The organism is Rothia sp. HMSC071B01, assembly GCF_001808945.1.
Classification (GTDB): Bacteria; Actinomycetota; Actinomycetes; order Actinomycetales; family Micrococcaceae; genus Rothia.
The window spans coordinates 37,246-87,224 of record NZ_KV795044.1; the positions used below are offsets into that span (position 1 = coordinate 37,246).

The window sequence follows — 49,979 nt, forward strand, 5'->3', positions numbered from 1 at the left end:
GCATCCTCGACCGCGCCGCGGCAGAGTCCAAATAATTGAAAGGGAAATAGCATGAACGCTATCTCTGAAACCTTCAGAATCCTATGGCTAATCTTCCTGTGGTTCTGCTTTAGCTTCATAGCTCTTGCATCTCTAGTGATGGCCGTTATTGGGGTATGGCCTTGGGGTGCGCTGTTCTTCGTTTTAAGCCCTCTGAATCTTGCTTACATAGATATGATTAACGCTGAAAATATTGGCTATAAAGCGACCGGAGGCCTCTTCCACCGCTTCTTTATTTTCGTTTACTCCATCAACGCGGTGGGCTTGATTGTACTGACGGTTCTGACGGCTTTCGGTGTACTCCAGGGGGACCCGGCTCCGTGGACCCCTGAGACGAACTTTGCCTCCTGGTACATGGTTGGCGGGCTAATCATCGTCGCCTTCCTCATCTACCGCATCGAGCCTAATGATGAGATTCCTGACCTGCTGCGCATGGAGCAGATGAATAGGCGCTCAACCCGTGTGGGCGTTGTGTCGGCGGCTATTTTCACGGTTCTGTGCCTCGTGGTTCCTCTGACTAGTTTCATGACTGCAGGCTATGATCCGGTGGCTCTGGCGGTTGCGCTTTTCCTGGCCCCTGGGTTCCTGCGTGTTGTGCGTGAGGGCCTCTTCTACCTGCAGGGCACCCGCTTTGAGGAGGGATCTGAGGGGTACCGTACCCTGCGTGCCGTGTGTATTGGCGTGGCTGGTTTGGCTGGGTGTATTGCGCTCGGGTATGTGGGCTATTCGCTGGTTCGTCTGGAGTTGCTGCCTGCGCTGTTCTTTGCTGCCTCGGTAGCGATGAATGGGTGGTCGGTGAAGAAGTACATCACCGTGGGTATCACCATTCCCGAGGAGGAAGACGAGGATTCCTCTTCCAATGCCGCTGTTCAGGAGGCGGAGTAAAACATGCTAGATACCATCTTTAGTATCTTCTGGGGAATTATTTTGGTGCTGTCCTTTGCTTCTATCCCCTACATTATTATTAGGTACGAGATTAATCGACGCCAAGATAAGAAAAAGGAAGCACAGGGAATTTTTAATAAGATTGATTTAAAGAAGTGGGACATTTAATGAGATTACCTTTTTCCACTAAGTTATAAATAGGGGAGCCGATGGAAATTAATTATGCTCGCCGCCAAATAATAGGGTTGACCCTTTTGATAATGCTTGCTGTATACATGTTTTTGTTGTTCCTCAACATTTACGTGATGACAGTGATGGCATTACCGCAACCTGTACCGTGACTAAGGCATATTCGGTACCGCGCGGAGGAACAGTAAGCGGCATGAATGATATTAGACCCAAAGGTCTTTTTGAGACGGAAGAGTGCGGCACGCTCACAATGATTACTCCTCCGGAAGGTCGCAAGATTCCCGAGTATGTTGAGAGCGTCAAGCCTGGCAAAAAATACCTATTCCATGTGTCGAATCGTTCAACTAATAAAGAGCGGGATTTTACTACGACCCGCTTTGAAGAAATCAAAGAATAACAACCTCATAAATTAAAAACAAAGCCCCCGCAGCCGAGAGTCATCCTCTCAGCCGCGGGGGCTTCACCGTATCAGCGTGTCCTCACGCGGCGAGCGCTAGGAGGCGCGGCGGCGGGAACGCAGCACCATCACGGTGCCGGCACCGAGCACCAGTGCGCCGCCCACAGCCACAGACACCGCACCGAAACCAGTACGCGCCAGGCCGCCCTGCTGGGAGCTCACGCCACCCGACGCAGCAGACACACCGGACTGACCCAGGGAGCCGCCGCCGGTACCACCGCCGGAAATACCACCCGGGTACACGCCGCCAGCAGAACCATCAGCCGAACCCTCAGAGGAACCCTGCGCGTTCACATCACCGGCGGCACCGGAAGCACCAGCCTGACCGGACTGACCACCCTGCGCGGCACCAGACTGTGCGGAGCCGGGCTGGTTAGCACCAGCGGTACCGCCCGGGGTTGCCGAATCCACACGGCGCACACCGCTAAAGTCGTCCTTAGCCGCATTCGGGTCCTTCGGCACGGCAGTCTCAAAGGAGCACGCATCCGACGCCTTCTTACCCACAGCAACCGCAAGCTGCTGCACCGGGCTGTTCACCTCAGTACCATCAGCCAGAGTCGCAGAATAGTGCACGTCAAACATGTACTGGCCGGGCTCAGAGAACACCCAGTTCGCGTGTGCGTGCGTCGCGTAATCAATGTCGATCGTAGTCTTGCCGGTCGTCGAGTCCAGCAGCACATCCGCACCGTTCAGCGACTCAGTGAACATGCCGAAGCGCGCACCCTCAGGCATGACCTTCGGCACCACGTGCAGGCGCACGGGGCCGCGCAGCTGCGAGTAGTCAATGTCCTGCGTGTTGTAGCCGGGCCAGGGCAGGCCGCTCTGCTGGGTCTGCGGCAGGCCGTAGAAGGCGGTGCCGACCGGGCCCATGAAGTTCAGCTTCTCATCAGCCATACGTTCGGTGCGCACACGGCGGGCGTTCTCGCTGACCGTCCACACGACCGAATCGAGCGGGCGCACGGTCGAATCAGCATCAATGATGCCGCTGTCATCGCGCAGACCCACGGACAGCTGGCGATCCTTCAGGGTCGCCTGAATGTCCAGGTGGCCGTGCGAAATCTTGGTGCGGCCGTCAATCTGACCGGGCACGCACTGGTTACCCGGGGTTCCGGGGGTGGACGGCTGCGCAGACGGTGCCGGGCTAGTCGGAGCAGGGGCGCTCGGGGTCGGGTTCGCAGGCGCGGGGCTAGAGGGTGCCGGAGTGGAGGGCGCCGGAGCAGGTACGCTCGGTTCTGCGGAGGCGGTCGGCACCGCAGGCACGGTCGGAACCTCGCTGGGGGACACCGACGGAACGGTGCTGGGCTCAACAGTCGGAGCCTCGGAAGGAGCCTCGCTCGGTTCAGCAGAAGGCTCGGCAGAGGGCGCGACGGTAGGCTCAGCGCTCGGCGACGGATCCACCGGAGCAGGCTTCGGCGCATCGCTAATGGGTGCGCTATCGGGAGCCAAAGCACCGTGCGCAGTGTACTTGGTGCCCGGCTCGTAGTTCGCCGCAACCTCAGTGGTGGAGGCGGAAGCGTTCATATCCGGGTGGGTCAGCATCTTCACGCGCAGAGCCGTGCCCTTGTAGAACGACTCATCACGGAAGGTAAAGCGCGCCACACCATCCTCGACGGAGCCTTCCAGGTCGAGGTACGGGTAGACCGGGTCATCCTGGGCGTAGAAGCCGCCGCGCATGAAGCCGCGCACCTTCGGGTCCTTGAAGCGGACCTCAACGGTGCTGAAGCCGTTGCCGTTCGGGGTGACGGTTACGTCGTAGTCCATGCTGGTCGGCGTGTACTGCTGGGTGCTGAGTACGGTGTTCGCCTGATCCGGGATCTCCTCGGGCCAGGAACCGTTACCGTCGTCGCTGTACACGCTCTCAGCCTTACCGGGCTCGTAGGTGAGCTTGTGCGAGATCCAGCGGGACGCCTCCGCGCTATTCTCGTCGGAGGTGTCGGGGGTGAAGACCGCCTGCAGCTGGGAACCCTCGCTACCGAGCATTTCAGACCAGGTGGCGGTACCGTTCACGACCGGCAGGTCGGTCAGGAAGTAGCCGTTGTTGTACAGGGTCAGGGTGCCCTTGAGGTTCTTGTTCGCGGCGGTGAAGGTGATGTCGCTGAGCTTGTCGTCGGCATCCTTGTTCTTAGCCGGGTCGGCATCCAGGCGGTGCGGTGCCACGGACAGCATGTACTTTGCGGCGTCCAGGTCACCGACGGGTGCCGCGTTGTAGCGGTCAACGGTGGGTACGGCGGTGGGGGTGCCGTCACCGAGCACGGGCTGCATGCCGCCAACCTGCCAGACCAGCTTCGACGGCTTGGAGCTAATGATGCGGCCGTCGGTGGAGCGCGCCACGGTGCGGTAGGTGACCACGTAGCGGCCCGGGCGGGTGAAGGTCGTGGTGTTGTGGGTGTGGCTACCCTTGTCAAGCAGCCAGGAGTGCCAGCCGGTCGAGCTGCTGGAAAGCATGCGGTACACGTCGGCGGGGGCGTCGTCCGGGTTGTAGCGGAAGAGCTCCATACGGCCGGGGCCCTCAACGGAGAGAATGTCGGTAGCGAACACGCCGTCACGGAAACGCTCAGTGGGCACCTTCGTGGATGCGCCCAGGCCAGCCCAGATGGGGTCCTGGTTGCCGTAGGTCAGGTGCGGTGCCATGTAGAGGGTCTGGCCGGGTTCGCCGAGGAACGCCAGGGAGGGCGAGTCGCCCAGGGTCATGGTGTACTGCGACTTGCCGTCCCTGGTGCTGTAGCCCTTGCCGACCCAGTTAACGGTCTTGTCCAGTTCGTAGGTGTCTGCGCCGGTCTTGTAGGGGTTCGCCTCGTTCATGAGGACGAAGGTGCCGTTCTGCTCGTCCCAGTATGCCTTGGGGGCGTCAACGTGACCCTTGGTGGTGACGATTTTGCCGTCGTCGGGGCCTGCTGCGGCGGGCAGGGAGGGGGCAGCGCCGGCGAGCGCGAGCAGCGCTGCGGCGGAAAGGAATGCGGCTGCGCGGCGGAGGGCGGGCTTGCCGCCGGGGATGAAGAGTGCGGGGGTGTGTGTGGTGACCCGTCGTTGGGTCTGCTTCTGAGAGCTCATGACAACCTTTCTCATTTTTCTATTTCCTAGGGTAGCTCTTTTGCAAATAATTGTCATTTAGAACCTAAGTGAGTATAGTGATTCTCAGAAACACGTGTGCGCCGAGGCGCGCCCAAAAACGCACACCACGTACATCCACAAAGAGAAAAACACGGCAGAGCGCACCCCGGACGCAGGGGAGAAACCGGCAACAGGCCGCCGGACCCAGCATCGGGCAAGCCCCGAAAGCAACGGGCCCCGAACACACCGGGCAACGCGCCAGCCAACGAGCAGTCATCCAAGGAGCCACCATGCAAGGACGCACCAAACCCCTGAGCCTACTCAGCGCAACCACCCTCGGATGCACCCTCGCACTCGGGGCGCCCCTCGCCCTGCCCCAGGTCGGCACCTTCACCGCCGCACAGGCGCAGGAAAACCAGGCGCAGGAAAACCAGACCGGCACCCAGGCAGGCACCGAGTCGCGCGCCTACGTCAACTACGAAGGCGACTACGTCATCGCGGGCGTACACACCGAAATGCTCAACGCCTTCCTCGACGGCAACCAGTTCACCCTCGCCACCCTCGCAGACACCGGCCCCGGCCAGCAGGGACGATTCAACCCCGCCCGCACCGTCTTCCACCTGCCCGACGTCGAGGATGCACACACCAAGGTCGTAGCAGGCTACGACTACATTGCCCCCGAAGGCACCGACATCTTCTACATTCCCTCCACCCGCACCCGCGGCCTGCTCTACCCCGGCCTCGGTGCGGAAGGAATCCGCCCCGGCGCGCTCAAGGACAACACCATCAACCTTGAACTCGTGCGCAGCAGCGTACCCGAAGGCGGCCGCGCCGAAGTCTTCACCGAATCCGGTCGCGACAACCCGCGCGTCTTCAGCACCAACGACCAGCTCGCACCGCACACCATCACCGCGGGCGGCCACGAGCACCTCAGCTGGGCGTTCACCCGCAAGGGCATCTACCAGCTGACCTTCCGCGCCACCGCAACCCTTGCGGATGGCACCCCGGTCAGCTCCGAGGCGACCTACACCATCGCCGTGGGCACTAACGCTGAGGACGGCTTCAAGCTCCTGAACGCGCAGAACGCCGCAAAGGAAGCAACCAAGGACGCCACGAGCGAGGCAACCACTACCCCCGAGGCGAGCGCCACCGCTACCGAGAGCGCCACCAGCAGCCCCAGCGCATCTACCTCCGCAAGTGCTGAGGCGAGTGCTTCTGCTGAGGCGAGCGCATCCACCGGTATTCGCCGCGTGGATGGATCCGTGAACGGCCAGAACGCCGCGCAGGTGACCGACCCGAACGGCGCAAAGGCGGCGGCGAATGGTGAGCAGGCATCCCAGAGTGGATCCGGTGTAACCGCCATCAGCGGCACCGACAACACCAATAACGGCTCTGACAAGGGTAAAAACAAGGACGGCGGCAATAACGGCAGCTCCCGTAGCGTGAAGGGCTCCAACGCCCAGAACGTCACCGCACCCGGCAACGGCGGCGGCATTACCGGCAACGGTGTGCTGTCCTCCGGTCTGCCCGGTAGCCTGAACCAGCAGTGCATCGCCACCGAGGTTCCCGCGGAAGATGCCAAGGACTCTAAGGACGCTCAGAAGGACAACAAGCAGAGCAATCAGGCAGCCCAGGCACCGACCAGCATCCCCACCCTCGCCGTGGTCAATACCGCTGAGCACAGCGGCCGTGAAGAAGTCACCCACGGCCACTTCGACGTGGGCCCGATCCTCAACGGCGGCAACCTCACCAGCAGCGTGAAGGACGACCGTACCAGCCCCGCCCGCCACGTCTCCCCCGGCGCCCTCGAGTTCGTACTCAATGACGCCGCGAAGATTAACCTGCCCGCAGGCATGGAGAACATCGCCCCGGCGGGTACCCCCGTGCACATGATCGGTGCAACCCAGCAGCAGGGCGTGCCCTGGCTCGGCTGGAGCACTCAGGACCCCGAACTGCTCAAGCAGCTCGACGGCCCCGTCACCATGAGCCTCAACGGTTTTGAGGGCCCCGGCACCATGTCCACCTTCCTCTCCGGCAACTTCGGTTCCGCCGGTCAGAAGGTCTTCGATTCGCGGAGCGGCGGCTCCTTCCAGGTGCCTGCAAACACCCACCAGCACAGCAACTGGGTGTTCACCGCCGAGGGTCGCTACACCGTGACCATCGGCTGGACTGCACGCCTGAAGAACGGTCAGCAGGTCAGCAGCGAATCGGTTCTGCACTTCACCGTCGGCAACCCCGATAACGCCCCGGCAAGCAACAACGCGCAGGGTGCGGCGGGTGCCAAGCAGGACGGCGGCAACGCTAACAGCGCTAACGGCGCCAACAACGGCGGCGAGAAGAGCACCGCAAAGAACCCCGTCAACGGCACCGTAGACGAAGCCACCGGCATCGTCACCAAGCCCGACGGATCGAAGGTGCGCATCGTCGGTAAGACCGCCTCCGGTGAGGATTGCGCCCTGACCAGCCAGGAACTCGCCAACGCCCAGAAGGCAGCCGCGGCAGGCAAGCTGCCGAACACCGGTGTGGTCATCGACCCGTTCATGGTCAGCACCTCCATTCTGGCGCTGGCACTCGGTGCCATGATTCTGCGTTCGGCACGCCGAAAGGGCCGCAGCGGTGACACCGCATAGCGGGCATACCGGCGCGCACACCTATAGTCGGCGTACCGCCCTCACCCTCGCCTCCCGCATTGCGGTGGGTGCGGGGGTGGGGGCTGGTGCCTTCGCGCTGAGCGGATGCGCCAGCACCGTGAACGCCTCCTCCGACCGGATGCGCGTGGTCGCCACGACCCCGATCCTGGCGGACTTGGCTCAGCAGATTGCCGGGGAGCGCGCCAGCGTGCACTCTCTGGTGCCTGCCGGTGCTGACCCGCACTCATATGAGCCGAGCCTGCGCGATATCCGCGATGTCGCCTACGCCCGCTGTGCCCTGACGAACGGTCTGCTACTGGAGCAGCGTAAGCTCAGCAAAATGGTTGAGGCGAACCTGCCCGCCGGCGTTGTGTCCGTGGCGGTTGCGGAGAAGATTGAACAGTACGGCGGCAAGCTGGAAGCCATTGTTGAGGATGCTTCCCTGGACTCCATCTGGCTGGGTTTGCGTGTTGAAGAGGGCGGGCAGAACGAATCTGCCCCCGCCGACTCTTCGGATGCAGGCATGCGCTTTGAGGTGCAGAGCGTGCGGGCGCGCACCTCTACCGATTCGTCGAATGCGCAGTTGGCGGCGTTCATTACGCAGACCTTCGGCGCGGTGGAGATGCTGTGCGATTCGCATGCGCGCGGCGTGAACCTCACCCGTGAGGGGGACACCGCGGTCCGCACCGGCGATATGGGTTCGCTGGAGCTTCCGTTGCAGGCGCATACGCACCTGTCGTGGGCGTTTAGTGATGCCGGCGAGTACGCCATTGAGCTGAGCGCCACCGCGGTCAATGCGCCGGAGTCGGTGCGTTCTTCGCGCGGCACCCTGTACTGCGCGGTCGGTCGTGACCCGCAGGAGCTGGTGGACCGTCTGGCGAAGGAACAGAACATTTCTGCCGCCGAGATCAAGGTTCTTTCTGCAGGTCACGCCGATATTACGGCACGTACCGGCGACGGCAGGCTCGTGCTTCGCGCGGATTCCTCCCAGGGCGCCGTAGAGTACGAACTGAACCGCACCGTGGTGGCGGTCCCCTCCCGCACCCTGCAGGAGGTGCCCGCCGGCGGCAGCTACCGTTTCCTGCGTTCGGGTGCTTCGGAGCATCGCGGTCAGGTGTACCTGCTGGCGCAGGCCGTTCTGGGCAAGCACGTGCACGGCGAGATTGACCCGCACATTTGGCATTCGGTGCCGAACGCGAAGGCGAGCGTGCAGGTCATCCGTGACGCACTCACCTCCGCCGACCCGGAGGGTGCGAGCGAGTACGCGACCCGCACCGAGCAGGTCATGAAGGAGCTTGATGCCCTGGACGCTCAGCTGCGTCAGGTGTACGGAGGCCTGCCGGAGTCGGCACGCAACCTGGTCACCACGCACGACGGCTACCGCTACCTGGCGAGCACCTACGGGTTGCACATTGCCGGTTTTGTGAGCGCCAGTGCCAGCGGCGAACCGAGTATTCAGCAGCGTCAGCGCCTGCGTCGCACGGTCGAGGATTTGAAGGTTCCAGCGATTTATCTGGACAAGTCCACGGCGATGCGTTCACCGGTTCTCACGGAGCTTGCTCGGGAGGCTCAGGTGCGTACTGGGGTGCTCTATTCGGACACCCTGGATGCGCAGGCTCCTCACTACGCGCAGATGATGTTGGCGAATGCTCACACGATTGCACTGTGCTCTGGCAATGGCTCTGGCGGCGATTCTTCGGGTGCTAGTTGCTCGGAGGCAAGCACCTCATAACCCGGTTCTAAGCTACCCACAAGCTCATATAGCCGTATCAGCATATAGATAATCTTTCACACACCGTTTCGGTCATGATCCAAGGAAGTCCTCATGATGAACTCAACCACCCCCTCCCGCCCCTCGCGTAGCCGCGCCCTGCCCGCCCTGGCTCTGGGCGCCAGCCTCATGCTCGCACCCCTGGGTGTGGCACACGCGGAGACCACCCCGGCAACCGCTGAGAGCGCCTCGGCTCAGCCGAGCGACAGCAACCTCAGCCGCGGCGAGCGTGCCCTCACCCAGACCCTGTCGGCGGAGCAGCCGGTCGCATCCGGCCGCACCGAAATTTCTGCCGGTCACGTGGATATGGGTCCTCGTTTCAACAACGGCAAGTTTGAGCTCATGCTCCACGACGACCACGGCGAAACCCCCGTCTGGCGCAGCCTGGACGAGGTCATCTACCGCGGTAGCGACCAGGCGATCCTTGAGGTACCGAACGACCCGCGCTACTCCTTCGTGGGTGCGCCCGCCGGCTCTAAGGTGTACGTGATTCCGCAGACCGAAACTAAGGGCGTGATTTGGCCGGGTTGGAACACTCAGGATCCGCAGCTGGTGTCCAAGCTGAACCGCGGCGTGAACCTGACCCTGGAGCAGGTGAGCGGCCCCGGCACGTTCAGCCTGTACCTGGAGAACGGCAACTTCTCGGCACCGCAGGTGCTGTGGTCCTCGACCAAGAGCGAGCCGCAGAAGCTGTGGGTTGAGAAGAACACTCACACCCACGCGAACTGGGTGTTCACCGCTCCGGGCGAGTACCTGTTGAAGGTCACCGCGAGCGCTGAGCTCTCTGACGGTTCGACCGTGTCTGATACCCGCTACCTGAAGTTTGCGGTGGGTGACTCCGCGAGCGCTGATGCCCTGTACGCGATGGAGGCGCAGGCGCGCGGTTCGGGCTCGGCTTCTTCTGCATCCTCCGGCACTTCGTCTAACTCTGCTTCCCAGTCTGCCGGTACTCAGGCGTCCGGTTCTTCGTCTGCCGCCGCGGCGAGCGACCAGAGCAGTTACAAGGCAGAGTTCACTATCCCCTGGGGTGCTATTGCCGCAGGCGTGGCAGCTGTGATCGCCGTAGGCGCGTTCCTTTCGTTCCGTCGCCGCTCCTCCGCGCAGCGTGAGGCTCTGGATGAAATGCGCGGTGACCGTTCGTGAGCGCATCGGTAACAGCGGGTACTGAACCCGTTCTTGAGATTTCAAACCTGTACGCCGGCTACGCGCGCCGTTCCATCCTCAAGGATCTGTCCCTGACCCTGGAGCGTGGCGAGTTTGCGGGTCTGATTGGTGCTAATGGTGCCGGTAAGACCACGCTACTGCGCACCATTTTGGGTCTGATTCGCCCGGCGTCCGGTCAGGTTCGGGTGCTGGGTGAGTCGCCGCGTGTGGCGCGTGCGCATATTGGTTATGTGCCGCAGAAGCACCAGTTCCAGTGGGATTTTCCGCTGACCGTTAAGGACACGGTGATGACCGGTCGCGTGCGTGAGATTGGGTTCTTCCGCCGCCCGGCGAAGAAGGATTGGGTTCAGGTTTTTTCGGCGATGGAACGCACCGATGTTCTGCACCTGCAGGATGCTTCCATTGCGGAGCTTTCCGGTGGTCAGCGTCAGAGGGTTCTTTTGGCACGCGCTTTGGCGGCGAACCCCTCCCTGCTGCTGCTGGATGAGCCGTTTACGGGCGTGGACGCGCCGACTCAGACCACTCTGACCCGCCTGTACCGTGAGTTGGCGGGCGAGGGCATCACGATTCTGATGTCTACGCATGACATGCTGGCGGCGCGTGAGTCCTGCTCGCGTCTGTGCGGTGTGCGCGGCAATATTCACCTGGATGGTCCGGCGGACTCCTTTAGCTTGGAGCAGCTGCATACGTGGTTGCACGGTCACGATATTGAGGAGGCGCAGGGCCACGCCCGCACGGGCTTCACCTGTGCCGGTGGTGCATTGGATGAGTACGGCCACGAGCTGCCTGATTCCTGCGCTTCTGATCATTCTCTCTCCCCCGCCCATACTGCTTCTACCGGGGGTGCCCGTTGATTACTCCTATCGATTTTCTTGCCGACCTGTTCAACCCGTCTCTGGCGTTTCTTCCGCGTGCCCTGGCGGCGGTGCTGCTCGCGTCGGTGGTTACCGGTGTGGTGGGCTGCCACGTGCTGATGCGCGGCATGGTCTTCATTGGCGATGCGGTGGCGCACTCGGTGTTCCCGGGTCTTGCGGTGGCGTTCGTGTTGGGCGGCAACCTGATGGTGGGTGGCCTGACGGCGGGCGTGGTGACGGCTATTCTGGTCGCTATTTTTAGCCAGAATCAGCGGCTACGCGAGGATTCCGTGATCGGTATTTTCTTCGCGGCGTCTTTTGCGTTGGGTATTGTGATTATTTCATTGGCACCGGGCTATTCGGGGTCGGTGCAGGATTTCTTGTTCGGCTCGATTGTGGGTGTTTCGAATGAGGACATTACCCAGGCGGCGATTATGGGTGCCGTTATTCTGCTGGTGTTGTGGCTGTTCCACCGCCAGATTGTGACGGTCAGCCTGGACCGTGAGAGTGCCCGCGCGATGGGCCTGCCGGTGCTTGCCTTGGATATTGTGCTGTACGTTCTGGTGACCATTTCTGTGGTGCTGGGTCTGCAGACGCTCGGTAATGTGCTGGTGCTGGCGCTTCTGGTGATTCCGGCGTCGGCAGCCCGCCTGGCGTGCCGCCGACTGGGGTCGATGATGGTGTTCTCGCCGGTGTTTGGCGGTATCTGTTCGATTGTTGGCCTGTACCTGTCGTGGGCGTTTAACCTGCCGACCGGTGGCACGATTGTGCTGTCGATGGTGGCGGCTTTTGTGCTGGTGTGGGCCGTGACGGCGGTTCGTTCGCGAGCACGTGCGCAGCTGAAGAGCTAAGCCCAGCTCAACCCGGGCTCAACCCAACTTTTCTCGATTAAACGCACGAGGCGCATCCCTGTTTGGGGGGGTGCGCCTCGTGCGTTTTTTACAGGTCTTAAATACCCAAAGTGAATCATGTTCATGTTTAAAGAACCAAAAGATACACTCCGCGTAATAAAAGCGCATAATTCAACACGTCGGGTTTAATGAAAATACAACCTATCAAATATTTCTTATGGGTTGATACATGTAGTGATAAAGCAGTCACTGCACCCTCATTAGAGCTTCAAAGAAGGAGTCATCATGAAGGCATATGTATACCACGGCCCCGACCAGAAGGGCGCCTGGGAGGAAGTCCCGAACCCCACCATTCTTGAGCCCACGGACGTTATCGCCCGTGTCGACACCACCACCATTTGCGGTACTGACCTGCACATCCTGAAGGGCGACTGCCCCGAGGTGGACCACGGACGCATCCTGGGCCACGAGGCTGTCGGTACCATTACCGAGGTTGGCTCCGCGGTGACTGACCTGAAGGTCGGCGACCGCATCATCATCCCCGCCGTGACCAGCTGCGGTAAGTGCTCCTACTGTAAGGCGAACCAGCCTTCGCACTGCCAGACCGTTGGTGGTGTCGGCTGGATTTTCGGTTACATGATTGACGGCACCCAGGCAGACTACGTGCGTGTTCCCTACGCAGAGACCTCGGTCCACCTGGTTCCGGAGGGTCTGACCGATGAGGACGTCCTCTTCCTCACCGACGCACTGCCCACCGGCTTCGAGATCGGTATTCTGAACGGCAACACCAAGCCCGGCGACACCGTCGCTGTCGTGGGTGCAGGCCCCGTGGGTCTGGGTGCAATCATGACCGCTAACCTCTGCGGTGCCGGCCGCGTCATCACCGTCGACTTCGACGAGAACCGCATGAACAAGGCACTGGAGCTGGGTGCAACCGATAAGGTCAACGCGGGAGACCCGAACTTCATCGAGAAGATTAAGGCTCTCTCCCCCGACGGCCTGGGCGTGGACGTGGCAATTGAGGCTGTGGGCGTTCCGCAGACCTTCGAGACCTGCACCAAGATTGTTCGCCCCTACGGCAACATCGCTAACGCTGGCGTGCACGGCAAGCCCGTTGAGCTGCCCCTGAACACCATGTGGATTTCTAACGTTCGCATCAACATGGGCCTGGTCAACTGCAATACCGTCGGCAACCTGCTGAACATGGTCCGCTCCGGTCGCCTGAACGCTAAGGCAATGGCAACCCACCGCTTCACTTTCGACCAGTTCGAGGAGGCATACGACCTGTTCAGCCACGCTGCCGAGCACAACGTGGTGAAGGTTGTTATCTCCCGTAACCCCGAGGTTGCGGCATAGACAGCGGTAAGCTCATATACCGCTCATACTGAAACCCCAAACTTTCGTTAGGGATTTCAGTGGGATGTATTCATGACACTGCGAACATCCCCACGATTCGCCTCCGGGTGGGAGAGGGTAGGTCCCACCCGGAGCGCGAATCGCCCTCCCCTACCCCGAGATGTAGTTATTTTCTGAAGAGACAAGATTGTCTGAAGATACAGGATTTTCTGAAGATTCAAGAGATACGCCAGCTCGGGGTTTTCTGTTCCCTCAACCCATTCTTTGGGCAACCCGTTCTTTGGCGGGCTCAACCTGTTCTTTTGTGGGTTGAGGGGCGGTTCCTCACGCGTGATGCCTCCTCTGCCGGGCGCTCTGCCGACCCGCTCTTGCGGGTTCTTCTGCCAGGCAACCTCTACTGGTGGAGGGGCGCATCATTTGGCTCTTCTTGGTCGGGCGGTACCTCCGATTCTGCTCCTCCTTGAAGGGAAAGGAAAAGGGTCGCACGCTTACGATTCAATGGCGATTCGTAGGCTGCGACCCTTTTCTCATGCCCGGATTCCGGCACTGCGGGGATTTTCTGTGCTCCGGGGTTTTTCTGTGTTCCGGGCGGCTATTTAGTTTTTAGGCTTCTCACCGTCAGCCTTCTCGCCGATAGCGGCGTTCTGTGTGATGGGGTTGAACACCTCCGTGGGATCATCCTCTCCGAATGCGGCAGATACCCCAGATACGGCAGAGGATTCGGTGGCGTCTCCGGTGACGGGCTCGGTGGGTGCATCAGCCGGATCCTCGGCAGGCGCGCCAACGGGCACCTCCGCAACGATGGGATCCTCCGAGGCGGGTGCCTCCGGAGCCTTCTGCGCATCCTCCTGCTGATCCTGAGCCGGAGTCTCTACGGGCTGCCCAGAAACACCCTGCTCGGTAGCTACCGGCTCACCGTGCGCGGAGTCCTTCTGCGCATCCTTGTGCGCGTCCTTATGTTCGAGCGTGTAGATGATGCGCGGTTCCAGACGCTCAAAACCGATCTTGGAACGCACCCAGTTCACCGCCCGGTCAATGCGGTCCTCACCCTCGGTAGTTTCAACAACCCGGTAGTTACGCGGTAGCATCACGCTATCACTGAGCACACGCGGGTACTCGTCAATCTCCTGAATACCCGCCATGTACATATTTTCGCGGAACTGCTGGGCGAACTCCTGCTGACCCAAGAACAGCTGGTCGGCGTAGGTTTTAGCCGACAGGCGCTCGCTGTAGGCATGCTTCGAATCGCGGGTGCCCTTCTTAGAGCCGTAAATATCCCAGAAGTAGAAGTACACGTTGTTCGCGATAATCGCGTAGATAATGCGGTTCTGCAGGTACACGAGGGCACCGACGGCGACCGCACCAACAATCAGGAGCACCACGGCGAGCGGGGAGAGTGCAAAGTCAGACAGATTGCCGCGGTGGTTCGTGAACAGGCCAATCAGGTAGGCGATGGTGACCACGATGATGGGCACGCCGATGAAAATCACGGCCAGCGGAACCCAAATGTACAGCAGAGCACGTAGAATCAGGCGGTAGTAGCTAATCGAGTCGCCAATGGGGATGGGCGTGGGCTTCACGGAGGAGTGCGCACGCTTCATGAGCAGGCTGAACACGCGGTTGCTGTCGATGCCGACTTTACGCAGCTTCGATTCGAGGGAGGCACGTTTGAGGAAGACCCGGTAGTTTTCGAGGACGACGCGCTGGTCGGAGGTGAGGCTCTCCGGGTCAGGTAGCGCGCTGATATCCATGCCAGCTTCGGTCAGTAGCTTGCTCCACAGCTCTAGGCGTGCCAGTTCGGAGGGTTTTGCCGCCGCCTGCGCCTGGTAGTTCTTGTAGGAAATGAAGATGGTGCTGGCACCAATCAGCAGTGTAATGAAGGGTGCTATCCAGTCTTTGAGTCCCATGGTGGCGTTCCTCCTTGAGTTGTGTGGAGCCGCTGGTTCCTCGGTCTTGTCAGCGCGTCTTTTCAGGACGTCTTTTTGGGGCGTCCTTTGCGGGCGCGAGCCCGCTGTTTTTACCGTACCACCGGCACCTGTGCTGAACCTTTAAATGCGCAGGTGGAAGGGTTTCAAAAAAGCCCCGCCTCCCGATGTTGCGGTAGCGTCAGGAGGCGGGGCTTATGTGTTCCGAATTAGTGCGCTCGCTGGGTTAGCGCGCAGAGTTAGTGCGCGGAATTAGTGGTCAGCGGGCTTCATTTCGCGCGGTGCCTTGCGGATCATGAAGTAGCTAATGACGGCCATAACACCCATGAGCACGGCGCTGAATGCGGAGCTCAGCACCACGCCGGAGTCGAAGGCAGCGAATGCGGAGGAGAGCAGCTGGTTCGCCTGCTCGCCACCCACCTGGCTTGCGACCGTCACGGCACCGCCGAGGGTTTCGTGGGCGTGGTCGGCGAGAGTCTCATCCAGGCCGTCGGGTACAACCACATTTGCGCGGTAGACGGCGGTGAGCATGCCACCAATGATGACGGTGCCGAGCACCGTACCTGTCTCGTAGGAGGTCTCCGAGATCGCGGATGCCGCACCAGCCTTACGCGGCGGCACGCTGGAGAGCATCAGGTCGTTCGAAATGGTCTGCGCAATACCGATGCCGGTACCGAGCACAATGAAGATCAGGATAATCACCAAGTCGTTGTGCGCACCCAGGAAGGCGAGCACCGCGAACGCGGCAGCGTGGAGCGCCAGACCGAAAGACACCACCTGCGCCGGGTGGAAGTGCACCGCCACGCGCGCAATCACCAGACCGGCGATAATGATCGCCAGGGTACCGGGAATCAGCAGCATACCGGCGTACATGGGCGGCAGACCGGAGACCAACTGCAGGTGCTGGGAGGCGAAGTAGATGAAGCCAACGTCCACCATCATGGAGATGAGGTTTGCGGTAATCGCGCCGGTGAACACGGTGTTGCGGAAGAGGCGCACATCCAGCATGGGCTGAATATCGTTCTTCTCGCGGTTGAGCTGACGCAGCACGAACAGGACAATGAAGCACAGGCCGGCAAGGATGGTGCTGATAGCCACCGCATCGAACCCGGTTTCGGAGGTGTGAGTCAGACCGAAGGTAATGCCGGTCATGCCGGTCATAATCAGCAGGATGCTCAGCGGATCCACCGGGCTGGGGTTCGGGTCCTTCGACTCGGGAACCATAATCGGGGCGAGAATCAGCAGAGGAATCAGAATCGGCACAGCGAGCAGGAACACCGAACCCCAGTCGAAGTGCTCCAGCAGGAAACCACCCACAATCGGGCCCAGCGCCGCACCCGCCGAGAAGCCCGAAGCCCACACGGCAATAGCGATGCGGCGCTCGGTCGCATCCACAAAGATATTGCGAATAATCGACAGGGTTGCCGGCATGAGCATGGCGCCAAAAATGCCAAGCAGGGCGCGGGCAACCACGAGCATCAGCGCGGAGGGCGCGAATGCCGCGAGCGCAGAGATTGCCGCGAAGCCGGTCGAGCCGATGAGCAGCAGCTTGCGGCGACCGATGCGGTCACCGATAGCGCCCATGGGCACGAGCAGGGCGGAGAGCACCAGGGAGTAGGAGTCAACGATCCACAGCTGCTCCGCGGAGGAGGGGCTCAGCGCCTTAGCGATTGCGGGCACCGCGAAGGCAAGCACTGTGTTGTCGATGGAGACCAGGAGCACCGGGAGCATGAGCACACCGAGTGCCGCCCAGCGCTTGGTCTTCTGGTCGGGGGCGTGAATGGGCAGAGCCGTGGTGTGCGGATTGTGATTCGTCATGGGTTGTTTTCGTGCGTCTATAAGGTGTCGGCTGATGCGGCGGACGCGGCGGCATCAGCTCGGCCTGTCTTTTGGGCTAGGTCTTTTAGTGAGGTTTTAGGGGTCCGGACGGGGCCATAAACGAAGATTAACTATACCAACTGGACGGTATAGTTTCAAGCGGTTAGACTGGTACACATGACCACCCCCAACCACCGAAAACAACGCGCCACCAACCCCCGCGAACACATCCTCGACACCTACGTCGACCTGCTGATTCGCTCGGGAGAACGCGCCGCAACCCTCGATGCCGTCGCCACCGCCGCGAAGGTTTCCAAGGGCGGGCTACTCTACCACTTCGCCTCCAAGAAGGCGCTACTTGAGGCGCTCGCAGAACGCACCCTCACCCTGGCTAAAGAGGACTTCGCGGCAATGGAGCAGGCGCCCGAGGGCGCAAGCGCCTACTACATCAATTCCTCCACGCCGGATAACACCCCGTTCGACCGTGCCCTCATTGCCCTCAGCCGCCTGGCGCAGAACAATAATGAGCTCGCCCAGCAGACCATGAGTCGCGTACAGGATGGCTGGCATGCGCTCGTCCTCGCTGAGCTGGGTGATGAACAGATTGCCCGCACCGTGTTGCTTTTGGGCGACGGCATGTACTACAACGCGGCATTCGGAGGCGACTCCGCCAGCCCGCAGAGGGCTGCAGCCATCGCGGCAGACCGTGCGGCACTCGAACGCGCCCTGCAGGTACTCAAGGCGGCGGCTCGTTAAACCACAAAAGCCACTCGACACAGCGGTTAAAGCCACAAGCTAAAACCGCTACCTCAAACCCTATTCTTCAGCGCCGGCGAGCACCCGGGGCTTAAACTGGAAGGGTACGTATCTACTCTTCAACCAAGGAGTTCCGATGATTTTCATTGCTGTAAAGTTCCCCGTCAAGCCCGAATACGCTGACCAGTGGATTGAGAAGACCCGCGCTTTCACCGAGGCAACCCGCGCCGAGGAAGGCAACAAGTTCTTCGAGTGGTCCCGCAGTGTTGAGGACCCGAACGAGTTCGTTCTGCTCGAGGCTTTCAACGACGATGCAGCTGGCCCGCACGTGAACTCTGACCACTTCCAGCAGGCTATGAAGGACATGCGTCCGCTGCTGACTGCAACCCCGAAGATTATTTCTCGCCTGATCGACGGCGACGACTGGGAAGCAATGGGCGAGCTGCAGATCGACTAATCTGCACCCCTGATATGCACCTAAAACTGCATAGTTAGATGTTGCATAAGTAGACGCTGGAGCGCCTCTCCTGTCTGTCCTATTGGACAGACAGGAGAGGCGCTTTGGTGTGTCCGGTACCTGAACTTTTCCCCTTGACACGACGCGGATGGTACCGGTTTTCGGGTCAGCGGGTGCCTTGCGTGCATTTTTACCCTATTAACCCCTTAAAATGGGTAGAGTATGCACACCTATCGATACCCATTCGCACAGGAGGCCTGAATGAGCATCGCATCTCAGCCTCTTCCCGGCGCAGTCGCCGTCGAAGAGCACAACGACGTGGACCACACCTCTGTATCCCTCGCCGTCTCGACCGTGATTCTAGCTTTGCGTCCCAAGGAAAACGAGACCCACCCGACCCTGTGGCTGCCGCTGGTTCGCCGCCTCCGCGAGCCTTATAAGGGCCAGTGGGCGCTTCCTGGCGGTCCGCTCAACCCGAATCTTTCCCTCGAAGAGGCAGCCGCTTCGACCCTGAAGCGCGCAACCAACCTGCAGCCCGGCTACCTGGAGCAGCTCTACGCATTCGGCGACGTTCTGCGCACCCCCGAGGCGCGCGCCGCCCGCGTTGTGGGCGAGCCCGAACCGGCACCCGGTACTGATCATGAGCGCGTGGTTTCCGTGGTGTACTGGGCGTCGATTCCCGCCACCGAGGTTGCGAACACTCGCGTGCACGAGAACATCCGCTGGTTCCCGGTGGATGAACTGCCCGAGCTGGCATTCGACCACAACGAAATCATTGAGTACGCGCTCTACCGTCTGCAGAACAAGGTCGAGTACTCGCGTATTGCGCACTCTTTCTTGGGTGAGGAGTTCACCCTGGCGCAGCTGCGTGAGGTGTACGAGGCGATTCTGGGTCGCACCCTGGATCCGGCAAACTTCCGCCGCCAGATTGCGGCGTCGAAGTCGATTATTGACACCGGCCGCCGCGTGGAGGGCACCCGCCACCGCCCGCCGCGCCTGTACCGTTACAACGACGCTCAAGCGTACGCGGATGCGGGCCCGCTGGGCATGTACCGTGAGCGCCACGAGGCGTAATAGCGTTTCGCGCGTTGTACGCGCGCAGATTTAATGCCTAAAAGGAGGGGCGGCACCGAGTGGTGTCGCCCCTCCTTTTGTGTCTTCTGGGATTACATCACCGGTTGCATCGCCCCTTGTCGGCGGGTTTTGCGTGGGGGTGCTTGACTCAGCACCCGTGCGCTTCCTATGCTGGAGACCTCAGCTCTTTATCCGTGTTGCCCCACCGTGGGGCAACCTAAGAGGCTGAACGCAATGTTTGACCGAAGCCACCCAAGGCACGACCGGGGTGCCCTTCGGAATCTAGGAGGCATCAAAGAAATGACCCACCGAGCATAAGCCCGGACCTCACAGAATTTTTTTCGCGCGCTCACGCAGCAGCTTTATAGGCACAGCCGTATAGTCGCTTTATCCTGCGTATTTCTGTCAGCGCGCACGCACCCGGGCACAGGTACATCCACCGTTACGCTCGGGTTTTTTCGCGCTCTTTTTGGGGCGATCCTCTTACCGCCACGCGCTCAGCATAGGCACCCCCAAACCGCCGGCACACTACTGCAACGCACCACCGTCGGAGTTTGAGAGCACCCGAGCATCCATACCTCAAGGAGCTCGTATGACACACGCACTTCAGCCGCAGGCAATCTTTCCCCGTTCCGCTTCTTCCCGCGATGCCCGTTCACATGCCGCTTCCCATGCGGCGGCGCACGTTAGCATCGCCCACCTACACTTTGCGCACCCGAGCCAGCCTCCTCTTTTTGCGGACCTTTCGGCGGTGTTTTCGGCACCTCTGACCGGGCTCATTGGTGACAATGGTTGCGGAAAAACCACCCTGATGAGGTTGATTTTGGGTGATTTGACCCCGGATTCCGGCTCTTTGGCGGCACCGGAACACATGGCGTATCTACCTCAGGATATGGGTCTGGATCGGGAGCAGACCCTAGCCGAGCTCTGCGGAATCTCCGAGATTCTGCGGGCACTGCAAGCAGTGGAATCCGGCGAATACTCCCCCGAACTCTACGAAACCATCGGGGATAACTGGGACGTTGAGGAGCGAACCCTGGCGGCTCTTGCGACCTACGGCTTCACCCCGGCGGCGCTGATTGATCGCGACAACCCGCAGGCGGTTCGCGCACTCTTTGCTCGCAGTATGCGCAGCTTCTCCGGTGGTGAGGCGGTCATTGCCGCACTTGCCTCGCTGATGATTTCTGACCCCGAGTTCATTCTGCTCGATGAGCCGACGAACAACCTTGACTCCGCGGCGAAAGCCCAGCTCTTCACGGCACTGGAGGCGCTGCCCTGCCCGGCGCTCATTATCAGCCACGACCGCGATCTACTGGAGCGCGTAAACGTGATTGCCGAGCTTCACGCCGACCGCCAGGGGGTGGCGCATCTGCGCCTTTTCGAGGGTAACTACAGCACCTACCGGCAGGCGCTGGACACCGAGCAGCAGGCGGCTCAGCGTCGCGTCACCGAGGCGAAGAACCGGGTGCGTTCTGCGCACCGTGAGTGGGTGCATGCGCAGGAGATTATCTCGAAGAACATGGCGCAGGTGTGGAAAGATGACCAGCCGGATACGATTCTTGCCCTCGCCAAGGACGCCTCACGGCAGGCGGCGGTGAAGCTTCGCGGTCTGCGCATCGGCAAGCAGGAGCAGGCTCAGGAGGCGTATCAGAAGGCTCAGGAGCAGGTGCGGGCACAGGAGAAAATCTATGCAGAGCTGAGCCAGCAGCCCCTGCCCGCGGGACGTAAGGTGCTGGAGCTGAGCAGGGTTGATAGCCACCCAGTTTCACGTGAAACATTTGCCGTTCAGCAACCCACCAAGGTTGATTCTCTGCATTTTTCGCCCGCAGAGGCTGATAGCGAGAGCCAACAGGGAACCCCAGCAGAGCACCCCGAGCACCTGATTCTCAGCGGCCCCGAGCACCTGCGCATCACCGGTGCAAACGGTAGTGGCAAAACCACCCTCCTTGAGGCAATTGCCCACGCCGGCGAGGCGGACTACCTCTCCCCCGTACAGCCCGCCTATCGCGTCGACTATTGCATCGAGGGGGCGTATATTCCGCAGCGCATTAGCTTGGATCCACAGCTGACTCTCCTGCAGAGCGTGCAGCGGGCAAACCCCGGGGTGAGCGAACAGCACCTTCGTGATCAGCTGGCGCGGTTACTTTTCCGTCGCGAGAGCGTGCACCATAAGACCGGTGAGCTCTCCGGCGGTGAGCGTTTCCGCGCAGCGGTGGCGCAGGTGCTTCTGGCTGATCCGGTACCGCAGCTACTCATGCTGGATGAGCCGACGAACAACCTCGATATTTCTTCGGTGGATTGGTTGGTGCAGGCACTCGAAGCCTACACCGGTGCGCTCATCGTGGTGAGCCATGATGAGGATTTCTGCCGCCGCATCCGCATTGACCGCACGCTGGCACTCTAGGGTTCCCTGCTGTGCATCTAAGGCAGGGAATAAACATCCAGTACAGCTAGGACGAAGTTACATAGCAATCATGTATGTACTCCGGTGTGAACTTTACATTTTGAGTGACAAAATCTGCTGAAGAGTTACATTTTGTCACTCAAAATCTCCATATTTGTAAATTTCACATCCCAGTTGTTACATCAGCACGCTCAAACTACGGGCGCATCCCGATTAAGCCGTTAAACGAATGGGTGCCCGGCACCTCCGAATATGGAGGCGCCGGGCACCCGTTTCAGTTATCTCACCGCGGCTACTTCACCGCGCTGACGAAAACTTAGATTAGAGGACCAGGCCCTTGGTCTGGGACACTGCGCGCTCGAAGCGAGCCTGAACGTCAGCCCAGTTCACAATGTTCCAGAATGCCTTGACGTAGTCGCCCTTAACGTTCTGGTAGTCCAGGTAGAATGCGTGTTCCCACATGTCCAGCTGCAGAACGGGGATCAGTGCAACGGAGATGTTGCCCTGCTGATCGTAAAGCTGCTCGATGATGAGGCGCTTGCCAACGGTGTCCCACGCGAGGATTGCCCAGCCGGAGCCCTGAATGGTCAGTGCAACGTTGGTGAAGTGCTCGCGGAACTTGTCGAAGGAGCCGAAGAACTCGTCGATTGCTGCTGCCAGCTCGCCGGTGGGCTTGTCGCCACCCTCGGGGGACAGGTTGTTCCAGAAAATCGAGTGGTTGGTGTGGCCACCCAGGTTGAACGCCAGGTCCTTGGAGAGCTTGGAGACGTTGCCGTACGCACCGTTCTCGCGTGCCTCTTCGAGCTGCTCAAGAGCTGCGTTAGCACCTGCAACGTATGCTGCGTGGTGCTTGTCGTGGTGCAGCTCCATGATCTTTGCGGAGATGTGGGGCTCGAGCGCCGCGTAGTCGTAGGGAAGCTCGGGGAGAGTGTACTTTTCAGCCATGATGATGCCTTTCATTAGAAAACTTGGCTCGTATTAAAGATTACCAGCGTAGCGTTTACTTTACCTTTCATGAATTGGGGAGCGTCACATGTGCGCACCAACCCGTGCAGGACTGTGGATTTTAGGCGGAAACTTTTCCCCACACCTGTGGATAACCCTGTATATCAACAGGCTTTTCAGGCTCGGCACCCTATTCTGCCTTGAAATAACAGGGTATGCACTCATGTGAATAACAGTGCTGTAAGTTCTCCACACTGTGGATAACCCCTGTGGATAACACCTCTTTTTGGGGATGTGCGGGGGATAAACTACAGAATTTTCGCCCTCACTCGGGGCATTTTTCCTTCTACTAGCCAAAATATTGGGCGCCGGCAGGGACGCCGAGCCCCCTTACACGCCGCTTAGCGCCGGAGGCGGTGGATTAAGTGCACAGGGTTATCCACAGGTGTGGAAACTCTGGCGTTCCGCGGATTTAAAGGTGAAAAGGTCTTCTGTTTAAGAACTTGCCCTCGGTTTTAACGGCTGTGAAAGCCTGTAATTACAAGAATTTTTCTGCAGAGCTCTTAAATTGGGCCCGTGGCGAGCCTCGATTCCGCTCCACCAAATCACACGAGCGTAAGTTCTCCACACTGTGGATAACCCCTGTGGATAACACTCCTGGCACGATACGGCACGACAATACCGCAGGTACGCAGTGTAGCCAGGCGGCGTAGCCACACTTGTATAGCTACATAACAGCACAGGTGTTTGCGCCTCCTCGTATGCTCCTCCCCCGGCTCGTACAGCGCTCTTGCTGATGCCGATATGAGGGTAAAGAAAAAGAGCACCCGACCATTGGATGCTCTTAGAGTGAGTTGATAGAAATTTGAGTTAAAAAGATACGGTACGGAATGCAGCCCAACCACGAACTGCACCCGCACCGCACATCCGTCGGTAGAAATACGAGTTACTCGTACACCGACGACAATCACCGATAAATAGAGAGTCGAACCTATCGAAGCGAGCTTCCGGTCTCGCCTCGGAGGCTTCCTTCGACCCCGTTATGTAATTAGTGTACACGGTTTCATTACGGTTGCAAAGCCAAAACCGAGATTTTTTTAAAATTTTTGTTACCGTTTCGTTATTTTTCGACCTCGGAACACTCTTTGCCGGCCCGAGAATTTTCTTCCACCACCCAAAAAACCCTGATATTCCGCGGAAGTTGGCATTATGCACGGAGGTGCTTCTTGGTATGGTCTCGTCTATACTTGTACCAGAAATCTTTTTAAATATGTCGCATATCACTTGCTTACCCTGGGTATTTGCAGTCACCGCGTGCAAAAAGATACCCCTAGCACCCCTCAAAAAATTAGCACCAAAGTGTCAACCATTACTTGACCGTACCAATTTTGAGTCACCTAGTCAGACCTTTCGCTACAATGGGTGCCAACACGCCACTTCTCTCTTTATTTAAGAGAGCTCCATATCCGATAAAAGAGGAACCAATCTCGTGTCCATACCAACCACGTCTGCGCAGCAGCCGGAGAATGCCTCGCACAGCGAATCCACCCAGTGGCTCTCCCCGCAAGAGCGAGAAGGCTGGCTCTTTATCAGCTCCATCATCTTCAGCCTCACCCGCAAGCTAGAGAATCAGCTACAAACCGAGGCTGGCATCAGCTTCGTTGAATACATGGTGCTCGCAATGCTCTCCGAGTCCAAGGATCATTCCCTGACCATGACCGAGCTGGCAATCACTACGAACACTCTTCCCGCACGCCTCTCACGAGTCGTAGCGCGTTTGGAGAAGGATGGATACGTCCGCCGTTCCCTCAGTGCTGAAGACCGCCGTGTGAGCATCTGCCACCTGCTCCCCGCAGGCGAGCAGAAGATCCAGGAAGTCGCACCCAGCCATGTTGGCGAAGTACGCCGCCAAATTTTCGATCACCTCACCCCCGAGCAGGTTGAGCAGCTTGCCGAGATCGGTAAGGCTGTTCTGGGTGATACTCCTTCAAACGTCATCTCGATTGATGCACTGCAGCGTGGGGAATACCCCGCACACTAACCTCCTCCACCCCACAGAGGGATGAGAGTTGAGAGAACCAGAGATAAGGCACATTCCCCACCGGGAACGTGCCTTATCTCTTTAAAGGTGCGCGCAGAACAACCTTTACGGAGGCGGTTGGGGGCGCATCGGGGTTCTGGCCACACCAGTTTCGCCGCATTTTCGAGAGATTTTTAAGATTTTTTTTGCGCCCTCTAGCCCCGTGCGCGGGCACCCAACATGGTGTCTCTATGTTTACCTTGAACCGTAGGGTTTGTGGTTTTTAAACCCGCTGTCTATCCCCGTTAAACCGCGAAATCTCAAGGAAACACACCCAATACCACTCAATCCAAAGAGAGTATTCAGGGCATCCACACTAAGGGTTATGGCGACAATATGTCAGGGGTACCTCATCTACCCCACCGATTAGCCTTTTCTCTCTGTACACGCCCCAGAGCACCCCGTACGATAAATATCAACAGGTTGCACCGCGCCATCCGGCGCCCAAGAGCAATCACCATATAAGGAGAAACCATATGTCTAAGTCTTTCTACGACCTTCTGAACGAGCAGATCGGCCACGAGTTCGCTGCATCTCACCAGTACCTGTCCATGGCTATCTGGCTCGACGGTGAGGATCTGCCCCAGCTGGCTAAGTTCTTCTACCGCCAGTCCCTCGAAGAGCGCGAGCACGCACTCATGATGGTTCAGTACAAGCTGGACCGTGGCCACAAGGTTGAGATTCCCTCCGTTCCCGCTGTCAAGAACGACTTCGAGAACGTTCAGGAAATCGTCGACATGTCCCTGGCACAGGAGAAGGTCGTCACCGGTCAGATCGAGGCACTGTTCTCCGCAGCACGCGCTGAGAACTACGCACTGGGCGAGCAGTTCATCCTCTGGTTCCTGAAGGAGCAGGTCGAGGAAGTCGCCACCATGGAAACCCTCGTGACCGTCGTAAAGCGCGCCAACGGCAACCTCTTCGACCTGGAGAACTACGTTGCACGCGAGCTGGCAGACGACCACGGCCAGGAGTCCGGCGCACCCGCAATCGCTGGTTCCTAATCTCTCGTTTGACGGCTAGGCACCTAGTCGACCACGCAGAATATTAAAACGTTCCGCCCTTCCCACGCACCGTGGGGAGGGCGGAACGTTTATGCATATAAACCACGAAAAATCATTGCAGCGCACCGTCCAGGAGCTAAAAGCCGCCAGCGGGTACTCGAATACTCATACAGCGCAGAGTAAACTTAAAAGCCTTAGACGCCGCAGAATACCGCGGCAGAAAGAGGAGAGAATGACTCACACCAACCCAGATACCCTCAGCCGCGGCTCCTATAGCAACTCACGCCGCGTAGCCGATATTCTGCGTGCAGAAACCGTCGGCGGTACCGTGCTTCTGATCGCAACGGTGCTGGCAGTAGTACTCGCCAACACCCCCGCATCCACCTTCTACTTTGGTCTGCGAGACACCGTTGTTGGCCCGGTCATCCCCGGCTTCAACCACCTGCAGATGAGCATCGGCACCTGGGCAGCAGACGGTCTGCTCGTAGTCTTCTTCTTCCTCACCGGTCTGGAGCTGAAGAAAGAATTCGTGATCGGTGACCTCAAGTCGCCGTCCACCGCTATTGTGCCGATTGCGGCTGCCTTCGGTGGCGTGGCAGTGCCCGCGATTATCTACACGGCGCTGAACTTCACCAGCCCCACCGCTCTGCACGGCTGGGCGATCCCCACCGCAACCGATATCGCGTTCGCGGTGTCTGTTCTCGCCGCCGTGGGTACTTTCCTCCCCTCGGCGATGCGCGTCTTCCTGCTGACCCTGGCTGTGGTCGACGACCTGATCGCAATCTGCATTATCGCAATCTTCTACACCAATAACTTCCATGGCGAGTACCTGCTCTTCGCGCTCATTCCCCTCGCTCTTTTCGCGTTCATTGCCTACCGCGGTGAGACTATGTTGCATCTGAAGCCGCTGGCTGCCTGGCTGCTGCTTCTGCCCCTGGGTATTATCACCTGGGCGCTCTTCCTTGAGTCCGGTATTCACGCGACCATTTCCGGTGTGGTTCTGGGCTTCCTGGTGCCGGTGAAGATGTCCGCTCGCTCTGAGGCGGCGCAGGCTGAGCACGGTCTTGCGGAGGTGCTGGAGCACCGCTTCCGTCCCCTCTCTACCGGCATCTGCGTGCCCATCTTCGCGTTCTTCAGCGCGGGTGTGGCTGTGGGCGGTTTTGAAGGCCTCGGACGCGCCCTCACCGACTCCGTGGCGGTCGGCATTATGGTTGCGCTAGTTGCCGGTAAGACCATCGGTATTTTCGGCACCACCTGGCTCGTGACCCGCTTCAAGAACGCTAACCTCGACCCGGATATCGCCTGGATTGACGTGGTCGGTCTGGCTGCAACCGGTGGTATCGGTTTCACCGTGTCCCTGCTGGTGGCTGAGCTCTCCTTCCCGCACGGTTCCCCGCACACCGAAGACGCAAAGATTGCGATTCTCGTCGGCTCTGTTCTGGCTGCCATTGTGGGTGCGGCTATCCTGTCTCGCCGCAACAAGCACTACCGCGCCCTAGCCGAGAAGGAAACCGTGGATGCTGACGACAATGGCATCCCCGATGTCTTCGAGGGCACCTACCGTGACCCGAAGGCTGAAGCCTAGCCAGATTCTTTAGGTCCAATACCTTCTCTACACCCCGATTCCTCGCTGATCATGATGTCTCACCGCACTACCTCACGTCGCCGTACAGCACGAGCAGGGCAGGCGCCCGCACCTCCTTCAAGGTATGCAGAGATATCAGCACGCGTGGTCATCGGGGTGTATTCTTTTGCCGCGCTTCTGACCACATTTGCGTGGATTATCTCTCCTCTGCGGCGCGGCCGCGGCTTCACCTGGTGGGAAGTTACCGCGGACCTGCTGAATATTCCCTCCACGCATACTCTGCCCAGCGCCATTACGATGATTGTGCTGGTTTCCGGCCTGATTGTGCGCAAGCGCGCTGCCCTCATTGCAGCCATCGTTTTTCAGGTGCTGGGCGCACTGATTGCGACCCATAGCGCTTTCACGCTGGCGTTCCCCGCGGGGATTATGCCGAAGGACCGTATTTTCTCCTCGACGGTCGATACTCTCTCCATCGTGTTTGCGTGTGTGCTGGTGCCGTTCCTTTTCTCGATTCGTTCGGCGTTCCCGGCACGCATTGGTCGCCTCTCGTGGGTGGGTGCGGCATTGACGGCTGTTGGCGGTATCCTGCTGACTACCCTGGTGCTCTGGTACCTCTGCCACATTGGTGTGTGGGAGCCGTTGCGTTTCATCACCCCGTGGGAGCTACTCATGCACGGCATGGGTATTGAGCGTACGCATCCTGGTGTTTGGGCTGCCGATGTGGTGGCTTTCTTAGCGTCGTTTGGTTACGGTGCTTCGCTGGTTGCGGCGCTGTACCTGTTGGCGCGCGGCTACCGTGCCCCGGACGCCTGGACCGGTGAGAAGGAGCTGAAGATTCGCGCTCTGCTGCAGCAGTATGGCGCCAATGATTCACTCTCCTATTTTGCGACGCGCCGCGATAAGCAGGTGATTTTCTCTCCGGATCAGAGGGCGGCGATTACGTACCGTTCGGTGGGTTCGGTGTGCTTGGCGTCGAGTGACCCGGTGGGTGACCCCGATTCGTGGGATGCCGCCATTGAGCAGTGGATGCTGCAGGCGCGTAGCTATGGTTGGGTTCCTGCGGCGCTGAGCGTGAGTGAGGCGGGTGCGCGCGCCTATAACCGTGCGGGCCTGTCGATTATTCAGATGGGTGAGGAGGCGGTCCTTGAGGCGGACCGTTTCACGCTCAATGACACGTCGATGCTACCGGTGCGTCAGGCGGTTCAGCGTGTGCGTCGCGGCGGGTACACGGCGCAGATGCGTCGCTTTGCGGAGCTGGACGAGCAGCAGCGTCAGCAGGTTGCGGAGAATATTTCGGCGTGGCGTCATGGGCGTGTGGAGCGTGGCTTCTCGATGGCTCTGAATCGTGTGAATGATCCGGCGGATTCTTCGTCTGTTCTGGTGTCAGCTCATGATGAGGCTGGTCAGATGGTGGCTCTGCTGTCGTTCGTCCCGTGGGGTCCTACGGGGCTGTCTTTGGATGTTATGCGTCGCTCCCCTGAGGCACCTAATGGTGTGGTGGAGTTTATGGTGGCGTCGCTGATGGAGCAGGCGGCGTCTTTGGGTGTGCGTCGGGTGTCGCTGAATTTTGCGATGTTTGGCCATATTTTTGAGGCTGCTGATCAGGTGGGTGCGTCGGCGTGGAACCGTTTTGCTTCCCGCTCTTTGGGTGTGCTGGATCGTTTTCTGCAGTTGCGCCGCCTGTATCGTTTCAATCTAAAGTTTGCCCCGCTGTGGGTTCCTCGTTTTTTGGCGACGGAGCCGACGTTGGCGATGGCGAATGTTGTGGTTGCGTCGGGTATGGCGGAGGGCTTTTTGCCGAATCTGTCGGCGCGCCGTTTGCAGGATCAGGAGCAGGTTCTTTCTACAGATGAGCTGGAGGCTCTTCGCCAGATGCAGCTCGCTTCTGTGGAAGAGCTTCCTGAGGTGTCGCGTAGCGATCAGACTCAGCACCGTCTGCGCCATCTGGAGGCGCTGCGTGCGGCGGGCATGGATCCGTATCCGCTGGGTGGTGAGATACGCAGTAATGGTGCGCCTATTCTGGGCGTGAAGGATGCCCTGCGTATATTCTCTTCTGAAAATATTCCAAATTCAGAATTCATGGTTTCGGGGCGTATTCGCGCGCTTCGCAACCACGGTGGAGTCCTCTTTGCGACCCTGATTGAGGGTGGCGAAACTCTTCAGGTCGTCATGGAACGCAGCCTGGTGGGCGAGCGCCCGTTGAGCCTCGCCTCCCGCAACCTGGATACCGGCGACATCATCATCGTGCAGGGCACTTACGGGGTGAGCCGTAACGGCACTCCATCGCTGATTGCCGCCTCCTGGTACATGGCGTCGAAGAGCCTGCACCCCATCCCCTTCGACTCCTTTACTGACCCGGAGGCGCGCCTGCGTCGCCGTTCCACAGACCTGTTGGTGCATCCGGACCAGATGCAGAATCTGCGCCTGCGTACCGCGGTGATTAAGGCACTGCGTGCCCGCCTGGATGCGGAGGGCTTCCTTGAGGTGGAGACCCCGATTCTGCATACGGTGCACGGTGGCGCGAGCGCGCACCCGTTCCGCACGTATATCAATGCGTACGGTGAGGATCTGACGCTGCGTATTGCGCCGGAGCTGTACCTGAAGCGCCTGGTGGTGGGCGGTAGCGGTCCGGTGTATGAGCTGGGTCGTGATTTCCGCAATGAGGGTGCTGATGCGACCCATAATCCGGAGTTTACGGTGCTTGAGGCGTATCGTCCGTATGCGGATTATGTGCAGATGCGTGAGTTGACGGAGCGTCTGATTAAGGATGCCGCTCAGGCGGTGTTTGGTTCGGTGTCTTTGCCGCTGGGTCGTAAGGCTTCGAGCGAGCGCGTGGTGCGTGATGTGTCGGGTCCGTGGCGTGTGGTGTCGGTGTGTGATGCTCTGTCGGAGGCGCTGGGTCGCCGAGTGGATGTGCAGACGGATTTTGAGGAGTTGCTGGCTTTGGCGCAGCAGCACGGTGTGCGTGTTCACGAGGGTATGGGTCCGGGTGCCATCGTTGAGGAACTGTATGGTGAGCTGGTTGAGGTGCATACGGTGGAGCCGACGTTCTATACGGATTTCCCGGCGGAGACGAGTCCGCTTGCGGCGCCGCATCGTAGTGTTCCGGGTTTGGCGGAGCGTTGGGATTTGGTGATTAACGGCATGGAGATGGGCTGTGCCTACTCGGAGCTGGCGGATCCGCTGGTGCAGCGTGAGCGCCTGACGGAGCAGTCGTTGAAGGCGGCTTCGGGTGACCTGGAGGCGATGGAGGTGGATGAGGATTTCCTTTACGCCTTGGAGACGGGTATGCCGCCGACGGGTGGTTTGGGTCTGGGTGTGGACCGTTTGGTGATGCTGTTGGCTCAGACGCAGATTCGTGGGGTGTTGTCGTTCCCGTTTGTGAAGCCTGAGCGTTCGTAGCCCGACTGATACCCACGCTTCTCCGCTAAGCCCGGTGCGAGGTTTTGTACCTTGTGCCGGGCTTGTTGTGCCCGCCCTGCCGGTGCCGTCAACACCTCCACGGAGTCTATATTTACTCTGTCCATATATTAAGTATTCGTTACATTTTGCATTTGACCCCTTTTTTAAGTTGCTCCGTGAGGGTTGCGCACCCCACAATGAGGTGACTAATCATACGGAGTGTATCTGTCTCCGTTACGCGGCTTTGAGTCCGCGCCACCCAGCAATGTAGCCCACACGTTGTCCGTCTTTCGGATTTGAGCGTGCGGGCTTTTTGCTTTCAAGATTGGAGTGCCGAGTGGATTTTCTTCTGAATATCATCGGGGACATTAATACGCAGACTGCGGAACTGACTTCCTCCGTGGATGCCGTGCAGAACTGGATGTGGAGTAATTTCCTCTACTACGCTCTGATTGCGGCTGGTCTGTACATTACGATCCGCACTCGCGGTGTGCAGTGGCGTTCCATTAAGGAAATGATCCGCGTCCTGGGTGACCCGGTTGCTCGTGAGGCTGACGGTAAGAAGAGCATTTCTTCGTTCCGTGCGTTTACTGTTTCGGCGGCTTCTCGTGTGGGTACCGGTACTGTTGCGGGTGTTGCTTTGGCTATTGCTATGGGCGGCCCGGGTGCTGTGTTCTGGATGTGGGTTATTGCTGCTGTTGGTGCGGCTTCTGCTTTTGCGGAGTCCCTTCTGGGTCAGCTGTATAAGGAGCGCGGTAAGGATTCCTATATTGGTGGTCCGGCGTACTACATGAAGCGCGGTCTGAATGCTCCGTGGATGGGTTACATCTTTGTGGCGTTCATTGTGGTCACTTATGCGTTCGTGTTTGTGGCGGTTCAGACGAATGCTGTGGTGGATGCTGCGGCGAACTCGTTCAGCATTGATGTTTCGGGTACTAACTCGATGGGCTTCCGCATCACTATTGGTCTGATTATGGTGGCGCTGACTGCGGCTATTATTTTCGGTGGTATTCGCGCGATTTCTTCGGTGACTGAGTGGCTGGTGCCGATTATGGCGGTACTGTATCTGCTGCTGGGTCTGCTGGTTGTTCTGCTGAACATTGGCAAGGTTCCGGAGATGCTGCTGATGATTTTCCAGGGTGCTTTTGGCATCAAGGAGTTCGTGACCGGTGGCGCGATGGGCGCCGTGATTTGGGGTATGAAGCGTGGCCTGCTGACTAACGAGGCGGGTATGGGTACTGCTCCGAACGCTGGCGCGACCGCTACTATTTCTCACCCGGCTAAGCAGGGTTACGTGCAGACTCTGGGTGTTTACTTTGACACCATGATGGCGTGTACTGTGACTGCGTTTATTGTTCTGCTGTCGAACCCGACCTATGGTGATCGTTCTCGTGGTGCGTCGCTGACTCAGTCGGCGCTGGCTATGCAGCTGGGCGATTGGGCGGTTCACTTCTTGACCATCGCTATTTTCATGTTTGCGTTCTCGACCGTGATTGGTAACTACTACTACGGCGAGTCGAACATGCGTTTCGTGACTGAGCGTAAGCTGCCGATGACTATTTTCCGGGTGCTGGTTCTGGCGTTCGTGTTCTTCGGCGCGATTTCTTCGCTGGATCTGGTGTGGACTACCGCGGATATGCTGAATGCCGGCATGGTGATTGTGAACTTGACGGCTGTGCTGCTGCTGACCCCGAAGGTGGTTGCGGTCTTGAAGAATTACGAGGCTCAGCGTAAGGCTGGTTTGGAGCCGATTTTCAAGGCTTCGGATATGCCGGAGATTAAGAATCTGGCGGCGTGGGATGGCACCGATGCGGTGACTACCCGTGAGTTCTGGGCTGAGTATGATGCGAAGGTTGCTGAGCGTCGTGCCGCTAAGAAGGCTAAGAAGGCTAGCCGCTAGTTTGTGAGCTACACGCAGGTTTCTGCGTAAGGCTTTGCGGAGGGTCCGTCCTGCTGTGTGCGGGGCGGACCCTTTTACACGCCCGAGGGGCGTGCGGATGGCGTGCCTGCCAGCGCACGTTCTGGGTGCGTCCTAATGCATATCCCGGGGCGTGTCCGGGGTCTGTATCCTTAGGGAGGATATTAGGAGGGTTTATGGATTGGCGTGCCGTACTGGAGCTGGTGGTCACGGTTGTTTTTCTGGCGGGTATTGCGTTGGCGCTGCTGTGCCTGGTGACGATTCATCGGAACCCGCATTTTTCGGAGGTGCAGAAGTTGAAGTGGCTTCTGCTGGTGTTGTGCCTGCCGTATGTGGGTCCGGTGACGTGGCTGTTGCGTGCGCGTCTGGAACGTATTGACCGGGAGCGTACTGAGCAGGAACGCGGAGCGCAGGCTTCTGCGGCTGTTTCCGAGGTGACTGCTTCCGATACGGCGGCTTCTGAGGAGGACGGCTGGTAACGCCTCGGAGGCTCTTTCTGACACCCCCACCAATAATAAGTAACGAAGGTCACACTCTCTCAATTGGACAGCACCGCATGCGGTCCGTATAGTTTTATGTGTTGCCTGCGGTGATACACCGTAAGACACATGCGCGAGTGGCGGAATAGGCAGACGCGCACGGTTCAGGTCCGTGTGCCCGTGAGGGCGTGGGGGTTCAACTCCCCCCTCGCGCACCAACGATCCCCGGTTCGAAAGAACCGGGGATTTTTTCATATCCATAACCAATCCCCCGCTAAATGACGGGGTTCCAGAGCGATGGCGAGTGCATCACCTAAAATAGAATCGGGTGTGTTCATTCACAGGACACACAGCTAACGCACAGACACGCTCGTTAAACTGAGCCTTTCGGATAAAGACCGTTTGCGCGGTCTGTTGCTCGGAATGGTCGTTGAGAAGGAGGCGGCATGAAGTTTTTCGACAAGCTGGGCAAGCTGGAGCAAGGCATCGGTCGCACTGTCGGCCTTTCCAAGGGCTTCGGCACCTTTGCGAAGGCGGATGTCGCTAACCGCGTCCGCATCATGATGGATGACGAGTCCTATGTGGACGGCAGTGGCCGCACTATGGCTCCTAATGTCTATACTCTCCGTTTCGCACCGGTTGATTTCCCTCGCGTACGCGAGTGGGGCAACCCGTTCGCTGTTGAGCTGTGCGATTTGGCGATTTCGCACGCCCGCGCGCAGGGTTACACCCTGATTGGTGCGGTTCGCGTGACCTTCAACGTTCTTGATTCTCTCTCTGAGGGCGAGTTTGAGGTTGTTGCGACCTTCGAGCCGTTCTCTGTGCCGGAGGCTCCGGCGTCCCCGTCTTTGCGTGGTGCTACTAACTATGCGCCGGTGCGTCCGCCGCGCGAGTCTTCTTTGCCGACCCGCATTACGAAGCCGGCTGCTCAGCCGGCCCAGCCCGCACACCCTGCACAGCCCGCGCAGCCTGCACAGCCGCAGGCTCCTGTGGGTCGCCCGAGCATGCCTGTAGCACCCCCGGCAACGGCAGCTCCCCGTTTCTTCTTGGAGATTGAGGGTCGCATGCACCCGGTGAACCACCTGCCGTTTGTGCTGGGCCGCGGTTCTGATGCTGATTTTCGTCTGGACGATAAGGGTGTTTCTCGCCGTCACCTGCAGCTTTCGATGCAGGGTGGTGCGGTGGTCGCCACCGATATGGGTTCTACCAACGGCACGTTGATTAATGGTGCGCCTCTGCGTGCGCCGGTGGTGCTGGCGAACGGTTCGCTGCTTCGCATGGGTAATACCCGCATCATCTTCCATAGTTCGACCGGAGGTGTCCGTTAATGGCGTCCGAACTGACTGTTACTATCCTTCGTTACGCTTTTCTGGCGCTCATCTGGTTCTTTGTTTTCCTGGTGGTTTCGGCTGCTCGCCGTGACCTTGGTTTGGGTAAGAACTATCGTGCGGCGCCGGTTGATGCAGTTCCGGAGGCTACCCATATTGTGCCTCCGCCGACTCGCCCTTCGCAGCTTGTGATTACTGCCGGTGCGCAGGCTGGCGCCATGATGCAGCTGGGCGACCAGCCGATTACTATTGGCCGCGCTAATGACATTGAGGTGTCTCTGCAGGATGATTACGCCTCGGGTCGCCATGCGCGCCTGTTCCCTCAGGGTTCCCGTTGGTTCCTGGAGGATTTGAATTCTACTAATGGTACGTTCGTCAATGGCGAGCGTCTGACTCGTGCGACCCCGATTGAGCCCGGTGATGATTTCCGCGTTGGCGGTACCACCATGCAGTTGAGGGGCTAGTGTATGAAGATTGCTTTTCGTTTTGAGGCCCGCTCTGATACGGGTCTGAAACGCTCGAAGAATGATGACTCCGGCTACGGTGGTCGTTTCCTTGCGGTCGTTGCTGACGGCATGGGCGGCCACGTGGGCGGCGATGTCGCGTCGGCTACGACGGTTCTGAATCTGACTCCGCTTGACCATCCTGACTTTGAGGATGGTACCGGTAGCGTTTATCTGGCTGATGAGATTCAGAGCGCGAACCTGATTATTAATGAGCTGGCGGCAAATGATCCGCAGCTGGCGGGTATGGGTACGACCTGTACTGCCCTGCTGATTGACGGTGACTGCATTGAGTTCGCCCATATTGGTGACTCGCGTGCGTATCGTCTGCGTCCGGGTGCTGATGGCGAGTTTGAGCAGATTTCTACTGACCATACGTTTGTGCAGCGCCTGCTCAATGAGGGTCGTATTACCCCGCAGGAGGCGGAGAACCACCCGCATAAGAACGTGATTATGCGCGTTCTGGGTGATGTTGACGCGTCCCCTGAGCTGGAGTTGAAGACTCTGGACGCTGTTCCCGGCGAGCGCTGGGTGCTCTCTTCGGATGGTTTGGATGCTGTGGTGTCCCTGTCGGAGATTGAGCAGGTCATGCGTTCTACCGATGACCTGTCTGAGATTGCTGACACTCTGATTGCGATGACCTTGGAGCGTGGCGCTCCGGACAATGTCACGGTTGTGTCTCTGCAGGTGATTGACCGTGAGGTTCTGCCGGTGGATGAGCCGGTGGGTCCTTCGAGCCTGCCTGAGTCTGCTCTGCCTGATTCGATTGTGGCGGAGCAGGAGGTCAGCACGAACACTCAGAAGCTTCCCGAGGTTGCTGCCACGGCTGAAGCTGCTGAGGCTTTTTTGGGTGCGCACCATGATGAGGACTCTGAGGAGCATCATCGTCGGTCGTTGCGCCGTTTCCGTCGTGCTCGTGACTTCTCTGGCACCCTGTTGCACAGCGGTTCTGGGGCGGTTCGTCACCATATCGGTACGTACGATAACGCCGTGGATGCGGCTCTTACGAACGCTGCGATTTTGCGTAGCGAGTTGGGTTCCCGCCCGCATCAGCTGGTTGGTGCCGCTTCGGTGGCTACTGAGACCGGCATGATTCCGGCGGTGACTTCTCGTACCCTGGAGCATCGTGCGACGGTGGCTCAGCGTGTGCCGTTGAAGGTTGAGTCTGATGAGGCGGCCCTGCCGGCTGAGCTGGAGGAGCTGATTGCTGAGGACACTGAGGAGCGTTCGCGTCCGAGGTCGTGGCCGATTCGCCTGTTTATTACTCTGCTGGTTGCGGCTGTTTTGACGTTGGCTGCGTGGACCGGTCTGCGTTATGTAGAGCGTAGCTACTATGTGGGTGAGAGTGACGGCACGGTTGCGGTGTACAACGGTATTCCGCATGCGTTGGGCCCGATTCGCCTTTCTCACGTGGTGGAGAATACCGATATTCCTACGAGTGAGCTGAGCGATCATACGCGTTCTTTGTTGCGTAATGCGATTACGGCGAAGGACCTGGATGATGCGCACCAGATTGTGTCTCGTTTGAAGACTCAGGCGGATCAGACGCGTGAGAAGGCTGAGCAGGCTGCAGCGTCTGCCTCGGCTTCCGCTTCCGCTTCCCCGAGCTCTGCGGCACCCAGTGAGGCTCCGAGCTCTGAAGCACCGGGCTCTGATTCGGCATCCCCGGCTCCTGAGCAGGCTTCTTCGGAGGCTCCTGCTGCGGTAGGCGGTGAGAATAATGGCTAAGTTCTCGTTCCGTCGTGAGTCGGATGCGCCTCGTGCACGCCGTTTCACGGAGCTTTTCCTGCTGGTTTTGGCGGTGGGTATCAGCTCGTTCGGCATGTATCTGATTGATCCGGAGCATGCTTTTGATACGTCGAAGAGCCAGTGGTTGCCGTGCACGGTGGTGCTGGGTGCCGGTGCTCTTCTGATTCACCTAGTCATGCAGTTCCGCGCACGTTATGCTGATCCGTTTATTCTGCCGCTGGTGGTGGCGCTGAACGGTATTGGTTTGACCATGATTTATCGTCTGGACCCGCAGATTGCGGCGCCGGTGGGTGATGGTCAGCTGATGTGGACCGGCGTGTCTATGGTGCTGTGCGCGATTATCGTGTTCGTGCTCAGGGATTACCGTCTGCTACGTAAGGTCACGTACACCTCGCTGGTGTTGTCGATGATTCTGCTCATCATGCCGCTGGTTCCGGGTCTGGGTATGGAGCTTAATGGTGCTCGTATTTGGATTCATATCGGTAACCGCACGTTCCAGCCGGGTGAGGTCGCGAAGATTACTTTGGCGATTTTCTTCGCCGGCTATTTGGCGACGCACCGTGACCTGATTCTGGTGGCTGGCCGCCGTATTGGTCCGATTAATCTGCCGCGTCTGCGTGATTTGGCGCCGGTGTTCTTGGCGTGGATTGTGAGCCTGGGTGTTCTGGTGTTCCAGAAGGACCTTGGTTCGGCAATCATGTTCTTTGGTCTGTTCATGGCGATGCTGTACCTGTCGACCGGTCGTATTTCGTGGCTGGTGGTTGCGGGTATTGGTATGGCTGTGGGTGGCTATTTCGCGTACCACTATGTCTCGCACGTGCATGCCCGTATTTATGCGTGGGTGCACGCTTTTGATCCGGAGATTTACCAGGCGTCTCCTGGCGGTTCGGGTCAGATCCTGCAGGGCGTTTTTGGTCTGGCTTACGGCGGTCTTTTTGGCCGCGGTTGGGGTCAGGGCCGCGCGAACCTCGTCCCGTACGCTAACTCGGACATGATTATTTCCTCGTTGGGTGAGGAGCTGGGCCTGGTTGGTCTGGGTGCGATCCTGATGATGTTCATGCTCCTGGTCTCGCGCGGTTACCGTGCGGCGTTGGGTACTCGTGATGGTTTCGGTAAGTTGCTGGCTGCCGGCCTGTCTACGGTCATGGTTCTGCAGCTGTTCGTGGTGATTGGTGGCGTGACTCGTTTGATTCCGCTGACCGGTCTGACGACTCCTTTCATGTCTGCCGGTGGCTCCTCGTTGGTGGCTAACTGGATTATTGTGGCGCTGTGGCTGTCGATTTCTCATAGTGCCCGTGCACCTCACCTGGTGGCTGGTTACGATGCTCCGCAGGGTATTGACCATGCGGACACTAGCTACGAGCCGGAGGGTGCTACTAGCGTTCTGGCGCGTATTACGGCTAAGGATTCTGGAGGTGAGAAGAATGGATAGGGCTATTCGCCGCATGTGGATGTCTGCCGCGTGCGTGTTTGTCCTGCTGATGGGTACCCTCAGCTATATTCAGTTCTTCGATTCGAAGACGCTGATGAATAATCAGTGGAATTCTCGAGCGCTCTACGATAATTACGGTTCGGCACGTGGTTCGATTGTGGTTGACGGTACGGAGATTGCTTCGTCGGTGAAGTCCGATGATGAGTACAACTACCAGCGTGTGTACAACCACCCGCTCAAGTATGCGGCTCTGACCGGTTACTTCTCCACGATTTATGGCGCGACCGGGCTGGAAGCGGCACTCGATAAGGAGCTTGCCGGCACGAGCGATAGCCAGTTCTACGACCGTGTGGCGCAGCTGTTTAGCGGTTCTTCCGCGCAGGGCGCTAGCGTGGAGCTGACGATTAATTCGAAGCTTCAGGATATTGCCTATAACGCGTTGCAGGGCCGTAAGGGTGCTGTGGTGGCGTTGAACCCGAAGACTGGTGAGATTCTGGCGATGGCTTCTTCGCCGTCCTATGATCCGAATCTTCTGTCGTCTCATACGAGCTCTTCGGTGTTGGCAAATTACCAGGCTCTGACTTCTGATGAGGACAGCCCCCTGTTTAACCGTGCGATTGCGGGTAACACCTATTCGCCGGGTTCGACCTTCAAGATTATTGATGCGGTGGCGGCGCTGGAGTCCGGCAAGTACAACGCATCTTCGGTCATTGCGAACCCCGCGCAGTTGCCGCTGCCGGGCACGAACATCAGCCTGCCGAACTATACGGGCGGTCAGTGTTCGACCCGCACTCAGGTGACGATTGAGTGGGCTTTGGCTCAGTCCTGTAATACGCCGTTTGCGCAGATTGCGATGGATTTGGGTCAGGAGCGTATCGCGAAGACCGCTGAGAATTTTGGTTACGGCCAGGATTTGAAGATTCCTTTGACGGTTTCTAAGTCGTCTTTCCCGTCGAATCTGACGCAGAGCCAGCTGGCCCAGTCGGCGATTGGTCAGTACGACGTGAAGACCACTCCGCTGCAGGTGGCGATGACTTCTGCAGCGATTGCAAATGGCGGCGTGCAGATGAAGCCGAACCTGATTCGTTCGGTGAAGACCAGCAACCTGAGCACTTTGCAGGAGTTCTCTCCTGAGAAGCTGCGTACGTCCACTAGCCCTGAAATTGCTAACCAGGTGAAGCAGTGGATGGTGAATGCGGTTGATAATGGTATTGCACGTAATGCTGGTGTCTCCGGTGTGAAGGTGGCGGGTAAGACCGGTACCGCGGAGACCACGGCAGGTTTGAATAATTCTTGGTTTACCGGTTTCGCGCCGGCTGATGATCCTCAGATTGCGATTGCTGTGGTTTATGAGGATATTGACGTGGCGACCGGTGCCCAGTTGGCAACCAGTACTAGTAAGCAACTCTTTGAGGCGGTGTTGAACAAGTGAGGCCTGCGGCTGATATCACTTTGGGCGGGCGCTACACCCTAACCGAACGTATCGCGATTGGCGGTATGGGCGAGGTGTGGAAAGCTCGCGACAAGGTGCTTGGACGCATCGTTGCGGTCAAGATCCTCAAAGAGGAGTACACCGGTGACCCGGGCTTCTTGGAGCGTTTCCGCGCTGAGGCCCGTAATACGGCGCTGTTGAACCACCCCGGCGTAGCGAACGTTTTCGACTACGGCGAGGAGGACAACTCCGCGTACCTGGTCATGGAGCTGGTGCCGGGTAATCCGCTCTCGAGCATTATCGAGCACGAGACTACCTTGCCGCCCGATCGTATTCTGAACTTCATTGCTCAGACCGCTCGCGCGTTGGCTGCGGCTCATTCGCAGGGTCTGGTGCATCGTGACGTGAAGCCGGGTAACCTGATCATCACTCCGGATGACCGTGTGAAGGTGACCGATTTCGGTATTGCTCGTCTGGCTAACCAGGTGCCGTTGACGGCTACCGGCCAGGTGATGGGCACTGCCCAGTATTTGGCGCCGGAACAGGCAACCGGTCAGGCGGCTACCGCGTCTTCGGATATGTACTCGTTGGGCATTATTGGTTATGAGTGCTTGGTGGGTCGTCGTCCGTTTACGGGTGAGTCGCAGATTGCGATTGCTTTGGCTCAGGTGAATGATCCGCCGCCGCCGCTTCCGGAGACCATCCCGGCTCCTGCTCGTGCGCTCATCATGTGCTTGTTGGCGAAGGACCCGGCTCAGCGTCCTAAGGATGCGACCGCTCTGGCTTCTGCGGTGGATGCGATTCGTCGCCGCGATCTGAAGGCAGCGGTGAAGGCTGTTCCTCCGCTGGCGCAGTTCTTGGCTGAGGAGAATGCTGACGACGGTACTGTCGCGATGACCGCTATGGATGTTGCGGCTGAGCCGATTAGTGCTTCTGCTACTCCGCGTTTTGGTTCTGGTGGTCGTTTCTCGCCGGAGCCGACGACGGCGCCTATTCCTCGTACGGGTGCGCAGACCATGCGTCCAGCTTCGGGTCGTGTGAAGGCTGCTGTTGCCCCTCCGGCTAAGCGTGGATCGAACGTGTGGATGTGGGTTGCTCTGCTTCTGGCAATCGTGCTGATTGCTGGCGGTATTTGGACGGTCCTCTCCTCCAATAGTGGTGGCGGTTCGACTGATCCGGTTCCGAGCGCTTCTTCGTCTGTTGTTCCGACGAACACGGGTACCGTTTCGACGGTGGAGCCGACTGAGTCTGCTTCTGCCCGTGCTGCAAAGCAGAAGGTGACCATCAACGCGATTAACTATGAGGGTCGTGAACTGCAGGATGCGGTGAACGAGCTGAAGAACCTTGGCTTGTCCCCCAAGACTGAGGGTGTTGAGTCTACTCAGCCGGAGAACACGGTGATTTCGGTTTCTCCGACGGGTACTTTGGAGCAGGGTAATAGCGTGACTGTTCGCTATTCCACCGGTCCGAAGTCGGTGACTTTGCCGTCGAACCTTGAGGGTAAGAACGTTGATGAGGCGTCGAAGGCTGTTGCCGCTCTGGGTGTGAATGTTTCTCTGCATTATGAGAATTCGGACACGGCGGCCCCCGGTACGGTGCTTCGTACTACCCCCTCATCTGGCACCAAGGTCACGGTTGGTAGTAATGTAGACATGTATGTGGCCTCTTCCAGTTCGGGTAGGGGTTCGAGTGCGAGCGCTTCTGCTGCACCGTCTGCGTCGGCTTCTGCTTCCGCTTCTGCGTCGGCGCGTTAGCCCCTACATTTTGATTTAGTTTTAGTCTTAGTGATCCAGGAGAACTTATGGACCTGTCGGTTCCCGACACGGTTGATAACCGTTACAAGGTACTCGAGGTAATCGGTACCGGTGCGATGGCAACCGTTTATGCTGCTGAGGATACTCGCCTCGGCCGCAAGGTTGCGCTTAAGATTCTGCGCCCGGAGCAGGCCCAGGACGATACGTTCCGCGCACGCTTTAAGCGTGAGGCGGAGGCTGTGGCGTCTCTGAACAATCCTGCGATTGTTGCTGTCTATGACACCGGTTCGTATAACCCTTCGCAGGATGGTGGGGAGTCTGCTTCTTCGGAAGAGGGCACCGCTATTCCTTATATCGTGATGGAGTACGTGGAGGGTCATACTCTGCGTTCCATTCTGTCCCGTGGCGGTCATCTGCCGGTCCGTGATGCTTTGGGTTATTCCGAGCAGCTGCTGGGTGCTTTGCAGTACAGCCACTCGATGGGCATCATTCACCGCGATATTAAGCCGGCGAATATTATGGTGCTGGAGCGTACCAGCGAGGATATCGCTAAGGGTCAGCCGGGCCAGATCAAGGTCATGGATTTCGGTATTTCCCGTGCCATTGAGGAAGCTGGCGAGGCGCTGACCAAGGCTAATGTGGTGATGGGTAGCGCACGCTACATGTCCCCTGAGCAAGTGAGCGGCAAGGAAGTTGACGCCCGTAGCGACCTGTACTCTGCTGCTTGCGTAATTTACGAGATGATTGCTGGTCGTTCTCCGTTTGACGCTGAGTCGAATGTTGATCTGGCGGCTAAGCATCTTTCGGATGCCCCTGAGCCTCCGAGCAAGTTCACCCCGCTTGAGGTTCCTGCTGGTCTGGATGCTGTGATTCTGAAGGGTCTGGCGAAGAACCCGGATGAGCGTTATCAGAGTGCTGCTGAGTTCGCTCAGGCTCTGGCGTCGGTTGTTCGCCCGGGTGAAGAGACCGTGGTTCAGGATGCAGCGATGACTACTGCTTTTGTTCCTTCGGCGACTACTGCTTCCCTGGGTGAGGATTACGCCCCGTACACCACCTCGATTACTGAGGCTTCGGTGGAAGACGGCGGCCTCAACGGCTTCTTCGAGTATGAAGACGATGAGGAACTGTATGACGAGGAGGAGTACGCAGAGTACGATGAGTCTTCGCCGCGTAAGCGTGCGTGGGTTCGTTTCCTTGTGGGTACTCTGATTGCGGCTCTGCTGTTCTTCAGTGTCGGCTCGGTGTTGTACTACCAGAACAAGCTCAATGAGGTTCCGCAGGTTCCGGTTCCGGCTGTGGTGAATGTTTCCCGCGATGATGCCGAGAACCAGTTGCGTAACCTGGGCTTCGTGCTGGAGTACCGTCAGGGCTACTCGGACAACGTCAAGAAGGGCGACGTTATCAGCGTTGAGCCGGGTGTTGGTTCTAAGGTCAATAAGGGCTCGACCGTTGTTGTGACTGTTTCGAACGGTCCGGAGAAGGTCAAGCTGCCGGATAACCTGCAGGGTCAGAGTGAGGCGTATGTCCGTAACGCTCTGAAGGACCTGGGTCTGGTGGATGGCCGCGTCTCCACTGTGGAGAGCGCTTCCGTTCCTGCCGGTATGGTTGTGGAGCTGTCCCCGGAGAAGGGCTCGACCGATGATAAGGGCGCTCAGACCGTTGAGGCTGGTAGCACCGTGAACATTGTCCTGTCTTCCGGTAAGGTGAAGGTCCCCTCGCTGGTGGGTCTGACCAAGGATCAGGCGATTGCTGCTCTGACCGCTCAGGATGTTCTGCTGAACACCAACATTGAGACTGTTCAGACTAACGAGCGTCCTGCGGGCACTGTGCTTTCGCAGAGCTCTGCGGCGGGTACTCTGGTGGCTCAGAACAGCACTGTGACGATCCGTGTGGCTGCTACTCCGACTCAGACGACCGCTCCGACTACTGCGGCTACTCAGCCTGCGGCAGCGACCGGTAACCAGAACGCTACTACTGGTAACCAGCAGCGTTCTACCGCGGCTAACCAGCAGGCTACTCAGCCTGCGGCAGCGACCGGTAACCAGAACGCTACCACTGGTAACCAGAACCAGCAGCGTTCTACCGCTACGGCTACTCCGGCACCGGCTGCGTCCGCTACTGCGGGTACCCGTACGATTCAGGGTACTAACGCGAATACCAATGCGAACAACGCTAATAATGCAAACGCTAACGCCCGCTAAGGGGTTCTAGCGGTTAGCAAAAGGGGCGGCGCTCCACACCGTTGGGTGTGGGGTGCCGCCCCTTTTCGCGTATCTGGGCTTGTTCGTGTATCTGGGTTTGCTCGTAGCTAGGGGTCCAGATATAGCTATCGCCTCCAGTTTCCCTGTAGCGTGTCTGCTACGGGGCTTCTGGAGGCGATATAAGCCGTTGAGGGCTTCTTAGGCTAGAAGTACTAGGCCATGAGGGGCGAGAGGCTCTTAGCGCGCTCTGCGGCTCCCTGCAGGCCGGTTTCTTCGAGCCAGTTGCCAAGCATGAGGTATCCGCTTTCGGTCAGGACCGATTCGGGGTGGAACTGCACGCCGTGCATGGGGGCCTCGCGGTGGCGCAGGCCCATGATGATGCCATTGTCGGTGGTGGAGGTGGTTTCCAGGACCTCGGGCATGGTTTCGGGTACAACCGCCAGGGAGTGGTAGCGGGTCGCGGTGAAGGGGCAGGGCACGTCCTTGAACACGGAGACGTTCTCGTGCACGAGGCGGGAGGTCTTGCCGTGCATCAGCTCGGGGGCGTGGGTGACGGTGCCGCCGAATGCCTCCGCGATGGCCTGGTGGCCGAGGCAGACACCCAGTAGCGGCTTCTTCGCTTCGGCTGCCCAGCGGATGGTGTCAATGATGACGCCTGCCTCTGCGGGGGCACCGGGGCCGGGAGAGACAAGCACGCCATCGTGTTCTTCGGCGAGCTTGATGACTTCGGCGAGCTCGTATTCGTCGTTACGGATGACGGTGGTTTCAGCGCCGAGCTGCTGGATGTAGCCGACGAGGGTGAAGACGAAGCTGTCGTAGTTGTCGATAACAAGGATGCGGGTCATGGCACGTCCTTAGCGCTAATGGTTGATGGTGACGTTCAGGTTGAAGGGGCCGTACTCTGCGAAGTGGGGGAAGACGAATTCCATGAGCAGGTAGACTACGGCGAGTATCAGCACGATGGCGATGATGATGCGAACCCACAGGGGTCCGGGAAGGTGGCGGAAAATCCATGCGTACATCTGCTTTTCCTCTCAGATTTAGGATCCTGCAACGGAGGCGGCAATTTCTGCGGGTGCTCCGGCTGCGGCGGGCTGCCAGGATTCGAGGCGGGCGTGGACAATGTATCGTTCGGTGTCGCCGTAGCGCGGGTGGCAGGTGGTGAGCGTCAGGAGGCGCTCGGTGGGTGCTACGCCGGGCTGTCCGGGGACGGGTTCGATGACTTCTACCTGGTCGGGCTGCACGATTTCGTGGCTGTAGACGGTGTAGGTGTAGTAGCCGTCTTTGGTACGCACGTAGATGTGGTCGCCTTCGGTGAGCAGGTCGATGTCGTTGAGGACTTTACCGCGGGTTTGGCGGTGGCCTGCGAGGGAGAAGTTGCCGACCTGTCCGGGCATGGCGCTTCCTTCGTAGTGGCCGAGTCCGAGGGAGTCGAGCACGTCGGAGCTGGTTCCCTGGGTGGCGGGGCGCTGGTAGTCGGATCCGAACTTGGGGATGTAGACGATGCCGAAGACTTCACCGTGGCCGGGTTCGCTCAGACCGGCGGGAGGGGTGTTGGGGTCCCAGTCGGGGAGGGGTTCGGCGGGGTTGGAGTCGAATTCCTGGACGAGGGTGCTGACGGCTTGGGATTGGGTGCGGTCGGCGTCGATGTTGGTCCACCAGAGCTGCCATGCGACGAAGAGCAACAGCAGGAGGCCCACGGTGATAAGGAGTTCGCCTGTAATCTGGATGATCCAGTGCAGCACGGTGCGGGGGCGGCGCTCTGCGGTGGGTGCCGTTCCTTGGCTCATGCGTTCTCCTTTGTCCTTTGGGTTGTGTATGTTCTTGGGCGCCGGGTGGCGTTCCTTATCTTTCAACGCACGGAGAAGGTGAAATCATCCCGTAAGTCTGCAAAGATAGGTGTGAACATATATTTTTAGGTTACCCATACAACAATAAGCGGAGGAAGTATGTCGACCAACTCGGCTAAGGCATCGTCCAAGAAGAAGTCTCAGAAGTCTGCTAAGTCTGAGGTGGAGGATGCAAGCGAGCTGCGTCTGCGTGAGATTGCTCGTGAGATGGAGAGCGGCACGCAGCTGAAGGAGCAGACTCCGTTGTGGTACCGAGTGATTATGTTCTCGCTGCTGGCGGTGGGCATTCTGTGGATTATTGTTTTCTACATTACGCAGGGCCTGTTCCCGATTCCTGATTTGGGTATGTGGAATGTGAGTGTTGGTGTGGGCGCCATGATGGTGAGCATGCTGATGATGACTCGTTGGCGCTAGAGTTTTAGGCGTTATGACTTAGGCGTTAGAGCTTATAGAGAGGCGGCCGTCCCGTGTGGGGCGGCCGCCTCTGTATGTGTGGTGGGGTGTTATAGGGTTTTATTACCCGGTTCTTATATTCTTATATAAGAATATAGTCTAGTCAGACATATATTTTTAACAATTTGGTTAATTTCAGAATCTTGAATCAATGAACCCTTTAGTAGATTAGGTCGCCTCGTGCCGCTTCGTGGACGCGGCGGGTTACGGTCTCCATAACGGGCGAGTTGATGTTCCAGCGCTGCCAGTAGAGGGGGAATTCTACCGGGGTTGCGGCGAGCTTCACGAGGTGCCCGCTTTCGAGCTCTTCGGCGCATTGCGCCTCAGGAATGAGACCCCAGGCAATACCGGAGCTGACGGCTCGCGCATAGTCCGGAGATGAGGGAATGTAGATGGTGGGGCTTTGGGTGAAGGTTTCTTCAGCCTCTAGACCTACCTCTTTTTCGATGAGGGCTCGCGCCACATCCTGCACAAAGTCTTTACGGTCATATTCGACGACGGGGGCACGATTGAGCTCTTCGCGACTCATGATCTTGGGCCAGCCGGGCAGGTACCGCTGCACGAAGTCGGGGGTGGCAACGCACCAGTAGCGTGCCACACCGAGGGTTTCGACGGAGCAGCCGGGGATTTTTTCGGGTTTGGAGGTGATGACTGCCATGACTTCTCCGGATCGGAGCATAGCGGAGGAGTGGAATTCGCCTTCTCGTCGCAGGTCACAGAAGATGCTGTCTTCGCGGCTGAGGATTCCTACGGCGTCGAGGAACCAGGTAGCGAGTGAGTCGGCGTTGACGGCAACGGAGACGCTCTGGAAGCCGCCGGCGCCCATGAGTTCGCGTTCCATTTCTTGCTGCAGGAATTCGCTTTGTCGGGCGATGCGCAGTACGCTTTGTCCGGCGTCGGTGGGGGTGACGGGGTTGCTTCGGCGTACCAGGACTTTTCCGGCAATCTGTTCCATGGCTTTGATGCGCTGGGAGATGGCGGAGGGGCTCACTCGCAGGATATCTGCTGCCGCGTCGAAGGTGCCGTATTCAATGACGGTGGCGAAGGTGGTGAGCTGGTCGGTACTGAAACGTGTCATAAGAATATCTTACGCAGTGTGAAAATATTTAGATAGATTTAGGGTCCTTTTTCCCGTATTCTCGTCTCTGGCACTTCACACTTCAGCTAACGCAGGCTTTATCCCTGCGTCGCGAGCTTTTGCCTGGCAAGCTGGTAGTAAGAGAGCCGCTACCCACCACTGCGTACGCGGGTTCATACCCCGTTTGATCAACAGAGAAAGTTTCACGATGTCCGCATCCCTCTCCCTGCTGTTTCTGGGTGCTACCACCACGATTTCTTTGGTGGCGGCTATTGGCGCCCAGGGAACTTTTGTGCTGCGTCAGGGTATTTTGGGTCGGCATATTACCCCGATCATTATTTTCTGCATTCTGTCGGATGCTCTGATGATTGGCTTGGGCGTGGTGGGCCTGGGCGCTCTGCTGGATGCGGCACCGTGGTTCATTGAGGTGTTCCGTTATGTGGGTGCGGCGTTTTTGGCGTGGTTTGGTTTTGAGGCTGGGCGGCGCGTGTTTACCCCGCATTCCATCGTGGTGGATGATGCGGAGGGCGATTCTCAGTCGTTGAAGGCGGCTCTGCTGACCACGGCGGCGGTGACGTATTTGAATCCGCTGGCGTGGTTGGATACGACTATTCTTTTGGGTTCACTGGCGAACGCCCAGGGCGATCCTGGCCGTTGGTGGTACTACCTGGGTTGCTGCTGCGGTAGCCTGATCTGGTTTTTGATGCTGGGCTATGGTTCGCGTCTGTTGCGTCCGCTCTTTGCGCGCCCTTCAGCGTGGCGCATTTTGGATGCGGCGGTGGCCCTACTCATGGTGTATCTGGTATTCAACCTGCTGACAGTGAACCTGTCGACCCACTAGCTTCTACCCCTACCTAACCTCTTTACGCCTTGTCAGGCTTTTTTTGCACTCTCTCCTCCTCGCTGAGGGGTATGAGTACTTCGTTCTTGGGCATGGTAAGCAGGCCCAGGTAGATATCGCGAATGATCAGGATGTGTTTGATTCGCTCAATCATGGGCTTGAGGAAGCTTCGGGCGTATTTTTCGTCGCTACTGGTGGTTGCAACGAAGTTGAGCCCGGAGAACACGGCAACGATCATGGACACCTTGATGACCACGGCGTTGATGTTGGTGTCTACGCCGAGGATTTTGAGGTGTTCGGGTTTGATGCTCATCCAGGATTCGATGGTGGTGTCGCTAATGGCGATGGACGAGAAGCCCATGAAGAATCCGAAGACGAGCAGCATGAAGAGGGTCGCCTGAATGATCTGCCCGATCATGGGGATGATGATGAGGTTGCTCCAGGGCGCGATTTTGAGGGGTCGGTGTTCAAGGATTTTCTGCTCTTCGACCCAGTCTTGGGCGGTGTTCCATATTCCACCTTCGAGGGCTGCGGCATGCTCGTAGTCGCTCTCGCTAAACCTTGCGATGTCGTCGCCTCTGTTGCGTCCTAGAAGGCGTGCTGTGCGCTCTAGGGAGGTCGTGACGACCACGAACACGGCGAGGAGCCCCATGAGCCCCAGAACAGCCCAGGTGCGCGGGAAGCTGAGCCCGTTGGCGAGCTTCCAGAGGTCTGCATTCACGAAGATGAAGAGCACGGACACCATGAGTACGGGTAGTACTTTCGCGATCATGGGCGGCAGGGAGGCGAGCTGGTGGATGGCGTGTTTGAAGGACCACCCTAGGATGGTGTCTACGCCGAGGAAGATGGCGAGGTAGATGCCCACAACGATGAGCGGGAATACTTGGGAACCGTCGTAGACGAAGTCGAGGCCGTCGAGGCTGCTGGATTCAAAGACACTGGCGACAAAGAGCATGCCGGCAAAAAGTACGGTAAGAATACCCGTGGTGATTTGAACCCACTTCGGAGTGCGGACCATCAGCACGTGGGCAAGAGTAATGAACACACCGGAGATTATCGGCATCACGAGGAAGATACCACCGAGCACGAGCATGGGTAGCACTTCATCGCTGAGTGCAGTGTTGGTCATGATGGCTTTGATGTATTCCGGGAGGGAACCCTTTGCGCCATCAACTACGAGAATGAGGATATCGCGTAGGAAGATGTAGCAGATGTGCATGATGCTCGCCCACAGGATCCAGGGTACGGAGCGAGGGAAGGCGTCGAGAGCACGCTGACGTGCAGGAATGATGAGGGGTACGCTCTGCTTGCGGAACCAGATATTGCTCTGCTTCAGCACATCAGTCTTGCTGTAGCGCTGAGGTTGTATCTCTCCCGCAGCCGCTTTGGTACGCAGTCGTGCCCAGATAGAGCGTGCATCCTTCTGCTGCGGGGTGTTCTGCTCCTGTGTGCTCATGACATACCACTCTACAGGGTCGAGCATGCCCTTTGATTATGTACCTTTTAGAGTTCTTCCTTCTGGAGTTCAGCTCCAATAAAGCGGGCGTACGCACTCATGAGTAGCGTGGCTGCTTCTTCTTGTTCCTCGTAAATGCCCAGTTCCTCGTCCTCACGACCTGCGTAGGTGCCGCTACTGATTTCGAGTAGGGATAGCGGTCCTTCTGCAGTCTCCGGGGCTAGGGCATCCAGGATAAAGCTCAGGCTTTCTTCCGATTCTTCAGCTACTCCCATGAGGCGCCCCAGGTATGTATCCGGGTAGGGTGCAATGGTGAGGACGTCTTCATTCTCGTGCTGAACAACGCGAGCTACAGGAATGATGTCACCGTCTGCGGTCTCTTCGAGCAGTAGCTCAGTGGAGAGGTCTATATGGCTTTCCTCGCTCTGCATAAACTGCCTGGGCCACCAGAGGTGAATGTATTCGGTCAGTGCCGCCCATGCTTCGTGAGGCTCCAGTGTGCTCTCTACATAGAGTGCTACCGTTCGTTCTTCACCGTTGTGTTGGCGCTGCTGATCGACTGGCTCTGGTGCGTGGGAGAACATGGGGTAGTGCATGGTTCTACTCTATCCCAGTGCGCTCCTCTCTGGAGGGGATATTCCTTCCTCCTTCATTTCCCTCGTTAAGGGATATGAGGGTACAAAAAAAGGGGCAGACCCATACGGGTCTGCCCCTTTTCGAGCTTTTAGCTGTTAAAGCAAAAGAGCCCGCGTAAGCGGGCTCTTTTTATTGCCTATTGGATTGTTATCCAAAAACCATACAGTGAACGCAA

Annotated in this window: 37 protein-coding genes and 1 tRNA gene; 28 read left to right on the forward strand and 10 right to left on the reverse strand. The window is 58.6% G+C overall.

What is annotated here, in order from left to right:
• Positions 1-213 precede the first annotated feature (213 nt).
• Positions 214-924, forward strand: a complete 711-nt coding sequence (locus tag HMPREF2527_RS00315; protein ID WP_070505461.1) for a hypothetical protein — start codon at positions 214-216, stop codon at positions 922-924.
• 382 nt (positions 925-1,306) lie between these two features.
• The gene (locus HMPREF2527_RS00320) at positions 1,307-1,510 is read left to right on the forward strand and encodes a hypothetical protein (RefSeq protein ID WP_070505464.1); all 204 of its coding nucleotides are present in this window, start codon (positions 1,307-1,309) and stop codon (positions 1,508-1,510) included.
• Positions 1,511-1,606: 96 nt separating this feature from the next.
• On the opposite strand, the gene HMPREF2527_RS00325 is transcribed toward HMPREF2527_RS00320, so the two are convergent.
• Positions 1,607-4,621: a choice-of-anchor M domain-containing protein gene (locus HMPREF2527_RS00325; RefSeq protein ID WP_070505467.1), complete on the reverse strand. Its 3,015-nt coding sequence runs from the start codon at positions 4,619-4,621 to the stop codon at positions 1,607-1,609.
• Between the two features lie 290 nt (positions 4,622-4,911).
• On the opposite strand from HMPREF2527_RS00325, the gene HMPREF2527_RS00330 reads away from it, so the two are divergent.
• The 6 genes from HMPREF2527_RS00330 to HMPREF2527_RS00355 all read left to right on the forward strand — a co-directional run bounded on the left by HMPREF2527_RS00330 (position 4,912) and on the right by HMPREF2527_RS00355 (position 13,247).
• Positions 4,912-7,251, forward strand: coding sequence for a TIGR03773 family transporter-associated surface protein (locus tag HMPREF2527_RS00330; RefSeq protein WP_070505470.1), 2,340 nt, complete (start codon positions 4,912-4,914; stop codon positions 7,249-7,251).
• Positions 7,238-8,983, forward strand: coding sequence for an anchored repeat ABC transporter, substrate-binding protein (locus HMPREF2527_RS00335; RefSeq protein ID WP_070505472.1), 1,746 nt, complete (start codon positions 7,238-7,240; stop codon positions 8,981-8,983). Before HMPREF2527_RS00330 ends, HMPREF2527_RS00335 begins: the two co-directional genes overlap by 14 nt.
• A gap of 93 nt (positions 8,984-9,076) precedes the next feature.
• Positions 9,077-10,165 (forward strand): choice-of-anchor M domain-containing protein, encoded by a 1,089-nt coding sequence (locus HMPREF2527_RS00340; protein ID WP_070505474.1) that lies wholly within the window; start codon positions 9,077-9,079, stop codon positions 10,163-10,165.
• On the forward strand, positions 10,162-11,040 hold the full coding sequence (locus HMPREF2527_RS00345; protein ID WP_070505477.1) for a metal ABC transporter ATP-binding protein: 879 nt from the start codon (positions 10,162-10,164) through the stop codon (positions 11,038-11,040). The genes HMPREF2527_RS00340 and HMPREF2527_RS00345 overlap by 4 nt, the downstream gene beginning before the upstream one ends.
• Positions 11,037-11,891, forward strand: a complete 855-nt coding sequence (locus HMPREF2527_RS00350) for an anchored repeat-type ABC transporter permease subunit (protein WP_049357170.1) — start codon at positions 11,037-11,039, stop codon at positions 11,889-11,891. The genes HMPREF2527_RS00345 and HMPREF2527_RS00350 overlap by 4 nt, the downstream gene beginning before the upstream one ends.
• A 285-nt stretch (positions 11,892-12,176) precedes the next feature.
• Positions 12,177-13,247 (forward strand): alcohol dehydrogenase catalytic domain-containing protein, encoded by a 1,071-nt coding sequence (locus tag HMPREF2527_RS00355; protein ID WP_070505479.1) that lies wholly within the window; start codon positions 12,177-12,179, stop codon positions 13,245-13,247.
• 596 nt (positions 13,248-13,843) lie between these two features.
• Here HMPREF2527_RS00355 and HMPREF2527_RS00360 read toward each other — a convergent pair.
• A complete protein-coding gene (locus HMPREF2527_RS00360; RefSeq protein WP_070505481.1) occupies positions 13,844-15,154 on the reverse strand; it encodes an NADH dehydrogenase in 1,311 nt (436 codons plus the stop codon).
• Between the two features lie 270 nt (positions 15,155-15,424).
• Positions 15,425-16,990, reverse strand: coding sequence for an MFS transporter (locus HMPREF2527_RS00365; RefSeq protein ID WP_049338178.1), 1,566 nt, complete (start codon positions 16,988-16,990; stop codon positions 15,425-15,427).
• Positions 16,991-17,167: 177 nt separating this feature from the next.
• Here HMPREF2527_RS00365 and HMPREF2527_RS00370 point away from each other — a divergent pair, with 177 nt between their 5' ends.
• The 4 genes from HMPREF2527_RS00370 (at position 17,168) to HMPREF2527_RS00385 (ending at position 21,681) form a co-directional block, all read left to right on the forward strand.
• Positions 17,168-17,746 carry a TetR/AcrR family transcriptional regulator gene (locus tag HMPREF2527_RS00370; protein ID WP_070505483.1) on the forward strand — a complete coding sequence of 193 codons (579 nt, stop codon included), beginning with the start codon at positions 17,168-17,170 and terminating at the stop codon, positions 17,744-17,746.
• Between the two features lie 136 nt (positions 17,747-17,882).
• Positions 17,883-18,203 (forward strand): putative quinol monooxygenase, encoded by a 321-nt coding sequence (locus tag HMPREF2527_RS00375; protein WP_049333773.1) that lies wholly within the window; start codon positions 17,883-17,885, stop codon positions 18,201-18,203.
• A 261-nt stretch (positions 18,204-18,464) separates the two neighbouring features.
• Positions 18,465-19,277 (forward strand): NUDIX hydrolase, encoded by an 813-nt coding sequence (locus HMPREF2527_RS00380; RefSeq protein ID WP_070505485.1) that lies wholly within the window; start codon positions 18,465-18,467, stop codon positions 19,275-19,277.
• 592 nt (positions 19,278-19,869) lie between these two features.
• On the forward strand, positions 19,870-21,681 hold the full coding sequence (locus tag HMPREF2527_RS00385; protein WP_049360716.1) for an ATP-binding cassette domain-containing protein: 1,812 nt from the start codon (positions 19,870-19,872) through the stop codon (positions 21,679-21,681).
• Positions 21,682-22,002: 321 nt separating this feature from the next.
• Here HMPREF2527_RS00385 and HMPREF2527_RS00390 read toward each other — a convergent pair whose 3' ends face one another.
• Positions 22,003-22,626: a superoxide dismutase gene (locus HMPREF2527_RS00390; protein WP_044150883.1), complete on the reverse strand. Its 624-nt coding sequence runs from the start codon at positions 22,624-22,626 to the stop codon at positions 22,003-22,005.
• Between the two features lie 1,489 nt (positions 22,627-24,115).
• On the opposite strand from HMPREF2527_RS00390, the gene HMPREF2527_RS00395 reads away from it, so the two are divergent.
• The 14 genes from HMPREF2527_RS00395 to pknB all read left to right on the forward strand — a co-directional run bounded on the left by HMPREF2527_RS00395 (position 24,116) and on the right by pknB (position 43,490).
• Positions 24,116-24,667 carry a MarR family winged helix-turn-helix transcriptional regulator gene (locus HMPREF2527_RS00395; RefSeq protein WP_080975570.1) on the forward strand — a complete coding sequence of 184 codons (552 nt, stop codon included), beginning with the start codon at positions 24,116-24,118 and terminating at the stop codon, positions 24,665-24,667.
• Positions 24,668-25,182: 515 nt separating this feature from the next.
• A complete protein-coding gene (locus tag HMPREF2527_RS00400) occupies positions 25,183-25,707 on the forward strand; it encodes a ferritin (protein ID WP_049363751.1) in 525 nt (174 codons plus the stop codon).
• Positions 25,708-25,939: 232 nt separating this feature from the next.
• Entirely contained in the window at positions 25,940-27,292 is a 1,353-nt protein-coding gene (gene nhaA / locus HMPREF2527_RS00405) for a Na+/H+ antiporter NhaA (RefSeq protein ID WP_070505487.1), read from the forward strand.
• Between the two features lie 51 nt (positions 27,293-27,343).
• Positions 27,344-30,694 (forward strand): bifunctional lysylphosphatidylglycerol synthetase/lysine--tRNA ligase LysX, encoded by a 3,351-nt coding sequence (gene lysX, locus HMPREF2527_RS00410; protein ID WP_083294440.1) that lies wholly within the window; start codon positions 27,344-27,346, stop codon positions 30,692-30,694.
• A 337-nt stretch (positions 30,695-31,031) separates the two neighbouring features.
• Entirely contained in the window at positions 31,032-32,594 is a 1,563-nt protein-coding gene (locus tag HMPREF2527_RS00415; RefSeq protein ID WP_070505492.1) for an alanine/glycine:cation symporter family protein, read from the forward strand.
• A gap of 194 nt (positions 32,595-32,788) precedes the next feature.
• Entirely contained in the window at positions 32,789-33,091 is a 303-nt protein-coding gene (locus HMPREF2527_RS00420) for a PLDc N-terminal domain-containing protein (protein ID WP_239668365.1), read from the forward strand.
• Positions 33,092-33,222: 131 nt separating this feature from the next.
• A tRNA-Leu gene (locus tag HMPREF2527_RS00425) sits at positions 33,223-33,309 on the forward strand.
• Positions 33,310-33,537: 228 nt separating this feature from the next.
• A complete protein-coding gene (locus tag HMPREF2527_RS00430; protein ID WP_049341962.1) occupies positions 33,538-34,419 on the forward strand; it encodes an FhaA domain-containing protein in 882 nt (293 codons plus the stop codon).
• A complete protein-coding gene (locus HMPREF2527_RS00435; protein WP_049341961.1) occupies positions 34,419-34,883 on the forward strand; it encodes an FHA domain-containing protein FhaB/FipA in 465 nt (154 codons plus the stop codon). Before HMPREF2527_RS00430 ends, HMPREF2527_RS00435 begins: the two co-directional genes overlap by 1 nt.
• A 3-nt stretch (positions 34,884-34,886) precedes the next feature.
• Positions 34,887-36,650: a PP2C family protein-serine/threonine phosphatase gene (locus HMPREF2527_RS00440; protein WP_049341960.1), complete on the forward strand. Its 1,764-nt coding sequence runs from the start codon at positions 34,887-34,889 to the stop codon at positions 36,648-36,650.
• The gene (locus HMPREF2527_RS00445) at positions 36,643-38,103 is read left to right on the forward strand and encodes an FtsW/RodA/SpoVE family cell cycle protein (protein WP_005507381.1); all 1,461 of its coding nucleotides are present in this window, start codon (positions 36,643-36,645) and stop codon (positions 38,101-38,103) included. Before HMPREF2527_RS00440 ends, HMPREF2527_RS00445 begins: the two co-directional genes overlap by 8 nt.
• Positions 38,096-39,535: a peptidoglycan D,D-transpeptidase FtsI family protein gene (locus HMPREF2527_RS00450; RefSeq protein ID WP_070505494.1), complete on the forward strand. Its 1,440-nt coding sequence runs from the start codon at positions 38,096-38,098 to the stop codon at positions 39,533-39,535. The genes HMPREF2527_RS00445 and HMPREF2527_RS00450 overlap by 8 nt, the downstream gene beginning before the upstream one ends.
• Entirely contained in the window at positions 39,532-41,289 is a 1,758-nt protein-coding gene (locus tag HMPREF2527_RS00455; RefSeq protein WP_070505496.1) for a protein kinase domain-containing protein, read from the forward strand. Before HMPREF2527_RS00450 ends, HMPREF2527_RS00455 begins: the two co-directional genes overlap by 4 nt.
• 47 nt (positions 41,290-41,336) lie before the next feature.
• Positions 41,337-43,490 (forward strand): Stk1 family PASTA domain-containing Ser/Thr kinase, encoded by a 2,154-nt coding sequence (gene pknB / locus HMPREF2527_RS00460; RefSeq protein WP_070505498.1) that lies wholly within the window; start codon positions 41,337-41,339, stop codon positions 43,488-43,490.
• Between the two features lie 212 nt (positions 43,491-43,702).
• On the opposite strand, the gene HMPREF2527_RS00465 is transcribed toward pknB, so the two are convergent.
• Genes HMPREF2527_RS00465 through HMPREF2527_RS00470 form a run of 3 tightly spaced genes read right to left on the reverse strand, consistent with a single transcriptional unit; the run spans position 43,703 to position 45,280 of the window.
• The gene (locus tag HMPREF2527_RS00465; protein ID WP_012904364.1) at positions 43,703-44,335 is read right to left on the reverse strand and encodes an aminodeoxychorismate/anthranilate synthase component II; all 633 of its coding nucleotides are present in this window, start codon (positions 44,333-44,335) and stop codon (positions 43,703-43,705) included.
• A gap of 15 nt (positions 44,336-44,350) precedes the next feature.
• Positions 44,351-44,512, reverse strand: a complete 162-nt coding sequence (locus HMPREF2527_RS09735) for a hypothetical protein (RefSeq protein WP_005507386.1) — start codon at positions 44,510-44,512, stop codon at positions 44,351-44,353.
• Between the two features lie 18 nt (positions 44,513-44,530).
• Positions 44,531-45,280 (reverse strand): class E sortase, encoded by a 750-nt coding sequence (locus HMPREF2527_RS00470; RefSeq protein WP_049352863.1) that lies wholly within the window; start codon positions 45,278-45,280, stop codon positions 44,531-44,533.
• A gap of 159 nt (positions 45,281-45,439) precedes the next feature.
• On the opposite strand from HMPREF2527_RS00470, the gene HMPREF2527_RS00475 reads away from it, so the two are divergent.
• Positions 45,440-45,754, forward strand: coding sequence for a cell division protein CrgA (locus tag HMPREF2527_RS00475; RefSeq protein ID WP_005507388.1), 315 nt, complete (start codon positions 45,440-45,442; stop codon positions 45,752-45,754).
• A gap of 199 nt (positions 45,755-45,953) precedes the next feature.
• Here HMPREF2527_RS00475 and HMPREF2527_RS00480 read toward each other — a convergent pair whose 3' ends face one another.
• Positions 45,954-46,871: a LysR family transcriptional regulator ArgP gene (locus HMPREF2527_RS00480; protein ID WP_012904366.1), complete on the reverse strand. Its 918-nt coding sequence runs from the start codon at positions 46,869-46,871 to the stop codon at positions 45,954-45,956.
• Positions 46,872-47,079: 208 nt separating this feature from the next.
• Between HMPREF2527_RS00480 and HMPREF2527_RS00485 the strand changes: the two genes are divergently transcribed.
• Entirely contained in the window at positions 47,080-47,712 is a 633-nt protein-coding gene (locus HMPREF2527_RS00485) for a LysE/ArgO family amino acid transporter (protein ID WP_070505500.1), read from the forward strand.
• 22 nt (positions 47,713-47,734) lie between these two features.
• On the opposite strand, the gene HMPREF2527_RS00490 is transcribed toward HMPREF2527_RS00485, so the two are convergent.
• Both HMPREF2527_RS00490 and HMPREF2527_RS00495 read right to left on the reverse strand, forming a co-directional pair.
• Positions 47,735-49,168 carry a D-mannonate dehydratase gene (locus tag HMPREF2527_RS00490; RefSeq protein ID WP_070505506.1) on the reverse strand — a complete coding sequence of 478 codons (1,434 nt, stop codon included), beginning with the start codon at positions 49,166-49,168 and terminating at the stop codon, positions 47,735-47,737.
• 47 nt (positions 49,169-49,215) lie between these two features.
• Positions 49,216-49,764 (reverse strand): GTPase, encoded by a 549-nt coding sequence (locus HMPREF2527_RS00495; protein ID WP_070505502.1) that lies wholly within the window; start codon positions 49,762-49,764, stop codon positions 49,216-49,218.
• Between the last annotated feature and the right edge of the window lie 215 nt (positions 49,765-49,979).

Excerpts from the sequence above, each read along its gene's own strand:
- HMPREF2527_RS00315 (WP_070505461.1), top strand. The coding sequence starts at position 214 with ATGATTAACGCTGAAAATATTGGCTATAAAGCGACCGGAGGCCTCTTC.
- HMPREF2527_RS00320 (WP_070505464.1), top strand. The coding sequence starts at position 1,307 with ATGAATGATATTAGACCCAAAGGTCTTTTTGAGACGGAAGAGTGCGGC.
- HMPREF2527_RS00325 (WP_070505467.1), bottom strand. The coding sequence starts at position 4,621 with ATGAGCTCTCAGAAGCAGACCCAACGACGGGTCACCACACACACCCCC.
- HMPREF2527_RS00330 (WP_070505470.1), top strand. The coding sequence starts at position 4,912 with ATGCAAGGACGCACCAAACCCCTGAGCCTACTCAGCGCAACCACCCTC.
- HMPREF2527_RS00340 (WP_070505474.1), top strand. The coding sequence starts at position 9,077 with ATGATGAACTCAACCACCCCCTCCCGCCCCTCGCGTAGCCGCGCCCTG.
- HMPREF2527_RS00355 (WP_070505479.1), top strand. The coding sequence starts at position 12,177 with ATGAAGGCATATGTATACCACGGCCCCGACCAGAAGGGCGCCTGGGAG.
- HMPREF2527_RS00360 (WP_070505481.1), bottom strand. The coding sequence starts at position 15,154 with ATGGGACTCAAAGACTGGATAGCACCCTTCATTACACTGCTGATTGGT.
- HMPREF2527_RS00365 (WP_049338178.1), bottom strand. The coding sequence starts at position 16,990 with ATGACGAATCACAATCCGCACACCACGGCTCTGCCCATTCACGCCCCC.
- HMPREF2527_RS00370 (WP_070505483.1), top strand. The coding sequence starts at position 17,168 with ATGACCACCCCCAACCACCGAAAACAACGCGCCACCAACCCCCGCGAA.
- HMPREF2527_RS00375 (WP_049333773.1), top strand. The coding sequence starts at position 17,883 with ATGATTTTCATTGCTGTAAAGTTCCCCGTCAAGCCCGAATACGCTGAC.
- HMPREF2527_RS00380 (WP_070505485.1), top strand. The coding sequence starts at position 18,465 with ATGAGCATCGCATCTCAGCCTCTTCCCGGCGCAGTCGCCGTCGAAGAG.
- HMPREF2527_RS00385 (WP_049360716.1), top strand. The coding sequence starts at position 19,870 with ATGACACACGCACTTCAGCCGCAGGCAATCTTTCCCCGTTCCGCTTCT.
- HMPREF2527_RS00390 (WP_044150883.1), bottom strand. The coding sequence starts at position 22,626 with ATGGCTGAAAAGTACACTCTCCCCGAGCTTCCCTACGACTACGCGGCG.
- HMPREF2527_RS00400 (WP_049363751.1), top strand. The coding sequence starts at position 25,183 with ATGTCTAAGTCTTTCTACGACCTTCTGAACGAGCAGATCGGCCACGAG.
- nhaA (WP_070505487.1), top strand. The coding sequence starts at position 25,940 with ATGACTCACACCAACCCAGATACCCTCAGCCGCGGCTCCTATAGCAAC.
- lysX (WP_083294440.1), top strand. The coding sequence starts at position 27,344 with ATGATGTCTCACCGCACTACCTCACGTCGCCGTACAGCACGAGCAGGG.
- HMPREF2527_RS00420 (WP_239668365.1), top strand. The coding sequence starts at position 32,789 with ATGGATTGGCGTGCCGTACTGGAGCTGGTGGTCACGGTTGTTTTTCTG.
- HMPREF2527_RS00430 (WP_049341962.1), top strand. The coding sequence starts at position 33,538 with ATGAAGTTTTTCGACAAGCTGGGCAAGCTGGAGCAAGGCATCGGTCGC.
- HMPREF2527_RS00435 (WP_049341961.1), top strand. The coding sequence starts at position 34,419 with ATGGCGTCCGAACTGACTGTTACTATCCTTCGTTACGCTTTTCTGGCG.
- HMPREF2527_RS00440 (WP_049341960.1), top strand. The coding sequence starts at position 34,887 with ATGAAGATTGCTTTTCGTTTTGAGGCCCGCTCTGATACGGGTCTGAAA.
- HMPREF2527_RS00445 (WP_005507381.1), top strand. The coding sequence starts at position 36,643 with ATGGCTAAGTTCTCGTTCCGTCGTGAGTCGGATGCGCCTCGTGCACGC.
- HMPREF2527_RS00450 (WP_070505494.1), top strand. The coding sequence starts at position 38,096 with ATGGATAGGGCTATTCGCCGCATGTGGATGTCTGCCGCGTGCGTGTTT.
- pknB (WP_070505498.1), top strand. The coding sequence starts at position 41,337 with ATGGACCTGTCGGTTCCCGACACGGTTGATAACCGTTACAAGGTACTC.
- HMPREF2527_RS00465 (WP_012904364.1), bottom strand. The coding sequence starts at position 44,335 with ATGACCCGCATCCTTGTTATCGACAACTACGACAGCTTCGTCTTCACC.
- HMPREF2527_RS09735 (WP_005507386.1), bottom strand. The coding sequence starts at position 44,512 with ATGTACGCATGGATTTTCCGCCACCTTCCCGGACCCCTGTGGGTTCGC.
- HMPREF2527_RS00470 (WP_049352863.1), bottom strand. The coding sequence starts at position 45,280 with ATGAGCCAAGGAACGGCACCCACCGCAGAGCGCCGCCCCCGCACCGTG.
- HMPREF2527_RS00475 (WP_005507388.1), top strand. The coding sequence starts at position 45,440 with ATGTCGACCAACTCGGCTAAGGCATCGTCCAAGAAGAAGTCTCAGAAG.
- HMPREF2527_RS00480 (WP_012904366.1), bottom strand. The coding sequence starts at position 46,871 with ATGACACGTTTCAGTACCGACCAGCTCACCACCTTCGCCACCGTCATT.
- HMPREF2527_RS00485 (WP_070505500.1), top strand. The coding sequence starts at position 47,080 with ATGTCCGCATCCCTCTCCCTGCTGTTTCTGGGTGCTACCACCACGATT.
- HMPREF2527_RS00490 (WP_070505506.1), bottom strand. The coding sequence starts at position 49,168 with ATGAGCACACAGGAGCAGAACACCCCGCAGCAGAAGGATGCACGCTCT.
- HMPREF2527_RS00495 (WP_070505502.1), bottom strand. The coding sequence starts at position 49,764 with ATGCACTACCCCATGTTCTCCCACGCACCAGAGCCAGTCGATCAGCAG.